The following is a 53,381-nucleotide window of genomic DNA, read 5'->3' on the forward strand; positions in this document are numbered from 1 at the left end:
GTGATCGCCGGCAGTGCTGCTGACGTTGCCCGCGGTGGCGTTGCCTGCGGTGGCGTTCAGCACCTGGTAAATCAGGGTGTCGCCGTAGGCGGTGCCGGTAATGACGTCGTTATGTTCCGAGCTGATGAACTGCGGCGCCATATTGATGGTCAGCGTGGCACTGTCTGTTTTCCCGTCGGCATCTGTCAGGGTGTAGTTGAAGGTCTCCTTCGAGGTGATGGTTGAGAGCGACACCCCGGTGTTGAGGGTGTAGGTATAGTGGCCGTCCGCAGCAATTGCCAGCGTGCCGTAATGGCCGACGACGTTGACCGTTGCGCTGCCGGTGTACGGATCCAGCGTGGTGGTCACGCCGTTGTAGCCGGTCACGCTGAGGCGGGTATCCACCGAATGCAACTGATCCATCGCCCCGGCAGAGTCGGTGCCATCGAAGATGTTGCCGTCAACGGTGTGGCCGCTGGTAGAGTCGAACTGGGTCAGCGAGTAGGTGGTGCCGTTCACGCTTGGGGTAATGGTAATGTTACCCACGCTGAGCCCCGGTACGCTACCGGTATAGCTCAGCGTATAGGTTCCGGCATTCAGGTCCAGCCCGGAGAGCGCGATGTCGATATTGCCACCCAACAGCGAACCGCCGCTGAAGGAGCCGCTGCGAACAACATTCGAACCGTCACTGATTGACCAGTTCACCGTCAGGCCGCCCAATGCCAGCAGCGATGCCACGTTAAAGTGCAGCGACACGTTATGCAGCGCGGTGTTCGGATCCACCACGAAGGTTCCGCTCCCGCTGCCCTGGGTTGATGACAGCAGCGCGGTTGTCCAACTGGCCGTCCCGACGGTGGTATCCGAGTAGGTCGTCGTGTGATGTACCGAGGTGACGTCCATCGCGGTACTGACATCGTTGACCGCATCCATCGCCCGCGCGGTTGGGGTGATGTTGAGCGATGCCGTATCCTTCGCCCCATTTGGTGCGGTGATGGTATAGACGAACGTATCCGGCGTACTGATCGCGTCAGCACCCACACCGGCTTTCAGGGTGTAGGTGTACTGTCCGGACGCATTGATGCTCAGCGTGCCGTATTCCCCCTGAATGTCGGTCAGGCCGCTGCTGTTCACCGCCACGCCGTTCACTTCTGATACCACCGCGCCGGTTGCGACATCGTTATCCAGCACATCTCCGGTGGTGGTCTCGCCCACGCTCGACACGCTGTAGACATGATCTTCCAGCACGTTCAGCGTGTAGGCGGTCAGGGCGGTGATCCCTGCAGCCGTATTCAGCAGGAAGAGGTACTCCCCGGCAGGCAGGTTCAGCGTCAGCTGAGACGAGGTACCGCCCAGCAACGGCGCACGCAGCCAGCCCGGTTCGACGCGCATCTGCTCGAAGGTCTGCGTCGCGTTATTGAACTTGTAGACATACAGGTCGAATACCGACGCCAGCGCCACACCGCCCACGGAAGCCTGAATGGTCATGGTGCGGGTGGTTCCTTCCTCCACGTTATAGATGATCGGATTGCTCAGATCGTCCAGCAGGTTCAGCCCCAGCGTGTTGCCGAGATTGATCCCCACCACGGTAAAGCCGCCCTGCGACGAGGTGCCGTTATTGATTTCATGGACCGAGGTGTCAAAGGTCAGCGAGGCCGTGTCATCTACCGCCACAATACCGTTAGCGGTAGTACCGGCACCCAGCGACAGAACCAGGTTCGCCGACGCGCTGACGCCGTTATGGGTAATGGTGTAGGTGAAACTCTCCGTCCGGCCTACGACCGAGGCGCTGGTGTCGGTCAGGTTGTAGGTGTAGCTGCCATCGCGGTTAATGGTCAGCGTACCGTACTGGCCCTGAACAATCGTGCCGTCGGCGTTCACGCTGGTGGTGACACCCAGTGCGTTGGTGACAGCAGAGATCGTGGTCCCTGCCGGGGCGTTGTCGCTGCCCGCGGTCGGGTCGGCGTCGAGAATTACGTTACCGTTCAGGCTGGTGTCGCCCGTCACGGTACCGGCGCTGGTTTCTTTCACCGCCACATCGAGGCTGGTGTAGGAGCCGGTCGCCAGCAGGTTAGTGTTATAGCTCAGCACCCGATAGTCGCCGTTCGCCAGCCCGGTCAGGTTCAGCGATACGCCGGTGGCCCCGAGGGTCAGCAGATCGGCAAACTGGGGTTGTCCGGTATCCACGACGGTAGTCCAGGTACCGTTGACGCTGTCCCAGCGCTGTACCACCAGCTCAAGGGTATTGAGCAGGGAAAGCACCGCCCCCGTGGCATTGGCGTTCACCACAATATCCGCATTGCCGCCGCTGCCCACCGTGAAGTCCACCTGGGCAGTATCATTACCCAACAACGTGAGAACGTTGCCTACGGCACCCACCAGCAGGAAGCCATAATCACTGTACTGGCTGTTGGTGACGGTGGCCGTGGTGCTGATATCCAGCTCTTCGACGTTATTGCTGGCGGAGAGCGGGACGACCGGTGCGAGGGCTGAGCCTGGCTGCGACGTATTACCTGCGGCATCGGTGGCGGTGATCTGCAGCGTCTGACCTTCCGTCTGTTTATTGAGGAAGGTATAGCTGTAGGTGCCGTTGCTGCCCGCGATTGTGGTCACCGTGCTGCCATCGCCAAGACGGATAGAGACGGTACTGCCTGCCTCCGCGTTACCGGTCAATACGCTACCGTCCGCGTTAAAGGTTCCGGTTGGGGCCGTTGGCGCCGTCAGATCGACAATCACGCTGGTGGCGGAAGAGACCGGGCTGGTGCCCGAACTGTTCGTCGCCGTGGCGGTAAAGGCGTGAGAGCCTTCACTTAATGCCGGGGTGGTGAAGGTCCAGTTGCCTGAACTATCTGCCACTGCCGTTCCCATCGACACGCCGTTGTTATACAGCGTGACGGTGGTGCCTGGCAGGGCCGTACCACTCAGGGTTGGCGTGGTGTCGTCAGTGGTTTTACCGTTGGTCAGGTTACCGGTGACGGTGCCGACGTTATCGTTAATGGTGGTGATAAGCGGTGCGTTCGGCACCGGCGTTGCAGGGGCAATCACCGACGTGCTGACACCGGCGTTACCCGCCTTATCGGTGGCATAGACCAGCAGTGATTCACCGTTGGTTTGGGCCGGCGTGATTGTCGCGTTAAAGTTTCCGCTGCCGTCAGCCGTCGCGGTACCGAGCACTGTTCCGGTACTGGTGGTGATGGTAACGGTGCTACCCGCTTCGGCGGTCCCGGTGACGTGCGTACCGTTGGTGATCACGGCAAGGCTTGCCGGCACGTTCGGTGCAGTCAGATCCACGGTAATGGTGGTGGTGGCCGATGGCGTACTGGTGTTGCCTGCGGCATCGGTGGCGGTGGCGGTGAAGTTATGCGTGCCTTCTGTCAGTGTGGTGGTGGTTTGCGGTAGCGTCCAGTTGCCGTTCGCATCGGCGGTGACCGTGCCGACAAGCGTCGTGCCGTCATAGATGCGCACCGTCGCGTTGGCTTCGGCGGTCCCGTTCAGCGCTGGACGCGCGTCATTGGTCGGGTTATTGCCGGTTACCGGTCCGGTGATGCTGCCGACATCATCGACAACCGCACTGATGACCGGCGCAGCTGGCGCGGCGGCATCCACGTTGATCACATAGGCGGTGGTCGGGGCGCTGGTATTGCCCGCGGCATCGGTGGCGGTAAAGGTCAGGCTGTGTGACCCGTTGCTCAGCGCCGGAGAAGGGGTAAAGCTCCATGCCCCGCCGGTCGCGACCGCGCTACCAATCTGGACGCCGTTATCGAAAATTTTCACCGTGGCGCCCGCTTCCGCCGTACCCGTGAGGGTAGGCTGCGCGTCGTTAGTCAATCCGCCATTGGCAATCGGCGTAGCCGCATTGCCCACATCATCCACAATGCTGCTCAGCACCGGCAGGGCTGGCGGCGTCGTGTCGATAGTCAGGCTAAAGGCCGCTGACGAAACGCTGGTATTACCCGCTGCATCCGTGGCCTGCGCCGTGAAGCTGTGCGCGCCCGTGGCTAAGGTGGTCGTGAGCAAGATACTCCAGTTGCCACTGGCATCCGCGGTGCCCGTTCCGACAAGCGTTGTGCCTTCGTAGATATTCACAGTCGCAAACGGCTCACTGGTCCCGACAAGCCGTGGCACGGTGTCGTCGGTTGTCTGTCCTGAACTGAGCGGGCCGGTGATGCTGCCCACATCGTCAACGGCCTGGCTGATAACCGGCGCATTGGGTGCGCTGGTATCAACAACCAGCGTAAAGCCAGGCGAAGCCGGGCTGACGTTCCCCGCCGCGTCGGTCGCGGTCGCGGTCCAGGTATGACTGCCATTGCTCAGCGCTGATGACGGCGTAAAGCTCCATGCTCCGGTGCCGTCCGCCAGCGCGGTGCCGACCGGCTGTCCGTTCTCATAGATGGTCACCGTGGCGTTGGCTGCCGCGGTGCCCGTCAACGTTGGCGTGGTGTCGTCGGTACTTTGCCCGGAAGTCAGCGGCGTCTGTACGCTGCCTGCGTTGTCTCCCGCGGTCGTGATGGCCGGTGCCGCCGGTGGTGCCGTATCCACTGTCAGGTTAAACGGTGCCGTCGTGCTGCCGGTGTTGCCAGCCGCATCGGTGGCATTGAAGGTGATGGCATGAGGCCCGTCACTCAGGGCGGTGTCAGGCGTGTAGGTCCAGTTCCCCTGGGCATTAACCACCGCGGTGCCAATCTCGTTGCCATCCACAATGATATGCACTGTGGCACCCACTTCGCCCGTACCGTTGAAGGTCGGACGCGCGTCGTTGGTGCTGTTGCCGGTAGTGAGCGTACCGGTGACCGGGCCGACGTCGTCAATCACACTGCTGACCAGTGGCGCAGCAGGGCCTGCTGCATCCACGGTAAAGGCAAAGACCGACGAGTTTGCTGACGCATTGCCTGTCGCATCGGTAGCGTAGGCGCGAAGGAGATAGTTGCCGTCGCCCAGCGGCGTGCTCGGGGTAAAGGTCCAGTTACCACTTCCGTCGACGGTCGCAAGGCCAATTTGCGTACCGTTATTCATGATGTGGATTGTACTGCCCGGTTGTCCGGTGCCGCCGATCGTCGGGGTGGTGTCGTTGGTGACTTGCCCGCTGGTGAGGTTGCCGGTCACGCCGCCAGGGGCATTGTCGTTAACCGTATCCAGCGTTGGAACCGTTGGCGCCGTCAGGTCAACCACGACGTTCCAGCCGTTAGACACCTGGCTGACGTTGCCCTGTGGGTCGGTGGCGGTAACGGTGAAGGCGTGAGGCCCTTCGCCGAGCGCGGTGTCAGGGGTGAACGTCCAGGCACCGGTGCCGTCAGCCGTGACCACGGCAATCTGGGTACCACCGTCGAAAATTTTCACCACGCTGTTCGCTTCCGCCGTCCCCGAAAGGGTTGGCGTGGCGTCGTTGGTAGGGTCACCGCTGACTACCGTGGTGGCGGCGTTACCGACATTATCCGTTACGTTAGTGATCACCGGTGTGGTGGAAACCGTATCAACGACGATGGTGAAGCCTGTCGACAGACCACTTTCATTGCCCGCGGGGTCGGTCTCGCGGATGGTCAGAACGTTATTGCCCTCCGCCAGCGCAGGCGGTGTGAAGACCCAGGTCCCCGTATTGCCGACCTCTGCGGTACCCAGCAGGTTTCCGTTGCTGTAAACGGAGATGGTATCGCCCACCGTGCCGGAGCCGGTAAGGGTAGGCTGGTTGTCGTTGGTGGTCTGCCCGTTGGTGAGTTGACCAGTGCCAGGGCCGACATCATCAATCACTGAGCCAATGGTTGGCGTGTCCGGTGCGGTGAGGTCAACGGTGACGGTTGCAACCGGCGAGCGGCCGCTGGTCGAGAGCCCGACCGTCGCGGTCACTTCAAAGGTGTGCAGCCCTTCACCCAGCGCAATCAGTGGGGTATAGCTCCAGTTACCGTCCGCATCAGCAATCACGTTGATCAGCGGAACCGCGATGCCGTCCTGGTAGATGGTGATAATGCTGCCCGCTTCGGCCGTACCCACGAGTGTCGGGGTAATGTCGTTGGTGGTTTTGTCTTTCACGTCGCCGGTGACAGGCGTTTCATCATCGTTAATCGCCGTAATGATGGGCACATCCGGAAGATTCGGCAGCGTACCGGTGACGGTGTAGGATGCCTCAGGACTGAGGTTGCCCGCGGCATCGGTCGCGGTCACCGTCAGCACAGCGCCATCCGTTTGGGCTGGGCTGAGCGCGATGGAGAAGGTGCCACCGGTGGCTACGCCTGTACCGAGAACATTACCATTGTTATCGGTTACAGTGATGGTAGCCCCCGCTTCGGCGGTGCCGGTCAATGGAGTACCTTGAGCGGCTATGCCAGTAACCGCGGGAGCAGCCGGATCCAGAGTATCGACGTTAACGCTAAGCGGTGCAGAGCTACCGGACGTATTGCCAGCCGGATCGACCGCGGAGACGGTGAAGGTATGCGGGCCTTCCGCCAGCGTGCTGTCGGCGGTCCAGTTCCAGTTGCCGTCCGACTGTACCGTTACCGGCACCGTGGATGCTGTACCGTCTACAGAGACGATAACGGTGGTACCCGGTTCGCCGGTGCCCGTGAGAGTCGGCGTGCCGTCACGGGTATAAAGCACATTGCTTGTGAGCTGGCTGTCAGACACCGTATTAATCAGCGGGATTTCTGGCGCAGTGGTATCAACGGTGACGGTGAAGACCGGGCTGAGGCCGCTGACGTTACCCGCAGCATCGACTGCCGCAACGGTGATGTTGAGTGGGCCATCAGTCTGGGTCGGAAGATCGAGAGACCACTCGCCATTGCTGCCGATTTCGACGCGCCCTACCTCAACGCCATTGTTATAAACGATGACCGTTTCGCCCGCAGGGCCGGTACCGCCCACACCGGGGGTCGTATCCGTGGTAACACCACCGTCTGGCTTACCGCCAACGGCGCTAATGACAGGCGTATCAGGTGCCACGGTATCAACGGTGATAGTGATCCCCGGTGACGCCGCCGAAACGTTACCGGCTTCGTCGGTGGCGGTGGCGGTAAATTCGTGGCTTCCCTCATCAATGCTGGCGTCAGGGCGCCAGCTCCAGTTGCCGTTACTGTCTACGGTGACGCGACCCACTTCGGTAGCAGGCTGACCATTAATGCTGTCATAAATAATAACCACATCGTTCGCTGTGCCGGTGCCGCTCAGGACCGGACGCGGATCGTTCGTGGTTTCCCCGTCGGCAACCGGTCCGGTTATCTGGCTGACGCTGTCCGTAATCACCGGTGCTGCTGGCGTAGCTGGCGGGTCGGTGTCAATGGTGATGGTCACCGGCTGGGACGGGGCGCTTTCGTTGCCCGCGCCGTCCTTGTTGGTGACGGTCAGGGTGATGTCGTAGGTACCGTTGGCCAGTGGGGTATCCGGTGTCCATGTCCAGTTACCGTTGCTGTCCACCTCGGCGTCACCAATTTTGTCGGTGCCGTTGTAGATAGTCACGGTATCGCCCGGATTGCCGGTGCCGCTCAGCGTCGGCGTGGTATCGCGGGTGGTCTCTCCCGGGTTCAGCGGGGTTTCTGTTGTGCCGCCGTCAGGGTTCACGGTGATCTCTGGCGTCTCCGGCGTGGCGGGTGCCACGGTATCGACCACCAGCACAAACGGGCTGGAGACGGTCGTATTCCCGGCGGTATCGGTCGCATGAACTGTCAGAGAGTGCGAGCCGTTGGTGAGCGGGGTGGTAGGGGTGAAGCTCCAGCCGCCGGTACCGTCGAGTGTGGCGGTACCGAGCAGGGTATTGCCATCATAAAGCGTAATAACCGTACCCGCCGGCGCGCTGCCCTGAAGCAACGGTTGCGTGTCATCCGTGGTGTCGCCGCTGGTGAGCGGGCCCTGAACGTCACCGACGTCGTCGGTGACGGTTGTGATGGCCGCCGCCGGTGGCGGGGTGATATCGACCGTAAAGGTGAAGCCGCCTGACGGCAGGCTGATGTTACCTGCCGCGTCGGTGGTGACGGCGGTCAGGGTATGCTCACCGTTACCAATCGGTGTGCCTGGCGTAAATGTCCACGCGCCGCCGCTACCGACCAGCGCGGTGCCGATATCAACACCGTCCAGACGAATAGTGACCGTTGAGCCCGGTTCGGCAGTGCCGTTGAGTGTCGGGGTTGGATCGTTCGTAATGGCACCTGCGGTGAGCGCGCCTGTACTTCCCTGAACATCGTCCACCACTTGCGAAATTACCGGTACTTCGGGTGCGGTACCGTCGACAGTGATACTCCAGGCATTTGATGGCCCGCTTGGGTTACCGGCGGCGTCAACTGCCGTTGCCGTCAGCACGTGGCCGCCATCAGCAAGTGGCGAGGATGGCGTGATGCTCCATACGCCAGATGCCGGAACGAGTACCGTGCCGATGACCGTGCCGCCGCTGGTGAGCGTGATGGTTGTGCCAGGCTCGCCCGTTCCGTTTATGGTTGGTGTCCGGTCATTAGTGAGCCCGTTCTGGGCGACAGGGCCCGTAGTGGCAGAGGCATCGTCGTCCACTGAAACGATAACCGGCGTTTGCGCGGCGGTAATATCCGGCGCAATGGCAGGGGTTGTTGGCCCGGTATTGCCGGCGGGATCGGTGGCATCTGCGGTCAGGGTTTCACCGTTGGCTTTTGGTGGGGTCAGCGTGACGGTGAAGCTGCCGTCGTCATTGGCTTTCGCCTCGCCAACCGTGACGCCATTTTCACGGATGGTCACGGTGCTGCCTGGCTCTGCGGTACCTGTCACTTTGGTACCGTCATCTGAGACAACAACGTTATCCGGAGCCAGTGGCGCCGTAGTATCTGGTGCATCGGCTGTAGCGGGCAGGCTGGCGTTACCGCTGCCGTCGGTTGACACGACCGTCAGCACTTCACCGTTGGTCTGTGCAGGACTAATAACCGCCGTAAAGGTGCCATCGCTGTTGGCGGTGGTTTCACCGATGACCGCGCCGTTAGGATCTTTAATGGTGACGGTGCTGCCTGGCTCCGCCGTGCCGCTGACGCTCTGGCCGTTTTCTGCCACCTGAAGGTTGCCGGGGGCGACAGGAGGGGTTGTGTCCGTAGCCGTGACGGTCGCAGGTGTGCTCTGGTTACCAGCAGCATCAGACGCCACCACGGAGATCTGCTGGCCGTTAGTTTGCGCCGGCGTTAACGTGGCAACGAAGTTGCCGTTGCCGTCCGTTGTTGTCCGGCCAATTATGGTGCCGTCGCTGCTGGTGATGACAATGCTGCTGTTTGGCTCGGCAGTGCCGGTAATCTGCGTGCCTGCCGGATTAAGCGTGATGTCGGGCGTGTCAGGTGGCGTGGTATCGACAATGAAGTTGATTGGCTGCGACAACCCACTCTGGTTCCCGGCAGCGTCGGTGACCTGCACCGTTATTGAGTGAGCCCCCTCCGAAAGCGGTTTGTCCGGTGTGATGCTCCAGGTGCCGTTGGGCTGAACTTTAACGGTCGCAATGGGCACGCCGTTATCAAAAATCGTAATTGTCCCACCGGGCTCTCCTCTCCCTGCAAGAACAGGTTTAGCGGCATCAGTGAACAGGCCAGAGGTAATTGCGCCTTTGATGGCGCCCGTGTCATCGTTTAGCACGATGGCGGTTGGCGCAGTTGGTGCGGTGAGATCGATGGTAACGGTGAACACCGGGGAAGCCGGTCCGGTGTTACCGGCGGCGTCGGTTGCCCGGACGGTGAGCTGATGCGTGCTTTCGCTGAGATTGATCGAAGGGGTAAACGTCCAGGTGCCGTTGCTGGCAACGACAGCGGTGCCAATCGCGATCCCGCCATCATAAATGGTGACCGTAGATCCGGCTTCCGCGGTGCCGGTAAGCTGTGGTCGCTGATCGTTGGTGCTACCACCGTTACTGACCGAGCCGGTGACCGGATTGGTATCGTCTGACACGAGCGTGATGGCCGGCGCTGTGGGGGCGACGGTATCCACCACAAAGGTCACGGCGCCGGAGGCTGGGCTGGTGTTACCTGCCGCGTCGGTCGCGGTGGTGGTAATGGAATGGCTTCCGTTAGCGAGATTTGTACCCGGGGTAAAGGTCCAGTTTCCGCTGGCATCAACCTTGGTCGTGCCAATCGGCTGACCATTATCGTACAGGGTGACGGTACTGCCTGCTTCGCCGATGCCGCTGAAGGTGGGGCGGGCATCATCGGTACGCTGACCGTTAGTCAGCGGTCCGGTTTCTCCGCCAACGTCGTCATTCACTATTACGATATCGGGCGCATCGGGTGCGGTGGTATCCGGTGCTGTAACATGGCCGGCCTGGCTGGTATTGCCTGATGAGTCGGTTGCTGTGGCGGTAAGTTGCTCGCCATTCGTCAGCGGCGTGCCCAGAACAATGGTGAATTTGCCGTCGCTACCGGTTTTACCCGTGCCGACCAGATTGCCGTCCGCGTCTTTCAGCGTAATCGTACTGCCGGGTTCAGCAGTACCTGTGACAGTTTTACCATCTGAGGAGAATTGAAGGTTGGAAGGCGCATTTGGCGGTGTGGTATCCGGATCGGAAGGATTGCCCGGCGTGCCGGGGTTCGTATTGTCATCATCATCGTCGCCACCCCCTCCGCCACCGCTGCTTGCCGCGACAGCGATCCCGCCTGCGACAGCAAGACCACCGAGTACCCATGGCCAGATGGCTGCGCCACCGGTATCACCGCCTGAAGCCGCCAGTAATACGTCCGTGGAGGCGATAGATTCGTAGGTAGCAGCCCCGGTAGGATCTTCAATCCACCACAGCGCACCGTCACTCTCTTCCAGGACCAGCTGACTCACCCCCTCCGCGTCGGTGACGTAGAAATTCTTTAGGGTAATGACCTCGCCAGAGTGCAGCGTGACCACCAGATCGTTACCACTGCGGGCGAAGTGGGAGACATCGGCTCGCTCTACATGAAGCTCAACGATAGAGGAATGGCTCAGCGTAACCTGTGTGCCTTCCGTGGTAGTTTCCACGCCAGTGAGTTTCGATATAACAGAGATTTGGCTCATTTAGGTATTACTCCAGCAGAGTTGTCGTGAACGGCGTGCAAGATGCGCCATCTCTGCGGAAGGTAAAGCACGCCCCCGGCGGAGTTGCTGTTATTTACGCAGCACTCACCGTTATTTTTTTAGAGCGAACGATGCCCGCCATAATCCAGAGTGGCAACATCAGAGCGAATCTAATTACTCATGAGAGAGAATGTCGTGTATTTGTGTTTTTGTGTTGTATAAAACCCTGTAATTAATAGAGGTATTGGTTTTGACGATATAAAAATGATATAGCCAGAAAAGTCTGAATGTGCAAATTAAGCATCTGTAAACACTGTCTGAGGCGTTGAAGGGGGCATTAATTCATAGCTGGCTATTATAATTTAAAAAAGATAACTTGTTGTATTTATTGTATTTTTATTTGTTTGTAAATTGCGGTGTTTTATCATTTGCCATGAATAAATATTTAGCAGGGGACTTTTTATAGGATGGCGTTAAACGCTATTGTTTATGCCGGCTTAATGTGCGTTTAAGTTAGGGTAACGTTTTTGATATAACATATATTATGTTGGTAATTAATTAAAAATATATTCTTGTGCGGTGCCGGGATTCTGCTACTGAGAGAAAAATAATAACTAACAGGGAGTAAAGATAAAATATCCCGCTCAACATTTAATGGGGATACGACGTCAACATGATTCTGAGAAAAAAAAGAGGGGCCCGGGAATGAATAAAATGCACCGCTCACGCGTTTACTGACGTCATTCCCATTCACCCTGGAGCCTTTTATGAACACGACCTCTGTGCGTTTGATCCCGGTGCTGATTTTTTCCCTGTTGTCTCCTCTCGCGCTGGCGATGGGCGATAATAGTACCGAGAGCAAAACACCCGACTGTCCGTCCGGACAGGTGTATGACAGTGCAACTCAGAAATGTGTGCCCGATAAGAGCAGCAGCCTTAGCGATCAGGACAAAACCAACTATGCCTATCACCTTGCTAAAAAAGGCGAGTACCAGGCGGCGCTGAACCTTCTTGATTCGCTAAAAAATAACAACACGGCTGAAGCATGGAACTATCGCGGATATGCCACCCGCAAACTGGGTCGTACGGATGAAGGTATCGGTTACTATCAGCGTGCGCTGGCTATCGCCCCGGATTATGCCAAGGCCCGTGAATACCTGGGCGAGGCGTGGATGGTCAAGGGACGGCCGGATCTGGCCAAAGAGCAACTGAAAGTGATTGCCGGTATTTGCGGCCAGTCCTGTGAAGAGTACCGTGACCTGCAGGCTGCCATTAACGGACATCCGGAATCCTGATTTTCTCGTGGAGGGAAAACACATCGCTACCCGTGAGGTTCGCCAACAGTTAGCCGCACACCTCTCACGTCTCTGGCGTTATGGGCTGGTGTTGTCGCGAAACAGGGATGTCGCCGAAGAGCTGGTTCAGTCCACCTGCGTCCGCGCGCTTGAAAAAAGCAGTCAGTACATGCCCGGTACGCGTATCGACAGGTGGCTGTTTGCGATATTGCACTCCATCTGGATCTCTGAGCTTCGGGCACGCCATGTTCGTCAGGGGCAGGGGTTTGTCGCCAGCGACGAGCTTCTGGCGCCGGATACCCGTGAAGAGGATGAGACGCACCTGCATTACCTGAAGGTGATGCAGCGCGTCAACGCGCTCCCGGAAGCCCAGCGCAACACGGTTTTTTTGGTGTATGTCGAAGGCTTTACCTATCAGGAAGCCGCGAACACCCTGGCGGTGCCGATCGGTACCGTAATGAGCCGACTGGCGACGGCACGGGCAACGCTGGCAGCGTCTGCCGATGCCTTGCCCCCGGTTAAGGAGAAACGCTCTTGAACGCGCACCGTTTTACAGCGCCCTATAACGATGAGGCTATCGTGGCATGGATAGATGGCGAGATGTGTCATGCCGACGCGCAAAAATTTGAAGAAGAGTTGAGACGTGACGAGCGCCTCTCCGGGCGGACCACCGAGTTAATGAAAAGCAATGCGGATTACCCCGGCGCGTTTGCCGCTATGCTGGATGATGCTCCTCTGGAGAAGATGCAGGCCCGGCTGGCGGAACTGCCCGATCCGAAGCCCGCTACCCCGGTTGGCGTAAGCCGGCGCGCACTCATTGCCGCGTCGGTCAGTTTCCTGGTGGTCGGTTCCGGCGTGGGATATGGGTTGCGACCCGCTTTCGCACCGTCTGATGAAAACGCCCATATTCGTGACCTCGAAGCGCAATACATGTCGCTTTACAGCGTCGAGACATTGCTGGATATGGACAGCGCGCCGCATGTTCTGCAGCGTGGGCTGGAACGGGCAGCGCAGGATATCGGCCTGCAACTTCAGGCGTCACAGCTTATCCTGCATGGAGCAGAGCTTAAAATGGTCCGCATGCTGCGCTATGAAACCACCTCTATCGCGCAAATAGCCTGGATAAATGCCGACTACGGCCCAATGGCGCTGTGTATCTCCCCGACAGAGCAGACAACGACAGCCGCTCAACAGGAACAGCGGCACGACATGAACCTGGTGTGGTGGCAGAAAGCGGGATATCAGTTTGTGCTGATCGGCCGCAACCCGCTCCCACAGTTGCGGGGCAGTGCAGAGCAGCTGCAAAGCCTGATTTCAGGATGACGGGATACCGTTAGCCTGAATCGCAATGGTGATGGCAATCCTGTCATCAACGACCAGCGCAAATTTATCCATGCCGTAGGCCGCGCGCGAAATGGTTGTTGTCGCATCCAGCGTAAGGACCGGCGCGTGCGAATCTTTCACGACGGCGTCCAGAATGACCGGGCGGGCAATGTCGCGTACGGTCAATGTTCCGAACACCCGGAACGTTCCTGAACCCTGAGCGACCACGCGTGAGCTGATAAATTCGATAACAGGGTAACGTTCAGATTCAAAAAACATGTCGCTTTTCAGTTGCCAGGTGAGCAGGCTGTTTGAGGCAACCAGGGTAGCCACGGGAAGGGTGACATGAATATGGTCATCGATATCCTTATCCGGGTTAAGCGTTACGGAACCCGTGACGCCACTGAATCTGGCCCAGGAGAGGATCCCCCCGAAGGCGTGCCAGGATAACCGTATGGCGGTGTTTTCAGTATCAATGGTATAGCTCTGCGGGGCGGCCTGCGCCAGCGGACAGAGCAACACGAACAGAATAACCAGGCGTCGCAGCATCTCAGGATCTCTTTAGGGGTGGCAAGGCGTTAACGCGCAACCCCGGGGATCTATTCGGCTTTTAGGCGTCAGGACGTCTTAATAATATCCACCGAGATCTCGACGGCGGTTACCGGACCCCGGTTTTCCAGCCAGTGGACCGTGTTGTGATCTTCCGGCCAGCCGACACCGGGACCGTAATCAGTCGCAATACCGTGACGATGATCGGTGATGGTACCTTCAAGGATAAATACGGTGCCGGGTCTGTCGATATGATTATGCACCGGACCAAAGACCGCGCCGGGAGCGAGAGTGACTCTGCGCATGCGAAGCTGACGACCGACCATGCCCGCTATTTCCGGACCCAGATCGACGACGGAGAGTAATTCAACGGTAACGCCCTGGGTTTCAGGTGCGGTGTGTTTGCTGTTCATGATGGAGTCCCCCTGAGTCAAGTTTAGTCTGCAGGGAGCAGGGCAGGAGGGAATAAAAAAGGCCGCGTCTGCGGCCTTTCGAAGGGATTACTCAGTGACTTTCTTTTCCAGCTCGCTGGCACCTTCTTTGGTCTTATTCCAGCCTTTCTCAGCACCTTCTTTGGTGGCATCCCACCCTTTCTCGGTGCCTTCTTTGGTTTTATGCCAGGCTTTCTGGGAATCTTCGCTGACCTTGCTGCTTAAGTTTTCGGTTTTACCCTCTGCAGCATGCTTCTGTTTCAGCTTCAGCTCTTCGCCTTTATTCTGCTCTTCGTGCAGTTTTTGCTTCGCGTCGTTGGCGTTTGCCTTCGCCGCAGCGACGGTATCGTCAGTTGCATGTGTGGTCGTAGCAAATACTGGGGAAGCCAGCAGAACGGCAGATAATGCGATAATTGTTTTTTTCATAATATCCTCATTTAACGTTATCGGTTATGAGCGTGATTCAGCATGGCACAGACAAAGCGGCGTGGCTTTAGGAAAAAACTGTAATGAGATCAATGCGCCCTGATGAAAGGAATTTCGCCTGAGGATTACCCAAAGGATAAAAAGCCTATTTCTGCAAGGGCGGCCAGGGTCAGAAGAATAAAGAGAATAACGACGAAGGGTCTGTGCATGTTGGGGTTCCTTCCGGGTTGGGCGGCTAATCCGTAGCGCTGGGTGGTGTGGATTATTTTCCACAGATGAGGGGGAAGGGTGTTGATGCTTGTCAAAGGTAAAGGGGGGGAATGGATATGGACAAAAAAGACCGCAAGATTTGTGTCTGACCCTGATCCAAGATCCTGCGCCATTCAGAAACAGAATGCCGGCATGATCTACACTCCCTGAACGGAGGTGGTGCCGATGAAAAAATCACGACTCACCGAAGAGCAGATTGTTTTTGCCCTGAAGCAGGCCGAACTGGGGACGTCCGTGCCGGAGGTCTGCCATAAGCTGGGCATTTCTGATGCCACGGTCTATAAATGGCGCAAGAAATATGGCGGGATTTCTCCTTAAGAACTGAAGTACATGCGGCAGCTTGAGGAAGAGAATCTCAGGCTGAAGAAGCTGGTTGCTGACCTCAACCTCGACAAAGCCATGCAGCAGGATGTGCTGGCAAGAAAGAACTGACGCTGGCGCGTCTGCGCGAATAGGGCCGGGACCTGCAGGCACGCTACGGGGCCAGCGAGAGGCAGGTCTGTTTTGCACTACCGGTCAGCCGCAGCTCTTTCCGCTACCGTTATGTGGCGGCAGACGACAGAGCACTACGCCTTCGTATCAGGGAGATCACCGCAACCCGGATCCACTATAATCCGCATCCGCTCTATATTCTCATGCTTTTCGGTCATTGCCAGCGCCAGATATAGCGCTGGCGGCACCCTCGAAATAAAGTTTCAATTCAAGGTGAAAGTACCTCGCACTCGGTCTACTGCTCCGCTGATTTCACTGCCAATTGATCTTATCCACCAATAGTAGACATGCGAATAAGCTCAACTAAAGGTGACACCCATGACAAAAACGACATCAACAGCACTTCCCATACTCAATCGGGCTGAGCCGTTTCTATGCGTCAATGGTGATATCAACAACCAGTCGTGCCAGATGTTGTTAACACCGCTATGTTGAACCAATAATTTCATATTGGTTTTTTATAGGAACAATTTTTCAAAGCTTCGTCGATCATATCACTTAACTCTTTCTCGTCCCAACTTGCAAATGATGTATATATTGGCATCTCCCAATCCTCATTTGAGATAACTTGTATTATAAACTTTCCTTCTTCCTCAAAGGCAGGGGTCCATCCAATATCAAGAATATTTCCATTGTTGAAAGTTATTTGTAAAAGATCCTCGTCTAGCTTAGTGACTTGCTCAAATATTGCTTTGGTAAAGTCTAAGCTTGAAAGTTCATCATAAATATTCAGTATTCCTTCTATATGATGAACCTTATCTAAAATCAGATTGTTTTTTTTCATTTCATTAATTTCCTGGCTTCTTGAGGCCCAATTGGATGAGAGTGGATAGTTCCTTGTGATTCTTTAGTCACTACCCAATTAGTTTCTTTACCTTTGTATGCTCCCATTACGTTATCGAACTCTTTGACCTTCCAATTTTGACCATTTGTAGTTGGGATGCCATTCTCCCAAACATCATGATCTATAGACTCAATGTCAACTTCTGGCTTAAATTTTGCTGGGCCAGACGTTGTGTTTTTTACAACTTCACTCCAGGATCTATTTTTAGGCGGGTAGTGCTTGTAGCCATGAATATAAGATTTTTTGACCTCACTGAGATAAACATAAATCGGCTTAATTCCGGAATCGGCAGGGAATACCAGTATGTAATCGTTGAGCTCCCGCTCTTCCGGAACCGGGAATGGCGGCGTCGTATATTCGTCCTGGCCGTCTGGTATTGGCGTGACCAGTATCGTTGCCTGGTCAATGGGCCTGATATTGCTGCCCGTATGCGACGGAATGTTGCCGTTTTTCGGCCTTTCCGGTGTCCACGTGATCAGCGGGCCATCGGCACCGTGATCGGGGGTGAATTCATAGCGGCCATTTTTTTCCACCCACTTCATTTCAGCCGTGCGCACACCTTCATACGGCGTGCCTTCTCCCGTATGAACGCCGTAGACCCGCATGTTGCCCTGTTCGTACTGCCGCCAGAAGAATCTCACCCGGGTCGTCGCTTTAGCTCCGGTTAGCGCTTTCTGCCGCAGCTCTTCCTCGTACCAGAATTCATCTCGTCCGGGCACATCGCCGCTGCCTTCACCCGCAGTCGGGACATATAGCGCGGACATCATTGCTCCCACATACGGAATGCTGCGGGCAGCTCCCATTACGCCGGTTAAGGACCACTCTCCCCACACCTGCGTCATGACGCCAGTTGCAGCCCCCAGTGCAAGCGGTGCGGCGGATGCCTCGGCGGGGACTTTTTCACCTTCGGCATCAGGTTTGTGCTTTTTGGCTGACTGGGCATGCTGAACAACCTCTTCATCTTCGGCAGGAGCATGCTGATGGCCGTATCCACAGCGGTCATCTTCAACCGGCTGGGCAAAAATCGTCATCTGGCCGAAGTTTTCTACAGGCTCTTCGGTGGTACCGACATCGGTACAGCCTTTCTCTTTCAGGCAGGATTTTGCATAGACAGGCGTCACCCAGTGAGTCAGCGTTTCGGGGTTAAACTCCCGCATGGTGGTCGGAGGAGGAAGTGGGGAGGTCTCCAGGGACGATGCGCTCCGTGCCGCCGCCATCGTACTTTTCGTCCTACGCAGATACATCGCTGTCGTGCCGTACTCGATTTTCCCCGCCTCCAGCCGCAGGTAACTCCCGCCACCTATCAGCGTGATGCGTTTTTTACCCGCAAAGGAAATGTTACTCGCCGAGCTCAGCGTCAGCTTCTTCTCTGCAAACAATCGCATAGCCGCATTCTGCGCCTGCACCTCCACTGGCCCCTCTCCTGATTTGACGCTCAGTTGTCCGGTGCGCGCAAACAGCCCGAGTTTCTCTCCGGCCAGGGCCGCCATGTTGCCCATAACGCCGGTGCTGATATCCCCTCCGGCGTTAAGGGCGACGTTTTTCGTGGCCGTCATCTGAAGATGTTTGCCGCTGGTCAGCGCCATGCCTTCCGGGGCGGACAGCAGCAGTACCTCATTGAGCGGCTTCAGCCGCTGTTCAAACATTTGTATCTGGCTGTCGACGTCCGCCTTCAGCGCCTGCGCCTGTTCTGCCGCCATTTCCAGCTGCTGCAGTTGCTGGTTAAGCCGGTCGATTTCCTGGAGGGCGGCGCTCATGTCCAGTACCTCGCCCTGCGCCTTCGCCTGCGCATCTGCACTGATGAACAGTCCCTTTCCGGCGCGGATAACCCCGTATTCATCAGTGCGCAGTTCGCTACCGGTGCCGCGGGATTTGCCCTGATTGTCCACCAGGTGCCCGCTGTTGAGCTGCGTCATGCCGTATTCCGTGGCGAGCTTGATATGCTCCTCGCCGCGTTTGTCCTCCATCCGCAGCTTATTGTTCGCCGGCGTGCGCAGCACGTTGCGGGTGTGATTGTCCCGGTTCACGAGGTCCGGATGTTCGGAGTCGTGCAGTGCATACGCGATGTACGGCAGGTCGATATCGCCATTGCTATACGCAATTGCCACTTCAGTGCCGTCAATGAGCGGCGTATGCCAGCCCAGCGTTTCACCGGCAGTCGGCTTCGCCATCCGCAGCCACAGATACCCAAAGCCCTGCTCTGTTCCTTCGCGGTCGAAGTCCGGCTTTACCCGGTAGCGACCCTGCTCATCCAGGTGCGCGTAGATATCATTTTTCTCCCGGCTCTCAATCCGGGCCGGAAGCGTACCCGGGATGACCGGACGCGGGACTTCTACAGGACGGAAGCAGTAACGCTCGGTGTAAGGCATTCCCCACACCGACACATGCAGACGGGAATCACGGGCTCCCCGGTAGGTCACCAGGGTGAGGATAACGCCCTCTTTCAGGGCAGTTATGACATCGCCCTGCGGCTCAAGCACCTGTCCCGGTGCAAGGTGGGCAGCGTTGCTGAACAGGTGAATGCGGGCCGTTCTGTTCAGCTCCCGCTCATGGTGGAGCCGGGCCCAAAACGCGCCGGATTCGGTCTCCGGCTCCGGACTGGTGTCATCACCTGCGTCACGATAAGGCGCTGAGTAGCGGTAATGCTCCCCGGCGGTGACCGCGTCGTTACGCACGCTGACCGTCGCATCCATCGGTGTGGAGGCTGTCCGGTAGTTATAATCCCGCGTGGCGACCGTGCCGGTGGCAAGGGTGTGCCAGGTTCGTACATCCCAGACCGACTCTGCCGCACCGTCAAACAGACCCGACGGCTCGCTGTAGGGCAGGCGCACATCAAACTGGTAGTTGAGCTGGCTGTCGGCCAGTATGTACGTATCCAGACCGCGCACGTCGTCCATCACCGTACGCCAGTAAATCCCCACTTCAGACAGAATGCGCCGGATAAACTCAAGGTCCGTTTCCCGCCACTGGGTGATAATTTCACGCGGCGGGTACGTGCGCTCCAGTCTGAACTCAAAATCAGGTCCCTCCAGCCCGTGTTTGCGCAGCACCTGCTCCACCACCTCAGGAACGGACTGGTTCTGATATACCGCACACTGCCGGGTGTATCCCAGGAGCGCCAGGCGGGAACTGAGCGTAAGACGGTAGTGGGACTGATCCTTTGAGGTGGAAAGCCATTCCAGGCGGGTGATAATGCCGTGGACATTTTTACCGCTCCGCATCCGGAAAGAGGCATATTTCATCAGGATCTGTTCAGGGGGGATATTCGCCTGTTGAGTCGTGAACTCAATATCCCATTTGAACGGTTCGCTCAGTGCTTCCCTGCCCCGAAATCGCAGAACATCCGGTTTTACCTGGCTGTCGTTGATATCCAGAAAGTAACGGGTCTGCCCGTCAAAAAGCGCCAGCCAGTTATCCATAACAAGACCTTGTTTAATTAAGGGATAATTTATTGCGCGATAATCACATGAAGAAAAGGGGGATGTAAACGCCTTTTATGGACAAAAAATCTGAAGTGAGGAGACGGTGATAAAGGGGGCTGCCTGTATTATTCAGTGAGTTACTCTGTTTTTATCCATTACCAGACTGCACGGGGTTAAACTTTCTGCATACTGGCTGGTGCCGCCCGGATTTTTATCCTTAAAGGGCAAGCCCGTTCCCCTTTATTCTCCCTTCCTTTCAGCCTTGCCTGTTCGCCATTTTCATTCTTTCTGTTTTTGAGGTGGTACAGGGTGGGACAAGTGATACAACCGCGCCAGCCGTGATTTTGCGCTGTACCACCTGATAAATATCAGTCTGAAAAGTGGGACAGAATTAGCAACGCCAGTCCCACCCTGTACCACCTTTTTTAAGACACGCGAGATGGCACTCAGATACTGAGGATGCGGGAGGTATGGCGGTAGACCCTGGCTTTGCCGATCTCCGGCAGACGAACCTGCGACTGGTACTTCCTTTCGCTGCCGGGCCGCAGGCATTCTGCTTCCTGTCATAATCTGGCCACTCTGGCGGGACTGAATCCCCGGCACATTTCCCGCCAGCCCGCCTTCATCCTCCTGGCAGGCGATATGGCCGCGCTCGTTCAGCCAGGCGTGCAGGCAGACTCGGACCGCCTCATATGTAGTGCCTCCCAGCCCGTAATGCCCTGCAGCGTTACCAGCTCTCTGGCTATCTGGAGTTCGGTTCAAAAAAGATTGAATGGCTGCCGATTGCAGACGAAATTTTTTCTGAAGAGGCAGAAGCATGGCAAGCGGCATATGGACACTGGATGAAATTTAATAAATCGTGGAGTGAGATGATTGGACGAAAATCTTTAGCTAAACTAATAAAAAAATTAGTCGACCAGATCTAATGTGATAAGGGTTGGTCTCTTATCTTTAAATCGGTTTTCGAAGTATTGATGAAAATCAACTTGAAAGGTAATGTTAATAAGGGGGCCGCTAGACTGAATGTTGAAACAATAATTATAATTTCTACGAGCTTTTAGAAAATCTCGCTTAGATAAGGTATGTGTTTGAGCCGTGTCTAAGTCTGTCAAAAAGAACTCCAGAACTTTCTGGTATCCTTTTTTCAGATTCTGTGAATGATTTTGATTCAACTTCATCATTTCGAATTTCTTCGAGAGCTTCTGCAACTTGGTTGCTCAGCTCGTAAATGTATGTATTATTTCCTAAATCTACAGTCGGAGTAATCCACTCTCGACGCGATAAATAATATATATCATTTGAGTTTTTGTAATAAGAATGCGCTCCGCGCTTCAATGCATATAATATTAAGATGCACTCAGGATTGAGATGAGAATATGTAAGCTTGAATTTTTTATCTCAAGAATGATGTCTGCCTTTTTTGTGCTTCTAATAATGATTTTTTCAGCTAAAGCGGAGGTGTAAGCATGTTTCACTGCCCGTTTTGCAAAACGAGTGCGCATTCCCGCACCAGTCGGTATCTGTCCGATAACGTCAAACAGCGCTATCACCAGTGCATGAACATCGAATGCTCTGCCACGTTCCGCACGCTTGAATCCGTTGAGGGGGGGTATCCGTTCACCGGCGACTGAGGCGGTAATCCCTGAACCCGCACCTGCGGCCACCGTTAACCGTGCCGGTGCGTAAACAAGGCCAGTCATCAGGAGAAACTTACGTGACCACACTGACGCTACAGAAAGCCTTTGAGGCCTGTCAGGCAAATAAATCCACCTGGCTGCAACGCAGGGAAGAACTAAAGCAGGCTGAACAGGCATACCGCGAACAGCTTGCAGGCAGCGGCCACAACGGCCGGAGCCTGTAAACGCTGCGCGAGATTATCGACGTGAAAAAGTGGGAAATTAAACAGGCTGCCGGGCGTTATATCCGCTCGCATGAGGAGGTGCAGCGCATCAGCATCCGCAACCGTCTGAATGATTTTATGCAGGCGCACGGCGCGGAGCTGGCCGCCGCCCTTGCCCCGGAGCTGATGAATTATTCCGGCCAGCATTCCGCCATTCAGCGCTGCGCCATGCAGCACTCGGTCGATTATCTGCGTGAGGCGCTACAGGTCTGGCTGCCCGCCGGTGAAAAAATTAATTATTCGGCACAGGATAATGACATTTTAACGGCCATCCGATTCAGGCCTGACATGGCTTCGCGCGATGATAATCGTGAAAAACTCACGCCCGCACAGAGCCTAAATTATACCCGCCGTCGTGCAGAACTGGCCGTGCAGTAGTCCGTTCAAAAACCCCCGAAAATCCCGCCGTTTTCCCGTAAAAAAGCCATGTATACAGAAGGTGCATGGTTTTGCATGCGTTTTACCGACACTGGATCCCCCGCCAGCGGCAGCACTGGCGCGCCCTGAGGCCGGTCATGCACCTGTATTAAAAGTGCCTCCTTAAGCGGGCTGGCGGGGCGGGGAGAGCATTGCGCTCAAATGTATTAATATTCGATATACTGCAACTTCGATTGAGACCACAAATTTCAAGGCTACCGATACATACTCATCTGTTAGTGGGATAGTATGTGCTTTAACCGTTAATCTATTAATTTTGGTAATACGCATGGCAAGAAATGACACGATTTTACTTGATGGAATCATTGAAGATCGTATGCAGGAAAATAACCCGTCATCAAATAAGGGCGAGGTTTTTGAATATTTAGTATTAGAACAGGTGTTAAAAGAATATGATTTTTCCTTTGAAGAGATTGAAAGCGGATGGGTAGATGGTGGACATGATGGCGGGATTGATGGGCTATATATCATAATTAATGGGCATTTGTTACAGGATGTAAATGACTTTGTGTGGCCAAAGAAAGGTACTGACTTGGCAGTTTATATAGTGACATGTAAACATCATGACACATATAAACAAGCAGTTCTAGAGAGTTTAATTTCTACTGTCAATGAATTATTTGATTTTAGAGTGCCTACATCAGAATTAAATGGTCAGTACAACGATGAAGTTAAAAGGAAAAGAGATGATTTAATATTTTCTTATAAAAAAGTCTCTGCAAGGATGAATACCTTTAACATTCACTTTATTTATGGCTCTCGAGGGGAATCAACGGAGGTTGGTGAATCTATTAATAGCCGGGCTGAGCAGATTAAGAAAATTACAGAAGAATCATTCGGCCACTGTGATGTTGATTTTTCATTTTTAGGTGCAAGGGAAATTATCAACCTTTATCGGCAGGCTCCTAATTTTTCTTTGGAGTTGCCATATTTGGACTCATTGTCTAGAGGTGAACGTTATATTTTAATTGTTAAACTTAGTGACTATTATAAGTTTTTGACTAATGAAACAGATCATACTTTGCGTAGATACTTGTTTGAATCAAATGTAAGAGATTTTATGGGCTTGAATGCTGTTAATGAAGATATTAAATTAACTCTTTCAGATCAAAGTTCACCGGATTTCTGGCTGTTAAATAATGGGGTTACAATATTATCTACGTCTGCTCAGTTGATAGGACAATCCATTTACATGGAAGATATACAAATTGTAAATGGTCTACAGACATCTGAATCTATATTTAGGCATTTTGACAATGGAGGTTCTGATCAGCATGAACGTGCGGTAATGGTTAAAGTTATTGTTTCGAATGATGAAAGTGTGCGTGATCAGATCATTCGGGCAACTAATAACCAAACAGCAGTAGAGCAATATTCACTTCATGCTACAGAACGAATTCAAAAAGATGTTGAGGAAATTCTTTTACGAAACGGATTCTTTTATGATAGAAGGAAAAATTTCTATAAAAATCAGGGGTTTTACGAGATGCTATCGTGACACCTCTTTACATAGCCTCGGGTTTAACAAGTCTGGTTTTGAAAATGCCATACAATGCAAGCAGAATGAAAACTAGAGTTTTAAGGAACGAAGGCGCGTATAACACAATTTTCTCTGAACGTCTTGATATAAATATTTGGCCTAAGATAGCCATGATTCTTAAAAAAACAGATGAATACTTATATTCTATAAGAGGTCATTCAGGAGGTGAAGGGTTTTTGAAGAAATGGCGTCAAATATTGGCATTCTGTTCAGTTTCTTTGTATTTCTTGAAATTCGACTTTACGCCTAAAGAACTCTTATCGATTGATATAGATAAATTTTTCAATAAAAACATTCCTGATGCTTGGCAGCAAATTGCGAAATTGTCTGATGATTTTGTTGTCATTAACAGTAAAAAGTTAAGTAGAAATAACGTACTGTATTTGATGCTTTATATTCAGACAGTATTTAATTTGGATAATATAGAGTGTGTTGAGAAATACAACAGTGTTTATGATTCTATAACTGGACTATCACGTCCATATAGAAATACTAAAGTTACCGAAGAGTTTGTAGAGACTGTATTTTCTCTGTTGCCGCCACAACCATGGAAGATTGGTATGCATCGCGATATCATAAGATCATTGGATTGTAGCACCGCACAGTACACGATTGCTGTGGAATTATTAATTCAGTCAGGGAGAGTTTATAGACAAAAAGATGGGGTTTTATATGATTTAACTGGAAAAATCGTTGGGTTTGATGAGAGTCGTGCAAATCCAAACGTTTGACTTATTTGTTTGGCCGTTTTTTACGGCCACTATTTTTAGCTTCGGACTTTATTGCCACACCAGTTCATTAGTTTTTTACGTTTTTCTAAATAAATATATCTATTATAAGTTCGCCTAACTTCATTTTTATCATAGTGAGCTAGAGCTGCCTCAATAACATCAGAATTAAAAGCTTGCTCATTCATAGCAGTACTCGCTATTGATCGCAAATCATGCGCTACTAATTTACCCCCATATCCGACTCGTTTTAACGTAGCATTAGCAGTCTGGCTGTTCATTGCTTGCTTTGGGTCATTTCTGCTCGGAAAAACATGTTCACGATGCGCACTGATTGGTTGCATCACTTCCAGAATCTCTAATGCCTGTGGAGATAGAGGCACTATATGCTCATGCTTCGTCTTCATCCTTTCCGCTGGAATAGTCCAGAGTTTTGTATTGAGATCGAGCTCTCCCAACGAGCACCAGAGGCCTCTGAAGGGCGCACAAGCGTCAGTAGTTGCCATTCAATAAGACAGCGAGTCGGAACAGACAGGTTTGACATAATTAAAGAACACATCAGTTTCGGCAATTCTTCTGGCCGCAGCGTCGGCATATTCTGTTTTTTAGGTTTCTCAAAGGCCATTCCAACACCTGATGCTGGATTAGCATCAATCATTCCAGTGTTTACGGCATAAATCATTATCTCGTTAATGTGCTGCACCAGTCGACGTACAGTCTCAAACGCCCCACGAGCTTTGATTGGCTCAACAGATTCAACCAGTGTCCGGGCTTTAATTTGCTGAACGGGGATCTCACCGATGGTAGGGAATACATCTTTCTCCAGTGAGCGCCAAATGTCTTTTGCGTAATCAGGGGTAACGCTTTTGCTTTTGAGCTGGAACCAGTTAGCGGCGACCGTTGAAAAAATACTGTCCAGCGCGATTTGCTGCTGTTCCTCTGCAACCTCAGCCTGAATTTGGGGGTCGATTCCGTTGGCTAATAAGGCAAGGTAATCAGTTCTTAACCCTCGGGCATCAGCAAGCGAAAGAGCAGGGAAGGCACCGAGCCCCATCATTGTCCGCTGTTTTGTTACTGGGCGTTGATAACGGAAACGCCAGAGCTTTTTCCCGCTGGTTTTCACTATCAGGAAAAGCCCATCGCCTTCATGAAGCGTTAGATCCTTCTCTAGCGCCTTTGCGCGCAGAACTTCGGCGTTGGTCAGGGGGCGTGTTGTCCATGCCACTGTGGCCGCTCCTTCCTGAATTGGTATACGTTTTTAGATATACATCCTGTGGTATACCTAAACGTATACCAATAATCACCGGATTTAGTCGGATGTTCTCGGACAACGATAGACACAAAAAAGCCCGCAGGGCTTGCGCCGTGCGGGCTCTTAGGACTTCATCGGATGACTCTGGTAATCACCGATGGAGAATTTTGGTGGAGCTGGCGGGAGTTGAACCCGCGTCCGAAATTTCTACATCCTCGGTACTACATGCTTAGTTTGTCTTTACATTCGCACGCCAGCTGCGAACAAACACGCCACTAACGTACTAGCCTGATTAGTTTTAACGCTTCAACCCCAGGCAGGGCTTCCACGCGATCTCTTTTGGGTTTGACCTCTCTTGAATCCCCGTCTTAAGAGCGGAAGCTAGGGAGAGAGGGCTCAGAGCAGGTTATTAAGCTGCTAAAGCGTAGTTTTCGTCGTTTGCGACTATTTTTTTGCGGCTTTTTACGAGGCAAACCGCCCCTCGGCATGCACCTTGGGTTTCGCAAATCCCGTCGAATCCAGAATCAGCCCCAATAGTGTTGAACTGAGTATACCAGATTTTAGATCCTGGATACCAGCCCGGAACGCTAACTTATTGAATAGTACAATAAGTGCGCAGAATCAACGTCCTGCGTTTTTCATAATACGTGCTTTGTCGAGCTGCCATTCGCGCTCTTTCAGATCGGTACGTTTGTCGTGCTGTTTTTTACCCTTCGCGACGCCAACTTTCACTTTGCACCAGGCATTTTTCCAGTACAGCGACAGGGCAACCACGGTGAAGCCTTCACGGTTAATGCGCCCATAAAGGGACTCCAGTTCACGCTTGTTCAGCAGCAGCTTACGGGTACGCGTTGGGTCACACACGTAGTGTGACGAGGCGACGGTCAGCGGCGTGAAGTTGGCACCGAACAGGAAGGCTTCGCCATCTTTCAGGATCACGTAGCTATCACCGATGTTGGCTTTCCCGGCGCGCAGCGATTTTACTTCCCAGCCCTGCAATGCAAGGCCAGCTTCGAATTCTTCTTCAATAAAATACTCGTGGCGAGCACGCTTGTTGAGCGCAATGGTCGCCGAGCCTGGTTTATGTGCTTTTTTCTTCGTCATAAGTATCGTAAAGCCATCGGTAATCTGATTTCAAAAAGTCACCTCATTGCGTCCTGTGAGGTCTAACGCGCTATATTAGCACGAGATGAGGCTTAGCGTTTTTTTAACAGGTGATAAATGTTATTATTTGTCGGTTGTGTGACCATGGGAAATGCTATGCCTCAGATTAGCCGTACTGCGCTTGTTCCATACAGCGCGGAACAAATGTATCAGTTAGTGAACGACGTTCAGTCTTATCCAGAGTTTATTCCGGGATGTACCGGGAGCCGAGTGCTGGAGTCTGGCCCGACGCAGATGACGGCGGCGGTCGATGTCTCCAAAGCGGGGATCAGCAAGACGTTCACCACCCGCAATACGCTGACGAGCAATCAGAGTATTTTGATGCATCTGGTAGATGGTCCGTTTAAAACCCTGATGGGTGGCTGGAAGTTTACCCCCCTCAGCGCTGATGCCTGTCGCATCGAGTTCCAGCTGGACTTTGAGTTTACCAATAAACTGATTGAGCTGGCGTTTGGCCGCATCTTTAAAGAGCTGGCCTCGAATATGGTTCAGGCGTTCACGACCCGCGCCAAAGAGGTTTACAGTGTCGCATAAGATAGCTGTCGAGGTGGTGTATGCGCTGCCGGAGAAGCAATATCTGCAGCGTGTGATGCTGGACGAAGGTGCGACCGTTGAGGCGGCTATTCGCGCTTCTGGCATCCTTGAGCTTCGTCGTGACATCGACCTGGCGAAAAATAAAGTCGGCATTTACAGCCGTCCGGTCAAACTGGCTGATGTGGTGAATGAGGGTGACAGGGTCGAAATTTATCGCCCGCTGATTGCCGACCCGAAAGAGCTGCGTCGCCAGCGTGCGGAGAAATCGGGTAAGTAGTTCGCTCTTCACCTTAAGCCTGATCTCAAAGGGGCGAGGGGGATGAAGGAAAACAAAAAAGGTGCTCATTGAGCACCTTTTTGCGTCTCTGACACCTGATTATTTGGTCAGGGCAGGCTTGTTGTCGATGTTGGTCAACACACCGGCGCTGCTGAAGGTCAGCGTCAGGGTCTGCTGGGACGCGTCTTCATGGCCCGGCTGCTGACGGAATACATAGAACCAGGTGTTTGTGCCGAACGGATCGGACATCATTGGGGTTCCAAGTGCATAAGCGACCTGCTGTTGTGTCATCCCCACACGGATTTTGGACACATCGTTAGGGGTAAGGTAGTTCCCCTGGTTGATGTCAGGACGGTAAACCACTTTCTCCAGAGTGGAACAGCCTGCGGTCAACATCAGAAGAACCGCTGCGGCAGCGGTCAGCATTTTACAACGCATAGTGATTTGATTCCTTTTCGGGCCCGAGCAGAACGCGGCTCATATGTTATATGCCGATGATAATAGACCTTGCCCCACTTTGAAACCGGTCTGGCGGCGTTTTTGTTGTTCTCTATGACCCTGAGATCCCGAAAAAGTTTATGCCGCCAGCAGTTCTTTCGCGTTCGCGAGCGTATTTCGCGTGACTTCACTGCCGCCCAGCAGGCGTGCCAGCTCCTGCAGACGTGCGCGTTTATCCAGTGGCTTCATATGCGTTTCTGTCATTTCACCGTCAGTTTCTTTGCTGACGATAAAGTGATGATGACCACACCCGGCCACCTGCGGCAGGTGGGTAACACACATGACCTGCGTTGATTCACCCAACTGGCGCAACAGTTTGCCGACAACCGCCGCCGTAGGGCCGCTGATCCCCACATCCACTTCATCGAAAATCAGCGCTGGGGTTTCCATTTTACGTGCGGTAATCACCTGAATCGCCAGCGCGATACGCGACAGTTCACCGCCGGAAGCCACTTTAGAGATGGGCTGCAACGGCTGCCCCGGGTTGGTGGTGACGCGGAATTCGATACGGTCCGCACCTTCCGCCGTCAGATGGTTCTCTTCGAAACGGACATCGATGGTGAATACGCCGTGCGGCATCGCCAGCGTGTGCATGCTGTCGGTGATGTGCTGGCTCAGTTCCTGGGCGTAATGTTGACGGATCTCATGCAGCTGTTTCGCCGTCGTCAGCGCCTGTTCATGGTGCAGGTTCACCGCCAGTGACAGGGTTTCCAGCGAGTCAGCCTGATCGTCAAGCTGCTGTTGTTCATCAAGCAGGGACTGATAGTAGCCAGGCAGTTCTTCTGGCGTAACGTGGTGCTTACGCGCCAGCGAGATCTGACGGGAGATGCGTTGCTCCAGTTCAAACAGACGGTTCGGGTCGAGATCCAGACGTTCACAGTAGTGGCGCAGTTCGTCACTGGCTTCTGAAATCTGAATCGCGGCCTCTTCCAGCATATCCAGTACGCCAGAGAGTTTGCTGTCCATGCCGGCCAGCTCGGTGATGAGCTGACGAACATTATACAGCTGGCTCTGCAGGTTCACGTCTTCACCGTCAGCCAGCATGTTAAGGGCATTCTGGCTGGTTGAGAGCAGGTGACCGCTATTAGCCAGGCGCTTGTACTCTTCGTCGATAAGCTCAAATTCACCCGCCTGCGGGCTAAATTCGTTGAGTTCTTTAAGCTGGTATTCCAGAAGCTCAGCGCGGGCGGCACGCTCCTGGCTTTGCTGCTGGTGCTGGGCAAGCTCACGGCAGCTTTGATGCCACTGGCGATAGTGCTCCGCCATGAGCTGAGTAAGTGCGTACTCACCTGCATAGCCATCAAGCAGCGTTTTCTGCTGCTCCGGTTTAATGAGTTGCTGGTGCGCGTGCTGGCCGTGGATCTGAATGAGTAACTGGCCGAGCTCGCGAAGCTGGGAAAGCGGGACTGCAGTGCCGTTGATAAAGCCGCGGGAACGACCATCGCTGCTGATAACGCGACGAAGTAAACACTCACGTCCGTCTTCCAGCTGGTTCTCTTCGAGCCAGCGCAGGGCGGCAGGGGTATCTTTCAGGGAGAAGCGAGCGCAGAGATCGGCACGGTTTGCGCCCCTGCGCACCATGTCACCTTCTGCACGGCCGCCGAGGCACAAGCCGAGGGCATCTATGGCAATGGATTTACCCGCACCGGTTTCCCCGGTGATCGCCGTCATGCCGCTGTGGAAATCGATCTCAAGCTCACGAACTATGGCAAAGTTGCTGATGGTCAGTTGTGCCAGCATAATTGTTTTCCTGTATGAAAAACCATGACTGTGTTTTCATACAGTATAAACTGGTTTTATATACAGTAAAGTACTGGATGCAAAATCAGAACAATTTTTTTGACCAGCCAAGCTTCGAGCTTAATGTATTGAAATAGCTGTAATCTTTCGGGTGAATAAGATTCAGGTGGTAATCACACCGACGAATGAGAACATCTTCACCTTCCTGAATAGGCAGCGCAATCTGGCTGTCGCAGCTGATCTCCAGATCGTTACGGCGGTGCGAGAAACGCAGACGAATGGTGCTGCTGCTGTTGATCACCAGCGGACGTGCCGAGAGCGTGTGCGGGAACATCGGTACCAGGGTGATGGCATCCAGTGAAGGGGTGAGGATCGGGCCACCCGCAGAGAGCGAGTAGGCAGTCGACCCTGTCGGCGTGGAGATAATCAGCCCGTCAGAACGCTGCGAGAAGGCGAAGATTTCGTCGATATAGACTTCGAACTCAATCATGTGTGCCACTTTGCCGGGATGGAGCACCACTTCGTTAATCGCAGTGCTGATGCGCTTCTGGCAGTCCTGCTGACACACCTGCGCTTCCAGCAAAAAGCGTTTTTCGCTGATATAATGACCTTCCAGCACGTCGGCCAGCTGCTGCTGGGCGTTGTCCGGATCGAGGTCGGTCAGAAAGCCGAGATTGCCGCGGTTGATACCAATGACCTTGATGTCATAACGCGCGAGCGTTCGGGCCGCGCCGAGCATATTGCCGTCGCCACCGACCACCACGGCGAGATCCGCCTGCTGGCCAATTTCCGCCAGCGTGCCGGTTTTGACGCTCTTCAGCTGCAGCTCCTGAGCAATCTGCTGTTCGACCATCACTTCATAGCCTTTGCTACACAGCCAGCGATACAACATTTCATGTGTCGTCAATGCGGTAGGGTGACGCGGATGCCCGACGATCCCAATACACCTGAAATGATTATTCATTTTCTGGAGGTCCTTGTGCCTGATGAATGATGACAATCTGTCTTGTTCCCTTGAATCCCGGAAACTGATCCCCATAATAAGCGAAGTTAGCGATATGAATGCAGAAAAACGCGGAGAAATTCATGAGTAGTAAAGAACAGAAAACGCCTGAGGGGCAAGCCCCTGAAGAAATTATCACGGAACAGCACGATGATGTTGAGGCTGTAGAGCCGGACGCATCTGCTGAGCAGGTGGACCCGCGCGATGAAAAAATTGCGAATCTGGAAGCTCAGCTGGTAGAAGCACAGAATCGCGAACGCGACAGTGTTCTGCGCATCAAGGCGGAAATGGAAAACCTGCGCCGTCGTACCGAGCAGGACGTTGAGAAGGCGCATAAATTTGCGCTGGAGAAATTCATCAACGAACTGCTGCCGGTGATTGATAGCCTGGATCGCGCGCTGGAAGTGGCTGATAAAGCTAACCCGGACAACACCGCGATGATCGAAGGTATCGAACTGACGCTGAAATCCATGCTGGATGTGGTACGTAAGTTTGGCGTGGAAGTGGTTGGCGATACCAACGTTCCGCTGGATCCAAATGTGCACCAGGCGATTGCGATGGTGGAATCAGAAGACGTTGAAGCCGGTAAAGTGCTTGGCGTGATGCAGAAAGGTTATACCCTGAACGGTCGTACCATTCGTGCTGCAATGGTTACCGTGGCGAAAGCGAAAGCGTAATTTGCCATCTGTAGTGCCGGGTGGCGGCTTGCGCCGTACCCGGCCTACTCTCTACTCAGCAATACTTTCCCGAATCGGTTTTACCGGCAGGACTTTCACCTGCTTAATCATATTGTCCTGCACGTCCAGGATATCAATATCGTATTGCTCAATGCGCACCCGCGTGCCCGCCGCCGGGATCTCTTCCAGTGCTTCCAGAATCATCCCGTTTATGGTGCGTGCTTCATCTTCCGGTAAATGCCAGTTAAAGGCTTTATTGAGCTCTCGAATGTTCGCGCTACCGTCGATCAGCACCGAGCCGTCGTTTTGCGGGGTGACTTCTTCCGCAAGGGAAGGGGACATTGAGGTGGTAAAGTCGCCAACAATCTCTTCCAGAATATCTTCAACCGTCACCAGCCCCTGAATATCCCCGTACTCATTGACCACCAGGCCGACCTTCTTCTTATTACGCTGGAACTTCACCAGCTGGGTGCTGAGCGGCGTTCCTTCCGGCACGTAATAAATTTCGTCGGCGGCGCGGAGCATCACCTCTTTGGTGAACTCTTTTTTCTCGGTCATCAGACGATAAGCTTCGCGCACGCGCAGCATGCTGATGGCATCGTCCAGAGAGTCGCGGTACAGCACGATACGGCCGTGCGGGGAGTGGGTCAGCTGGCGGACGATGGCTTTCCAGTCGTCATTGATATCAATGCCGACGATCTCGTTACGCGGCACCATGATGTCGTTAACGCTGACTTTTTCCAGATCCAGTACCGACAGCAGCATGTCCTGATTACGCCGGGAGATCTGCGAGCGCGATTCATGCACGATGGTGCGCAGCTCTTCTTTGCTGAGCGCGCTGCTGATGGTGACGTCTGCTTTGATACCGATCATCCGCATCAGAACACGCGTCACCATGTTCAGTAACCAGACCAGCGGCATCATCAGGATCAGCAGCGGTGCCAGCAGGAAGCTGCTGGGGTAGGCCACTTTTTCCGGGTAGAGCGCGGCGATGGTTTTAGGCAACACTTCTGCAAACACCAGCACCACAAACGTCAGCACACCGGTGGCAATGGCGACGCCGGCGTTGCCGTACAGGCGCATCCCAACGATAGTACCGAGCGCAGAGGCAAGAATGTTGACGAGGTTGTTACCGATGAGCACCAGACTGATCAGACGATCCGGTTGACGCAGCAGTTTTTCGACGCGACGGGCGGCACGGTTACCCTGCTTAGCACGATGACGTAACCGGTAGCGGTTTAAGGTCATCATGCCGGTTTCCGAGCCGGAGAAATAGGCGGAGATGACCACCATGACGATCAGCGTAATGATCAGCGTGGTGGTAGAGATGTGTTCCAGGGGGAACTCCTTTGTTACTTAGCCAGCAAATTGCTGTATGAAGCGGCTGCCAAAATAGGCAAGGGTGAGAATGCCCGCGCCCGCGACGTTGAACCAGACCACGCGCCGACCGCGCCAGCCTTCATGATAATGGCCCCATAACAGGACAATATAGACAAACCACGCGATGATGGAGAGGACCGCTTTATCGATATTCTCCACGCTGAACAGGTTCTTCATATAAAACAGGCCCGTGCACAGCGTTAACGTCAGCAGCACGACACCAACCTGCGTGATGTGGAACATCTTACGCTCAATCACCATCAGCGGCGGCATCTCATGGTTAAAGGCCAGCTTTTTGTTTTTCAGCTGGTAGTCAATCCAGGCGAGCTGCATGGCATAGAGCGCGGCGATAATCAGCGTTGCGTAAGCGAAGAGTGACAGGCCGATATGCACCAGCATTCCCGGCGTCGCTTCCAGATGCGTAATAAACTCATTGGGCATAAACGTGGCCAGGGCCAGGTTGATCAGCGCGAAGGCATACACAATCGGCAGTAGCAGCCAGCCACGGTTTTTAGAGGCGACAATGGTCATCACCGTGCAGATCATCAGGCTGACCAGCGAGCCGACGTTGAGCACGCTCAGGTTCTGTACGCTGCCATCGCCGGGGATAATGCGCGATTCCAGCGCGAACGCATGGCTTATCAGTGCGATCACCGCCGAAAGAATAGCCATGCGTCGCCAGCCGCTGTTTTTTTGCAGCAGTCCAGGAATGATCAGCGCGAGGCTGACAGAGTAGGCAACAAGGGCGATCAGTGCGAAAACAGGCATATAGGCATCGACAGTTGTCTTAATAAGAAAGAGAAGCAGTATAACGTTACGTGACGCCTGCTCCAACCGTTGCATAACAACAAAGCCGCCTTCATGTTATACTCCGGCAAAATTCTGTGTATGTGTCGCTGCCAGCGACCCAACGTTTCTACTCAGGCGAGAGACAATGTTTGATAATTTAACCGATCGTTTGTCGCGCACGCTGCGCAACATCAGCGGCCGCGGACGCCTTACCGAAGACAACATCAAGGAAACGCTGCGCGAAGTGCGCATGGCGCTGCTGGAAGCAGACGTCGCGTTGCCGGTTGTTCGTGATTTTATCAACCGCGTTAAAGAGAAGGCGGTTGGTCATGAAGTTAACAAGAGCCTGACCCCGGGTCAGGAGTTCGTCAAAATCGTCCGTAACGAACTGGTTTCGGCGATGGGCGAAGAGAACCAGGTGCTTAACCTGGCAGCACAGCCACCGGCCGTCGTGCTAATGGCGGGCCTGCAGGGTGCGGGTAAAACCACCAGCGTGGGTAAGCTGGGTAAATTCCTGCGTGAAAAGCACAAGAAAAAAGTGCTGGTCGTTTCTGCGGACGTCTATCGCCCGGCGGCGATTAAACAGCTGGAAACCCTGGCGCAGCAGGTCAGCGTGGATTTCTTCCCGTCTGACGTTGCCCAGAAGCCTGTCGACATCGTTAACGCGGCGCTGAAAGAGGCGAAGCTGAAATTCTACGACGTGCTGCTGGTGGATACCGCCGGTCGTCTGCACGTTGACGAAGCGATGATGGATGAGATCAAACAGGTGCATGCCGCTATCAATCCGGTAGAGACCCTGTTTGTTGTTGACGCCATGACCGGTCAGGATGCGGCGAACACCGCGAAAGCGTTTAACGAAGCGCTGCCGTTAACCGGCGTAGTGCTGACCAAAGTGGACGGTGACGCCCGCGGCGGTGCGGCGCTTTCGATTCGTCATATCACCGGCAAGCCGATTAAATTCCTCGGTGTGGGTGAGAAAACCGAAGCGCTGGAGCCGTTCCACCCGGACCGTATCGCCTCCCGTATCCTCGGCATGGGCGACGTGCTGTCGCTTATCGAAGATATCGAGAGCAAGGTAGACCGCGCCCAGGCTGAGAAGCTGGCCAGCAAGCTGAAAAAAGGCGACGGCTTTGACCTGACCGATTTCCTTGAGCAGCTGCGTCAGATGAAAAACATGGGCGGCATGGCAAGCCTGATGGGCAAACTGCCGGGCATGGGCCAGATCCCTGACAACGTAAAAGCGCAGATGGATGACAAGGTGCTGGTGCGTATGGAGGCGATCATCAACTCGATGACCCTCAAGGAACGTGCTAACCCGGACATTATCAAAGGGTCCCGCAAACGCCGTATCGCAGCCGGTTGCGGCATGCAGGTGCAGGACGTAAACCGCCTTCTGAAACAGTTCGACGACATGCAGCGCATGATGAAGAAAATGAAGAAAGGCGGCATGGCGAAGATGATGCGTGGCATGAAGGGCATGATGCCGCCAGGATTCCCTGGCCGTTAATCGCCTGGCTGTTGGCTATTTTGATGCCAGGGTGTGCCCGAAAAGCACACCCTGGCCGTGTTTTGCAGCAGAGTTTTAACTGCTGATTGCATTTTCCCCAGAAATCAGTAAAATTTTCGGGCTTTTAATATGACACCCGGGCTCCGTTCCTCGATGGGGCCCGGTTGTTTTATTCACACAAGAGGATGTTATGGTAACTATTCGTTTAGCACGTCACGGCGCTAAAAAGCGTCCGTTCTACCAGGTTGTTGTTACTGACAGCCGTAATGCACGCAACGGTCGCTTCATTGAGCGCGTTGGTTTCTTCAACCCGATCGCTTCTGGTTCTGAAGAAGAAACCCGTCTGGATCTGGATCGTATCGCTCACTGGGTTGGCCAGGGCGCTACTGTTTCCGATCGCGTTGCTACGCTGATCAAAGCAGCAAACAAAGCAGCTTAATCTGTCACGGTGGTCATGATGAGCAATAAAGCACCTGTTGAACCGATTGTATTGGGCAAAATGGGTTCTTGCTACGGTATTCGTGGTTGGCTCAGAGTGTTTTCCTCCACTGAAGACGCTGATAGCATTTTTAATTACCAGCCCTGGTTTATCCAGAAAGCCGGTAAGTGGGAAGAGGTCGAGCTGGAAAGCTGGCGTCACCACAATCAGGACATCATCATCAAGCTGAAAGGCATTGACGATCGTGATGCCGCGAATGCACTGACTAATTGTGAAATTATCGTGGATTCGTCGCAGTTGCCGCAGCTGGAAGAGGGCGACTACTACTGGAAAGACCTTATGGGTTGCCAGGTGGTCACCACTGAAGGTTATAGCCTGGGGAAAGTCATCGACATGATGGAAACCGGGTCAAATGACGTTCTCGTCATTAGGGCAAACCTGAAAGATGCATTTGGCATCAAGGAGCGGTTGGTTCCGTTCCTCGATGGACAGGTTATCAAGAAAGTCGATCTCGCTACTCAAACGATTGAAGTAGATTGGGATCCTGGTTTTTAAATTCTCCGGATAAACGGTAAAAGACGGCGCTATGTGGATTGGCATAATTAGCCTGTTTCCTGAAATGTTCCGCGCGATTACCGATTACGGGGTAACTGGCCGGGCAGTAAAGAATGGCCTGCTGAACATCCAGAGCTGGAGTCCTCGTGACTTTACGCATGACCGGCACCGTACCGTGGACGATCGTCCTTACGGCGGCGGACCGGGGATGTTAATGATGGTGCAACCCTTACGGGACGCCATTCATACAGCAAAAGCCGCGGCAGGTGAAGGCGCGAAGGTGATTTATCTGTCACCTCAGGGACGCAAGCTTGATCAAGCGGGCGTCAGCGAACTGGCGACGAATCAAAAATTGATTCTGGTCTGTGGTCGCTACGAAGGAATAGATGAGCGCGTAATTCAAACCGAGATTGACGAAGAATGGTCTATCGGCGATTACGTACTCAGCGGTGGTGAGTTACCAGCGATGACGCTGATTGACTCCGTTGCCCGGTTCATTCCGGGTGTACTGGGCCATGAAGCTTCGGCAACGGAAGATTCCTTTGCTGATGGGTTGCTGGACTGTCCACACTATACTCGTCCTGAAGTGTTAGAAGGGATGGAAGTACCGGCGGTGTTACTGTCAGGAAACCATGCTGAGATACGTCGCTGGCGTTTGAAGCAGTCGCTGGGCCGAACCTGGCTTAGAAGACCTGAACTTCTGGAAAACCTGGCTCTGACTGAAGAGCAAGCAAAGTTGCTGGCCGAGTTCAAAAAAGAACACGCGCAACAGCAGCATGAACATGATGGGAATGCGTAATACGCTCCCGAATATCAGTTTACCCAGGATAAGAGATTAAATTATGAGCAACATTATTAAGCAACTTGAACAAGAGCAGATGAAGCAGGACGTACCTTCCTTCCGTCCAGGTGACACCGTGGAAGTGAAAGTATGGGTTGTTGAAGGTTCCAAAAAACGTCTGCAGGCATTCGAGGGCGTGGTTATCGCTATTCGTAACCGCGGTCTGCACTCTGCATTCACTGTTCGTAAAATTTCCAACGGCGAAGGCGTTGAGCGTGTCTTCCAGACTCACTCTCCGGTAGTTGACAGCATTGCTGTTAAACGTCGTGGTGCTGTACGTAAAGCTAAACTGTACTACCTGCGTGAGCGTACTGGTAAGTCTGCTCGTATTAAAGAGCGTCTGAACTAAGATTCGCTTAAGCGACATCCTGATAAAAAGGGCTGGCCGAAAGGCTGGCCCTTTTTTATTCCATCGCGCCTCTCGCATTAACCCTTTCGTCATAAATCATTTACAATGCTGGCCTCTTAACGGGAGGGAAAGTGGATAACGTACTGCATCGGCATAACTGGAAACGCGCAGCGGCTTTGACCGCGCTGTTTGCGATCCTGCTGATCGTGGTTGCGCCGCTTATCTCCATCTCGCTGCAAAAAGATCCCATGAGCGCCATGCCGGGAATGCATCAAGACATGAGCATGATGTCGATGGATGAGCACCATGGCGATATGCCGCACTCGATGCCCGTCGACCATGCGGAAGCGTGTGGCTACTGTGTACTGTTAGCGCATGTGCCGGGCGTGATGCTGGCGCTGATTGTACTGCTCAGTGTGGTACTGCAAAGGAGCCGCGTTACACCGCCGCAACCGCCGGTCAGCCACTGGCACTTTTTCCCCTGGCTCTTTCCTGATACCCGCGCGCCGCCGCGGCAGTCTGCTTTTTCCCTTTAAAAAAAATCGATAACTATTTGCCTTAAAAAGGAAAAGTATGACTACCTGCACTCCGCGCGCGGCATGGGGAAACCTGCTGCGTCGACTCCATTTCTATGTCGGGCTGTTTGTTGGCCCGTTTATCTTCTTCGCCGCGCTGACCGGTACGCTGTATGTGGCGACGCCGCAGCTGGAAAACACGCTCTACCGGCACGCGTTGCAAACGGATTCGGTGGGAGAGGCACGGCCTCTGGCCGAGCAGATTGCCGTGGCGGAAAACGCCGTGGGTTCAGATCTGCGTCTGCATGCCGTTCGTCCGGGGCTGGTTGACGGTGATACTACCCGCGTGATGTTCGCTGACCCGGCGCTTGGCCCGTCGGAGAACCGCGCTATCTTTGTGGATCCCGTGAGCCTTGAGGTGCGGGGCGATATGACGGTGTACGGCACGAGTGGCATTCTGCCGTTGCGCCAGACCATCGATTATCTGCATACCTCGTTGATGCTTGGCGATGTCGGGCGGCTCTATAGCGAGCTGGCCGCCTCCTGGATGTGGGTTGCCGCGCTGGGGGGAATCGCCCTGTGGTTTTACACCCGACCAAAACGTCGGATGAACAACCGTTTCCAGAACCGCCGTCGTGTGCATGTGGCACTGGGCTGGGTGTTGCTGGGGGGAATGTTATTGTTCTCAGCGACAGGCCTGACGTGGTCTCAGTGGGCGGGCGGTAACGTGGATACACTGCGTGCCCGGATGAACTGGCTTACGCCGCAGGTCAATACTACGCTCTCCGGTGTGCCTGCTATCATGGACGAGCACGCTGAGCACCGGGGGCATCATAGCGGGATGATGATGCCCGCGATGGTGATGGATCCGACGCTTTTTGATGACGTCCTGCATGCCGCCCGTACGGCGGGTATAGATGCCAGCAAGCTCGAAATCCGCCCGGCGAAAACGGCTGAACAGGCCTGGACCGTGACGGAAATCGATCGCAGCTGGCCGACTCAGGTCGACGCGGTGTCGGTCGATCCGCACTCCCTGCACATTCTGGACAGAACCCGGTTTGAAGATTTCCCGTTAATGGCAAAACTGACCCGCTGGGGTGTGGATTTCCACATGGGGATCTTGTTTGGGCTGGCCAATCAGCTGTTGCTGATCGCGTTCGGTATTGCCCTGTGCGTGCTGATCGTCTGGGGATACCGGATGTGGTGGATGCGTCGTCCGGCGCAATCGGCCGTGAACCCGGTTCAGACGCTCTGTCAGAGCTGGCTGGCGCTATCGGGATGGGGAAGAGCCGTCACGGCGATGGTGAGTGTCCTGCTGGGGCTGGCGATGCCGGTGATGGGGGTGAGTCTGGCCCTGTTTGTGCTGGTCGACTGGCTGCGCTGGCGAGCGGCAACAGGCGTGTCGCTCGCAGAATCATCGGTTAAATAACCTTATGGCGTGCTGATAACCACCGCAACCCGGCGGTTTTCAGCGCGCCCTTTTGCAGTACTGTTGCTCGCAACAGGGTATTTTTTGCCTAACCCCTGCGTGGTGAGGTTGCTGCGCGGGATATTGGCTCCCTTCGCCCAGGCGTCGGCTACCGCATTTGCACGTTTCAATGACAGCGCTTCGTTGTAGCGCTCTTCGCCGTAGTTGTCCGTGTGACCGTCCATACGCGCGTGGTTCAGACCGGTTGCCGCGAGGCGAGAGGCCATGGTCTTGATCTGCGTTTCACTTTCCGCACGCAGCCTGGCGTCGTTTTTATCAAACAGGATGGTATCTGACAGGCCAAGGGACCAGTCGCCGTTCAGTTCGTTAAAACCGTAAGACTTCATCGCCGCAATCTGCTCAGGAGTGAACTTGCCTTGCGGCGGTGACTGGCAACCTGCCAGCACGACTGAGGCTAATAACAACGGCGCGAAGTATCGCTTTAACATATCGTTTCCCTTCTAATTTATCGTTTTTGTACGCTGGTTTTTAACCAGGTACATATTGCGGTCGGCTTTCTCCAGTAATGCTTCCACAGAACCATTTTCCCACGCCAGAGCAAAGCCAATACTGAGTGACATTGATGCTTTTTGCCCGTTATGCAATTCGAACGGGCGGATAAACTGCTGCGATAAGGCAGCACAAAGATGTTGAACCTCAGGCTCTGAATGGACGCCGTACAGCACCATGGCAAACTCGTCGCCGCCAAGGCGGTATGACTGATGGCGCTTATCACCGAACTCGACCATTCTTCTGGCGACTTCAATCAGCACACAGTCTCCTGCCGCGTGTCCCCAGGTGTCATTAATAAACTTAAAATTATCACCGTCGAGGAAGAGCAGGGCCGAGTTTGTTTTTGCTGAGGGGTCATTCATTAATGCCGCGATGCTGTTACGAAACGCCGCACGGTTGGCAAGACCCGTCAGCGGGTCGTGCATGGCGGTGCGTAATAGCTGGGCGTTTTTCGCCTGCAGTTTAAGCTGCCACTCCTCCATTTCATCCAGAAGGCTGTTGAAGTCCTCGCCAAACTGGTGAAATTCTTCAATGCGCCCGTCTTTCACCCGTCGGGAGAAGTTACGGTTAGTGCGTACGTCATGAACGACGTCAGTAATGTTTTGCAGCGCTGTAACCATGCCGTGATGCAAGGATTGCGTAATGGTCAGTGCGACCACCGTCGCAAACAGAATACAGCCGGTGAGAACGGCAAACGACATCCAGATGAAGTGGCTTATCAGGCTGTCACGCGCGGTAAGGCGTATTTCGCCAATCGTTGAGCCGTTATGGAATACGGGCTGGGAAATCGGTTCGGGGAAAAGCCAGCGGCTGACCAGTGCCCCCAGGGTGTCGTTGTTATCCGCCGGGTTCCACGACCAGTACGCAAAGCGTTTTTTGTGCACGTTGAGGACTTCAGCCACGGCAAACTGACCCTGTTTGCCAAGGGCAGCAAGCGTTTCATTGGCTGCCACTGAATCGTTGAACACCAGGGAGGCTTCAAGGCTGTGGCTCATGGTGGCGCCGGTTAATTCGAGATTCTTTTGTGCGTATTGCTTTAATGTCACGACGGAGGCAAAACAGAGGAGCAGCCATATTAATGTCATCGTGATGATGACGCTTATCATGCTGATTCGTCTGAGTGTTCTTTTAAACGTCGGACGTGGCGCTGAAGTGAAATCTTTATCCATGCTGCTTATTCCGTGCGAGCATTAATACATCCGGATTGACTCTCACGCCACTGCGAGTCAGCGCATCCAGATTGACGGAAAACCGGACATGGTTGCGATCAATTATCAGGCAAAAGGCGCTGCCAATAATACATTCCGGATTTTGCTCTGAGATTAATAGCAATGCTCTGCCCTGATACTGACTTATTAATTCACGTTGTTTTACGGGGGATTCCGCCCCGAAATAAATAGCATCACACGTCGCGGACAGGGCTTCCTGATCGTTACGCACAATAACGGGGGTATAAGGTAATTCGCTTTGCCCGTCCTTGCTGGTGAGTGCATGCGTGTAGTGAGAAGAAGCATAAACACAGAGTTTTGGCTGGCCGGAAAGTGACGGCCATCGGGTGTAGCTCACAATACCTGAAACGATCGAACGTACCGATTTATCGGTTTCGGTGAACGTGCCTGCCGCCGCTGCGCCCACCATAAGGAACAGCATTAGCACCAGAGTGAGTCGGAAAAAAGAGATCAAGAATAAATTTCTCACCAGAATCCGCCACTTCGCTCCGGAAATAGATGTCCTTAAGAGTTGTGGGCAGAATACCATTGTTTATCAGAGCCGTCATTATGTCAGAATTTTCCCTGCCTCGACCTAAGCTAAATCCTACACTTTGTTATATTCCGGTGAATAAAAAGAGGCTTAATTAAGTCTGCTGGAGCGCATGCTTTCATCCATGCCTTTTTGCCATGACTCGTGCAGTTTTGCTGCATTTTCAGCAGTATCGCAGCTGGCAGGAAAAGATTTGCCCGCTAATCCCCAGGCGTGGAGAAAACCTTCTTCACACACTTTCTTCTGTCCGTCTGCATATCCCCGGAGATATTCACTACGATCAACTTGTGGATCATTAAAATTATCGGCCAGCGTCTGGTTATCTTTAACCGGCAGACCATTCATGGCGTCTTCTTTACCTGCATCAAACCAGCTGGGGCTGGTCCAGTCCGGGTGGAAGGTATAAGGATTGATTTGGCAACCCGATAAAATGAGCGACAACAGCACCAGAGCAATTGAACGCATAGCCATTCTCCTTTTTTCTTCAGCATAGCCTGGTAACGGAAAGTAAGTGGTGTAATTTAAAGTTTACGGATATGGCGGCTGATTTTTGCAATAAATTGGCATTCGTAAAGAAAAGTGTACGTATTTTGGATTGAAATCTTTACTTGTTATGGTATCGTTGTTTCACCTCTTCGAGGAAAACAACTATCGCAAACGAGCTCTACAGGATCGCAATCATGCAAAAAGACGCGCTGAACAACGTACATATCACTGACGAACAGATTTTGATTACTCCGGATCAACTGAAAGCGGAATTCCCGCTGAGCGTCGCGCAGGAGGCTCAAATTGAGCACTCGCGTCAGACCATTTCAGACATTATCGCTGGCCGCGATCCACGCCTGCTGGTGGTATGTGGTCCTTGTTCTATTCACGATCCTGAAGCCGCCATTGAGTACGCTCGTCGTTTTAAAACATTAGCGGAGGAGGTCAGCGATAGCCTCTATCTGGTAATGCGCGTCTATTTTGAGAAGCCACGTACCACCGTTGGCTGGAAAGGGTTGATTAACGATCCGCACATGGATGGCTCGTTTGATGTGGAAGCAGGGCTGAAAATTGCGCGTCGCCTGCTGGTGGAGCTGGTCAGCATGGGGCTGCCGCTGGCCACTGAAGCGCTGGATCCGAACAGCCCGCAGTACCTGGGCGACCTGTTTAGCTGGTCTGCCATTGGGGCACGCACCACAGAATCACAAACCCACCGCGAGATGGCGTCTGGCCTGTCGATGCCGGTTGGTTTTAAAAACGGTACCGATGGCAGCCTGGCCACTGCAATTAACGCCATGCGTGCCGCGGCAATGCCGCACCGTTTTGTTGGCATTAACCAGGCGGGGCAGGTTTGCCTCCTGCAAACGCAGGGTAACCCGGATGGTCACGTGATCCTGCGCGGTGGTAAAGCACCAAACTACAGCCCGGCAGATGTGGCACAGTGTGAAAAAGAGATGGAGCAGGCGGGACTGCGCCCGGCACTGATGGTAGATTGCAGTCATGGTAATTCGAATAAAGATTACCGTCGTCAGCCTGCGGTTGCGGAATCTGTGGTGGCACAGATAAAAGACGGCAACCGTTCTATTATCGGTCTGATGATTGAGAGCAATATTCACGAAGGCAATCAGTCATCTGAACAACCGCGCAGCGCAATGAAGCACGGCGTATCCGTCACGGATGCCTGCATCAGCTGGGAAACCACCGACGCGCTGCTGCGTGAGATCCATAAAGATGTAAGCGGCCAGCTGGCGACGCGTCTGGCTTAAGAGGGTAGTTATGGTTGCTGAATTGACCGCGTTACGCGATCAAATTGATGAAGTGGATAAGGCGTTGCTGGACCTGCTGGCGCGCCGTATGGCTCTGGTTGCCGAAGTGGGTGAGGTAAAAAGCAAATACGGCCTGCCGATTTACGTCCCGGAGCGTGAGGCATCCATGCTGGCTTCGCGGCGCAAAGAGGCCCAGGCGCTGGGCGTCTCGCCGGATCTGATTGAAGATGTCTTGCGTCGCGTAATGCGGGAATCCTATTCCAGCGAAAACGATAAGGGCTTCAAAACCCTCTGTCCGTCCCTGCGCCCGGTGGTTATTGTGGGTGGCGCGGGCCAGATGGGGCGTCTGTTTGAAAAAATGCTGACGCTTTCTGGTTATCAGGTTCGCATTCTGGAAAAAGAGGACTGGGAACACGCGCCAGCGCTGATGGCCGATGCGGGGATGGTTATCGTCAGCGTGCCTATCCACGTGACGGAGCAGATCATCGGCAAGCTTCCACCGTTGCCGAAAGATTGTATCCTGGTTGACCTTGCATCGGTCAAAAATGGCCCCCTGCAGGCGATGCTGGCGGCGCATACTGGCCCGGTGCTTGGCCTGCACCCGATGTTTGGTCCGGACAGTGGCAGCCTGGCGAAGCAGGTTGTGGTGTACTGCGATGGTCGTCAGCCGGAGGCCTATCAGTGGTTCCTGGAACAGATCCAGGTATGGGGTGCCAGGTTGCACCGGATCAGCGCGGTAGAGCACGATCAGAACATGGCGTTCATTCAGGCGCTGCGCCACTTTGCGACCTTTGCCTACGGTTTGCATCTGGCGGAAGAGAATGTGCAGCTTGAACAGCTGCTGGCGCTCTCTTCGCCGATCTATCGCCTGGAGCTGGCGATGGTCGGGCGTTTGTTCGCTCAGGATCCACAGCTTTACGCCGACATTATTATGTCCTCTGAGAACAACCTGGCGCTTATCAAACGTTATTACCAGCGGTTTGGTGAAGCGATCACCTTGCTGGAGCATGGCGATAAGCAGGCGTTTATCGACAGCTTCCGTAAAGTCGAGCACTGGTTTGGCGATTATGCGCAACGTTTTCAGAGTGAGAGCCGCACGCTTTTGCGTCAGGCAAATGACAGTCGCCAGTAATGCGATGATGTATATACTAAAAGCCAGCAATGCTGGCTTTTTTCATTTTGGGGAACTGTTATGGCCGAACCGCAGCCGCTGTTGAATTACACCGGGCATTTGCCCGAATGTCCGACGTGGAGTGCCGAAGAGCATGCGCTCTACTGGGCAGATATTCTGGAGGGGGAGATCCACCGTTATCATCTGCCTACCGCGGAACACACGGTACTCTCTTTCCATGAAGAAGTAGGCTGTTTCGCTCTGCGTGAGCGTGGCGGCTTTATCGTCGCGATGCGCAATGGCATCTGGCTTGCTGACAAGCACGGCCTGCTTCAGCGCAAGGTGTGTGATAACCCCTCTAACCCGCAACTGGCGCGTTTTAATGATGGAGGTACCGATCATCATGGACGGTTCTATGCGGGAACCTTCTGGGGGCCGGGGGATTACAACGGCGCCATGCTGATGCGTATCGATAATGACCTGACGCCGAAAGTGATCCAGTGTGATATTCACGGGCACAACGGTCTGGCATTCAGCCCGGACAAACAGTGGATGTTCACCTCTGACACGCCAAATGGCGTTATCTACCGCACGCCGCTTGATGAGCAAGGTGAGCCGGTGAAACGCGAGATATTCCGCCGCTTTAAAGAGGGGGAGGGCATACCCGACGGTGCTGCGATGGATGAAGAAGGCTGCTACTGGAGCGCAATGTTTGATGGCTGGCGTATCGCACGCTTTTCACCGCAGGGGGAACAACTGGAAGAGCATCGCATGCCGGTTCGTTGTCCGACGATGGTCTGCTTTGGCGGCGAGGATATGAAGACCCTGTTTATCACGACCACGCGGGAAAATATGGATGCGGATGAAGTGGCGCAGTATCCGCTCTCCGGCGCCATCTTCACCCTGCCCGTTAGCGTGGCAGGGATGAAGAAAAGCCGCTTTATCGAACGTTAAGCGGGGTCAACCGGCACGACGTTTTCGCTCGGATAGCAGCCCAGCACTTTCATTGAGCGGGTGATTTCACCCAGTTCACGCAGGGCTTTCTGCATGGATGCAGATTCCAGGTTGGCCTGGATATCCAGATAAAACATCTCTTCCCACGGATTGCCATGAATCGGGCGAGATTCCAGCTTCGTCATGATCAGGTTGTGGTTACGCAGTACCAGCAGGGCCTCAACCAGCGCACCCGCCTGCTGCCCGGTCGCCATCAGCAGCGTCGTTTTAGCCGGAACCTGCTCAGAGACATTGATGGCTTTACGGGCCAGTACCACGAAGCGGGTGATATTTTGCGTCTGGTTCGCCAGGTTGCGTTCCAGCACCTGCAGCCCATACAGCGCTCCGCCCGCCTCGCTGCCAAGCGCGGCCACCGTCGGAGAATTGGCCTGCATCACTTTTTCCATCGCCGCAGAAGTGCTTTCGGTGTACTCAATTTTCCAGTTCGGATAACGGTTGAGGAACTGACTGCACTGCTGGAACGGTTGTGGGTGACTGTACACCGTCTCGATTTGGCTCAGGTCGGTTGAGCCAGAGACCAGTACGCAGTGATCGATAGGGATGGTCATCTCGCCAACCAGCGACAGCGTAGTGTGCTGCAGAAGATCGTACACGTCGTTAATGGCGCCAGAGCTGGTGTTTTCAATCGGTACGACGGCGTAATCCGCCTGTCCGGTTTCGACCTGATTGAAAATATCAGCAAATTTTGCGCAGCCGCTTTCAATAAACTCTTCGAAATGACGCGCTGCGTACTGGCGTGCGGCAAGGTGAGAGTAAGAGCCTTTTGGGCCGAGGAAGGCGACACGTGCAGAGTGCGGGTTCGTTTTATTCAGATGCTGCTGGAGTAGCGCTTGCTGGGTCAGAACGGAGTCTTCGATGATGAGCTGGAACAAACGGGTGATGTAATGGGCGTCGAGGTGGTGCGCTTTGCCAAGCTGAATCAGGCGTTCCAGCAGGTCGCGTTCACGGTCGATATCACGCACCGGCCGATGGGAGTCCAGCTTGGCTTTTCCCACTTCGATGGCGAGTGTGCGACGTTCTGCCAGCAGGGCCAGTAATTTTTCGTCCAGTGCGCTGATTTTCACTCGCAGGTCCAGTAACGGGTTTTCCGGTGTCATAGTGTTGCCTGTCTCGTTTATCGTTATTAATAAAAAAGGCCTCCCGGTGTGGGAGGCCTTGTTGTTCGTCTTCGCATTCTTTATCACACGACGAAACGCCTCCCAATCAGGGGAAGGTAAAAAAGAATGCGAAGAAAAACGGTGTGTGTTTCATGAAATCATCCTGTCGTTGATACCGTTAAAGTACCCGTACTGTTTTCATGCTGTCAATAAAAAACGCGCCCGAAGGCGCGTTGGCGGTAAACTCAATTTAAAGGATTACTCTTCTTCAACTTCTTCCGCGAAGCTGGCGTCTTTCACCGACGTTGCGGCGCGACGGGCTTCACCTTTGTGTTGCACTTTATTGAGCTGCCGTTCCAGCTTGTTGATCAAATCGTTAATAGCGGTGTACATATCCTCGTGTTTTGCGCTGGCGACCAGATGGCCGTTTGGAGTATTGATAGTTGCGTCAGCGATGAAACCTTGCGGCTCCTTGGACAGGATGATATGTGGGTTAATCAAATGTGTTTGCCATTTATCCAGTTTGGCGAGACGGTCTGCGACGTGTTGGCGGATTGCCGGAGTAATTTCCATTTGTTTACTGGTAATGTTCATTGTCATAAATTTTACCTCTTGTCTTTCCGTCTTGGTGATTCCAGCATACCTGTCCTAATGTCAAAATGTGTGATTTAGATCACGTTATTTTGTCGGTTTTTGTCAGGGAATGTTTTTTGTGAGGCAGGGCAGGAAGAGGTGATATTTACCTTGTGGAAGGCCCGATTTCCGGTCATAGTTGATAGGATGTGTTGAGGCTAAACCGCTTCAGCTGATCTCTGAACGCATAAAAAAACGGCAGCCCGAAGGCTGCCGTTTTGCTTTGAGGCAATATCAGGTGTTGCTGCTGTTCGCGGCGATGATTTTCGCCACTTTGTCAGCCTGTGCGGTCATCTGCATCTGACGGTAAGCATTTTCCATCAGCTTCAGGCCATCACGCGTTGCCTGTGTATCCGGGTAATCACGCAGCATACCTTCTACACGATTAACCACGGCAACCCATGCGCCACGGCGGGTATAGTATTCCGCAACGGAGTATTCGTATTTCGCCAGACGATCTTTCAGGAACACCAGACGTTTGGTCGCGTCAGTGACGTACTGGCTGTTCGGGTAGCCGCGCACCAGTTTGGAGAAGTCGTTGAAAGCATCACGCGCATGCTGCGGGTCACGGTCAGAACGATCCACACCGAAGAAACCTTGCAGGGCACTGTCGTCCAGCGCCATGTTGGTAAGACCGCGCATGTACATGACGTAATCGATGTTAGGATGAGTCGGGTTCAGACGCATGAAACGATCGATGGTTGCCTGAGCCAGCGGCAGATCGGCATTTTTATAGTAGGCATAGATGAGATCTAACTGTACCTGCTGCGAATACGGACCAAATGGATAGCGATTATCCAACGCTTCCAGTTGCGTTATCGCCTGTTTCCAGTTACCGTCCTGCAACTTTTGTTGTGCAGTCGCATAGATTTCATTCGGCGGATTGTCAGGGACCTGTTCATTTGAACCGGAGCAGCCCACCAAAGCCAGGCTCAACGTGGCCGCTGCCACCAGATATTTCATGCGCGTCATGACGTTTTGACTTTCCTCAAATGTTTGTCCGGGAGAAACTCTGTTCCTGCTCCCGATTAAGACCAGCTACAATAGCACACTATATTAAACGGCAAAGCCGTAAAACCCAACGTTAAACGAAGAAGCAGTTTATGGCACAACGAGTAGAACTCACCGCAACAGTCTCCGAAAATCAGCTCGGTCAACGCTTAGATCAGGCTTTGGCCGAATTGTTCCCTGATTATTCGCGTTCACGCATAAAAGAATGGATCCTTGACCAGCGCGTGCTGGTAAACGGCAAGATCTGGGACAAACCAAAAGAGAAAGTGTTAGGTGGGGAAGCCGTCGCCATCAATGCTGAAATCGAAGAGGATATCCGCTTCGAGCCGCAGGATATCCCGCTGAACATCGTCTATGAAGATGATGACATCCTGGTGATCAATAAGCCACGTGACCTGGTTGTTCATCCGGGCGCGGGGAATCCTGATGGCACGGTCCTTAACGCACTTCTCCATTATTACCCGCCTATCGTGGATGTTCCGCGCGCCGGCATCGTTCACCGTCTGGATAAAGACACCACGGGTCTGATGGTGGTGGCAAAGACCGTTCCAGCTCAGACACGTCTGGTGGAATCTCTGCAGCTGCGTGAAATCACCCGTGAATATGAAGCGGTGGCCATTGGTCATATGACCGCTGGCGGCACGGTGGAAGAACCTATCAGCCGTCACCCAACCAAACGTACCCATATGTCGGTGCACCCGATGGGTAAGCCTGCGGTAACGCACTACCGCATTATGGAACACTTCCGCATTCATACGCGTCTGCGTCTGCGTCTGGAAACCGGTCGTACTCACCAGATCCGTGTTCATATGGCGCACATTACCCATCCGCTGGTGGGCGATCAGGTCTACGGTGGTCGTCCGCGTCCGCCAAAAGGTGCATCGGATGAGTTCATTAGCGTACTGCGTAAGTTTGATCGCCAGGCGCTGCACGCAACGATGCTGCGTCTTTACCATCCTATCACCGGTATTCAGATGGAATGGCACGCGCCGATCCCACAGGATATGGTCGACCTTATTGACGCCATGCGTGTTGATTTTGAAGAACATAAAGATCAAGTGGACTGGTTATGACCAAACTGATTGTCCCGGAGTGGCCACTGCCTGAGGGCGTGGCTGCCTGCAGTTCAACCCGTATCGGCGGTGTGAGCCAGGGCGCGTGGGAATCTTTGAATCTCGGCGCACACTGTGGTGACAACCTGGAGCACGTTGAAGAAAACCGCAAACGCCTGTTTGCTGCCGGGAATTTACCGTCGAAACCGGTCTGGCTGGAACAGGTTCACGGTAAAACGGTACTGCCGTTAACGGACGAACCCTATGCGTCTAAATGGGCCGATGCGTCTTACAGTGATACTCCGGGAACGGTATGTGCGGTAATGACTGCCGATTGCCTGCCGGTTCTGTTCTGTAACCGTGCCGGTACCGAGGTGGCAGCAGCGCATGCGGGCTGGCGTGGTCTGTGTGAAGGTGTGCTCGAAGAGACCGTCGCCTGCTTTAAAGATGACCCTGCGAATATCATGGCCTGGCTCGGCCCGGCCATTGGTCCTCGTGCGTTTGAAGTGGGACCCGAGGTCCGCGAAGCCTTTATGGAGAAAGATCTGCAAGCCGCGGATGCTTTCCTTCCTGCCGGTGAAAAATATCTGGCCGATATTTACCTGTTGGCCCGCCAGCGCCTGAATAATGTCGGCGTGACGCAGATCTTCGGCGGCGATCGCTGTACCTTCACCGAAAAGGGTGATTTTTTCTCTTATCGCCGCGACAAGACGACAGGTCGTATGGCAAGTTTTATTTGGCTGATATAACCTAAAGAATCAAGACGATCCGGAACGTGCCGTTTTCTTTTCACATAATTCAGGTCATTAACCTTGAATAATTGAGGGATGACCTCATTTAATCTCCAGTAGCAAATTTGACCTGTTATGGGAGGAGTTATGCGTCTGGATCGTCTTACTAATAAATTCCAGCTTGCTCTCGCCGATGCCCAGTCCCTTGCACTGGGGCACGACAACCAATTCATCGAACCTCTTCATTTAATGAGCGCCTTGCTGAATCAGGAAGGGGGATCGGTACGTCCGTTATTAACGTCTGCCGGCATTAATGCTGGCCAGTTACGCACCGCCATCGATCAGGCTCTGAGCCGTTTACCCCAGGTAGAAGGTACCGGTGGCGACGTTCAGCCGTCTCAGGATCTGGTGCGTGTGCTGAATCTTTGCGACAAGCTGGCGCAAAAACGTGGGGACAACTTTATTTCGTCAGAACTTTTCGTTCTGGCGGCGCTTGAATCACGCGGTACCTTGACCGACCTGCTGAAATCTGCCGGCGCAACCACCGCCAATGTGACTCAGGCGATTGAGAAAATGCGCGGAGGTGAAAGCGTGAACGATCAGGGAGCCGAAGACCAACGTCAGGCTTTGAAAAAATTTACGGTCGACCTGACCGAGCGTGCCGAGCAGGGCAAGCTTGACCCGGTGATCGGCCGTGATGAAGAGATTCGCCGTACTATCCAGGTACTGCAGCGTCGTACCAAAAACAACCCGGTGCTGATTGGTGAGCCGGGGGTCGGTAAAACCGCCATCGTCGAAGGTCTGGCGCAGCGCATTGTGAACGGTGAAGTGCCGGAAGGGCTGAAAGGTCGTCGTGTACTGGCGCTCGACATGGGGGCGCTGGTGGCCGGGGCGAAATACCGCGGTGAGTTCGAAGAGCGTCTGAAAGGCGTGCTTAACGACCTGGCGAAACAGGAAGGCAACGTCATTCTGTTTATTGACGAACTGCACACCATGGTCGGCGCAGGTAAAGCGGACGGCGCGATGGATGCCGGTAATATGCTAAAACCAGCCCTGGCACGTGGGGAACTTCACTGCGTAGGGGCTACCACGCTGGATGAGTACCGTCAGTACATCGAAAAAGATGCTGCGCTGGAGCGTCGTTTCCAGAAAGTGTTTGTTGCTGAGCCAAGCGTTGAAGATACCATCGCGATTTTGCGTGGGCTGAAAGAACGTTATGAACTGCACCACCATGTGCAGATTACTGACCCGGCGATTGTTGCAGCGGCCACGCTTTCGCATCGTTATATCGCTGACCGTCAGTTGCCCGATAAAGCAATCGACCTTATTGATGAAGCGGCCTCGAGCATTCGTATGCAGATTGACTCGAAACCGGAAGAGCTGGACAGGCTCGACCGTCGCATCATCCAGCTCAAACTGGAACAGCAGGCACTGAAGAAAGAGTCTGATGAAGCCAGTAAGAAACGGCTGGATATGCTCAACGAAGAACTGGACGATAAAGAGCGTCAGTACTCTGAGCTGGAAGAAGAGTGGAAAGCGGAGAAAGCTTCACTCTCGGGTACTCAGACAATTAAAGCTGAACTGGAACAGGCGAAAATTGCCATTGAGCAAGCGCGTCGTGTGGGTGACCTGGCGCGAATGTCTGAACTGCAGTACGGCAAAATTCCTGAGCTTGAGAAACAGCTTGAGATCGCCACACAGTCGGAAGGCAAAACGATGCGTCTGTTACGAAACAAAGTAACAGATGAGGAGATCGCTGAAGTGCTGGCTCGCTGGACCGGTATTCCGGTTGCGCGCATGATGGAAAGCGAACGCGACAAACTGCTGCGCATGGAGCAGGATCTGCATCAACGCGTGATTGGTCAGAACGAGGCGGTTGAAGCGGTCTCTAATGCCATTCGCCGTAGCCGTGCAGGGTTGTCTGACCCTAATCGTCCAATCGGTTCGTTCCTGTTCCTGGGGCCTACGGGGGTCGGTAAAACCGAACTCTGTAAGGCGCTGGCTAACTTCATGTTTGACAGCGATGACGCGATGGTCCGTATCGATATGTCCGAGTTTATGGAGAAACACTCCGTTTCGCGACTGGTTGGTGCGCCTCCAGGATATGTGGGTTATGAAGAAGGTGGCTACCTGACAGAAGCGGTGCGCCGTCGTCCTTATTCCGTCATCCTGCTGGATGAAGTGGAAAAAGCGCATCCGGATGTGTTCAACATTCTGCTGCAGGTTCTTGACGATGGACGGCTTACTGACGGACAGGGGAGAACGGTCGACTTCCGTAACACGGTAGTGATCATGACCTCGAACCTGGGTTCCGATTTGATTCAGGAACGTTTCGGTGAACTGGACTACGGCCATATGAAGGATCTGGTGATGGGCGTGGTAAGCCATAGCTTCCGTCCAGAGTTCATTAACCGTATTGATGAAGTGGTAGTGTTCCATCCTCTGGGTGAGAAACATATTGCGTCGATTGCGCAGATTCAGCTGCAGCGTCTGTATAAACGTCTGGAAGAGCGTGGATATGAAATTCACATCTCCGATGATGCGCTGAAGCTCTTGAGCGCAAATGGGTACGATCCGGTTTATGGGGCGCGTCCGCTGAAACGCGCAATCCAGCAACAGATCGAAAACCCACTGGCGCAGCAGATACTCTCCGGGGAGCTGATTCCGGGCAAAGTTATCCGTCTGGAAGCCAACGACGACAAAATTGTGGCAGTGCAGTAAGTCACAAAACGCAAAAACGGGCCGCTTGCGGCTCGTTTTTGTTTAAAAACCAGGCCAGAATTGAGGTTTGGGATGCAAATTGCCTGGAAAGTGAGCAGTCAGTAAATAATTTTCACTTTATCCTTGCAGCTTCAGAATTACCCCCTATAATGCGCCTCCACTGACACGGAACAACGGCACACACGCCGCCGGGTCAGCAGAGATAAGCGAAAATAAATGCTTGACTCTGAAGCGGGAAAGCGTAATATGCACACCCCGCGCCGCAGCGAAAACGAAGCGGCACTGCTCTTTAACAATTTATCAGACAATCTGTGTGGGCACTCAAAGTGACATGGATTCTTAATGTCTTCGGACACTAAATGAATACCAAGTCTCTGAGTGAACATACGTAATTCATTACGAAGTTTA

Annotated in this window: 42 protein-coding genes, 1 other RNA gene, 5 pseudogenes and 1 other annotated feature (1 of these 49 running past the window's edge); of the genes and pseudogenes, 24 read left to right on the forward strand and 24 right to left on the reverse strand. The window is 53.7% G+C overall.

Annotated features, from left to right (window positions below; all coding sequences use genetic code 11):
- Positions 1 to 10,932, reverse strand: partial view of a BapA/Bap/LapF family large adhesin gene (locus BJP35_RS06510; RefSeq protein WP_086462970.1) — the 5' portion only. It extends 243 nt beyond the left edge of the window; only the first 10,932 of its 11,175 coding nucleotides appear in the window; the start codon lies at positions 10,930 to 10,932; the stop codon falls past the left edge of the window.
- A 767-nt stretch (positions 10,933 to 11,699) separates the two neighbouring features.
- On the opposite strand from BJP35_RS06510, the gene BJP35_RS06515 reads away from it, so the two are divergent.
- Genes BJP35_RS06515 through BJP35_RS06525 form a run of 3 tightly spaced genes read left to right on the forward strand, consistent with a single transcriptional unit; the run spans position 11,700 to position 13,550 of the window.
- Positions 11,700 to 12,227 carry a tetratricopeptide repeat protein gene (locus BJP35_RS06515; protein ID WP_032678808.1) on the forward strand — a complete coding sequence of 176 codons (528 nt, stop codon included), beginning with the start codon at positions 11,700 to 11,702 and terminating at the stop codon, positions 12,225 to 12,227.
- 7 nt (positions 12,228 to 12,234) lie between these two features.
- Complete coding sequence (locus tag BJP35_RS06520) at positions 12,235 to 12,765, forward strand: sigma-70 family RNA polymerase sigma factor (protein ID WP_020883892.1); 531 nt, start codon at positions 12,235 to 12,237, stop codon at positions 12,763 to 12,765.
- Positions 12,762 to 13,550 (forward strand): anti-sigma factor, encoded by a 789-nt coding sequence (locus BJP35_RS06525; protein WP_020883893.1) that lies wholly within the window; start codon positions 12,762 to 12,764, stop codon positions 13,548 to 13,550. The genes BJP35_RS06520 and BJP35_RS06525 overlap by 4 nt, the downstream gene beginning before the upstream one ends.
- On the opposite strand, the gene BJP35_RS06530 is transcribed toward BJP35_RS06525, so the two are convergent.
- The 3 genes from BJP35_RS06530 to BJP35_RS06540 all read right to left on the reverse strand — a co-directional run bounded on the left by BJP35_RS06530 (position 13,542) and on the right by BJP35_RS06540 (position 14,956).
- The gene (locus BJP35_RS06530; RefSeq protein ID WP_020883894.1) at positions 13,542 to 14,099 is read right to left on the reverse strand and encodes a YceI family protein; all 558 of its coding nucleotides are present in this window, start codon (positions 14,097 to 14,099) and stop codon (positions 13,542 to 13,544) included. The genes BJP35_RS06525 and BJP35_RS06530 overlap by 9 nt on opposite strands.
- Before the next feature lie 68 nt (positions 14,100 to 14,167).
- Positions 14,168 to 14,512, reverse strand: a complete 345-nt coding sequence (locus tag BJP35_RS06535) for a cupin domain-containing protein (protein ID WP_025203422.1) — start codon at positions 14,510 to 14,512, stop codon at positions 14,168 to 14,170.
- Between the two features lie 87 nt (positions 14,513 to 14,599).
- Positions 14,600 to 14,956: a hypothetical protein gene (locus tag BJP35_RS06540; protein ID WP_047366113.1), complete on the reverse strand. Its 357-nt coding sequence runs from the start codon at positions 14,954 to 14,956 to the stop codon at positions 14,600 to 14,602.
- Between the two features lie 435 nt (positions 14,957 to 15,391).
- On the opposite strand from BJP35_RS06540, the gene BJP35_RS24825 reads away from it, so the two are divergent.
- Positions 15,392 to 15,544, forward strand: a complete 153-nt coding sequence (locus BJP35_RS24825) for a transposase (protein WP_086462971.1) — start codon at positions 15,392 to 15,394, stop codon at positions 15,542 to 15,544.
- A gap of 619 nt (positions 15,545 to 16,163) precedes the next feature.
- Here BJP35_RS24825 and BJP35_RS06555 read toward each other — a convergent pair.
- The 4 genes and pseudogenes from BJP35_RS06555 to BJP35_RS06565 all read right to left on the reverse strand — a co-directional run.
- The gene (locus BJP35_RS06555) at positions 16,164 to 16,502 is read right to left on the reverse strand and encodes a hypothetical protein (protein ID WP_047742240.1); all 339 of its coding nucleotides are present in this window, start codon (positions 16,500 to 16,502) and stop codon (positions 16,164 to 16,166) included.
- Positions 16,499 to 17,779 carry an S-type pyocin domain-containing protein gene (locus tag BJP35_RS24770; protein ID WP_306298391.1) on the reverse strand — a complete coding sequence of 427 codons (1,281 nt, stop codon included), beginning with the start codon at positions 17,777 to 17,779 and terminating at the stop codon, positions 16,499 to 16,501. The genes BJP35_RS06555 and BJP35_RS24770 overlap by 4 nt, the downstream gene beginning before the upstream one ends.
- Positions 17,767 to 19,981: pseudogene (locus tag BJP35_RS24575) on the reverse strand (type VI secretion system Vgr family protein); the annotation flags it as partial. The gene BJP35_RS24770 and the pseudogene BJP35_RS24575, both read right to left, overlap by 13 nt.
- A 449-nt stretch (positions 19,982 to 20,430) precedes the next feature.
- Positions 20,431 to 20,736 (reverse strand): annotated as a pseudogene (locus tag BJP35_RS06565) (DNA primase); the annotation flags it as partial.
- A 714-nt stretch (positions 20,737 to 21,450) separates the two neighbouring features.
- On the opposite strand from BJP35_RS06565, the pseudogene BJP35_RS06575 reads away from it, so the two are divergent.
- The 4 genes and pseudogenes from BJP35_RS06575 to BJP35_RS24530 all read left to right on the forward strand — a co-directional run bounded on the left by BJP35_RS06575 (position 21,451) and on the right by BJP35_RS24530 (position 24,593).
- A pseudogene (locus BJP35_RS06575) lies at positions 21,451 to 21,670 on the forward strand (ogr/Delta-like zinc finger family protein).
- 28 nt (positions 21,671 to 21,698) lie between these two features.
- Positions 21,699 to 22,262 (forward strand): annotated as a pseudogene (locus tag BJP35_RS06580) (phage polarity suppression protein).
- Positions 22,263 to 22,590: 328 nt separating this feature from the next.
- Positions 22,591 to 23,820: an AIPR family protein gene (locus BJP35_RS24525; RefSeq protein ID WP_205631930.1), complete on the forward strand. Its 1,230-nt coding sequence runs from the start codon at positions 22,591 to 22,593 to the stop codon at positions 23,818 to 23,820.
- A 44-nt stretch (positions 23,821 to 23,864) separates the two neighbouring features.
- Entirely contained in the window at positions 23,865 to 24,593 is a 729-nt protein-coding gene (locus BJP35_RS24530; RefSeq protein ID WP_218778078.1) for a hypothetical protein, read from the forward strand.
- Positions 24,594 to 24,628: 35 nt separating this feature from the next.
- Here BJP35_RS24530 and BJP35_RS06595 read toward each other — a convergent pair.
- From BJP35_RS06595 to smpB, 3 genes and pseudogenes are all read right to left on the reverse strand, one after another.
- Positions 24,629 to 25,815, reverse strand: a pseudogene (locus BJP35_RS06595) (integrase domain-containing protein).
- A 195-nt stretch (positions 25,816 to 26,010) separates the two neighbouring features.
- Positions 26,011 to 26,374: a transfer-messenger RNA gene (gene ssrA, locus BJP35_RS06600) on the reverse strand.
- Between the two features lie 89 nt (positions 26,375 to 26,463).
- Entirely contained in the window at positions 26,464 to 26,946 is a 483-nt protein-coding gene (gene smpB, locus BJP35_RS06605) for an SsrA-binding protein SmpB (protein ID WP_008502505.1), read from the reverse strand.
- Positions 26,947 to 27,102: 156 nt separating this feature from the next.
- Here smpB and BJP35_RS06610 point away from each other — a divergent pair, with 156 nt between their 5' ends.
- Both BJP35_RS06610 and BJP35_RS06615 read left to right on the forward strand, forming a co-directional pair.
- Positions 27,103 to 27,540 carry a type II toxin-antitoxin system RatA family toxin gene (locus tag BJP35_RS06610; RefSeq protein WP_024908332.1) on the forward strand — a complete coding sequence of 146 codons (438 nt, stop codon included), beginning with the start codon at positions 27,103 to 27,105 and terminating at the stop codon, positions 27,538 to 27,540.
- A complete protein-coding gene (locus BJP35_RS06615; RefSeq protein ID WP_020883907.1) occupies positions 27,530 to 27,817 on the forward strand; it encodes an RnfH family protein in 288 nt (95 codons plus the stop codon). Before BJP35_RS06610 ends, BJP35_RS06615 begins: the two co-directional genes overlap by 11 nt.
- Before the next feature lie 99 nt (positions 27,818 to 27,916).
- Here BJP35_RS06615 and bamE read toward each other — a convergent pair whose 3' ends face one another.
- From bamE to nadK, 3 genes are all read right to left on the reverse strand, one after another.
- Positions 27,917 to 28,255 carry an outer membrane protein assembly factor BamE gene (gene bamE, locus BJP35_RS06620; RefSeq protein ID WP_014171256.1) on the reverse strand — a complete coding sequence of 113 codons (339 nt, stop codon included), beginning with the start codon at positions 28,253 to 28,255 and terminating at the stop codon, positions 27,917 to 27,919.
- Positions 28,256 to 28,393: 138 nt separating this feature from the next.
- Complete coding sequence (recN, locus tag BJP35_RS06630; protein WP_047366094.1) at positions 28,394 to 30,055, reverse strand: DNA repair protein RecN; 1,662 nt, start codon at positions 30,053 to 30,055, stop codon at positions 28,394 to 28,396.
- Between the two features lie 85 nt (positions 30,056 to 30,140).
- Positions 30,141 to 31,019 carry an NAD(+) kinase gene (gene nadK, locus BJP35_RS06635; protein ID WP_020883909.1) on the reverse strand — a complete coding sequence of 293 codons (879 nt, stop codon included), beginning with the start codon at positions 31,017 to 31,019 and terminating at the stop codon, positions 30,141 to 30,143.
- A gap of 122 nt (positions 31,020 to 31,141) precedes the next feature.
- Between nadK and grpE the strand changes: the two genes are divergently transcribed.
- On the forward strand, positions 31,142 to 31,735 hold the full coding sequence (gene grpE / locus BJP35_RS06640) for a nucleotide exchange factor GrpE (RefSeq protein ID WP_020883911.1): 594 nt from the start codon (positions 31,142 to 31,144) through the stop codon (positions 31,733 to 31,735).
- A 51-nt stretch (positions 31,736 to 31,786) separates the two neighbouring features.
- On the opposite strand, the gene BJP35_RS06645 is transcribed toward grpE, so the two are convergent.
- Together BJP35_RS06645 and BJP35_RS06650 are read right to left on the reverse strand one after the other, a co-directional pair.
- The gene (locus BJP35_RS06645) at positions 31,787 to 33,073 is read right to left on the reverse strand and encodes an HlyC/CorC family transporter (RefSeq protein WP_032670206.1); all 1,287 of its coding nucleotides are present in this window, start codon (positions 33,071 to 33,073) and stop codon (positions 31,787 to 31,789) included.
- A gap of 18 nt (positions 33,074 to 33,091) precedes the next feature.
- Complete coding sequence (locus BJP35_RS06650) at positions 33,092 to 33,883, reverse strand: inner membrane protein YpjD (RefSeq protein ID WP_003863130.1); 792 nt, start codon at positions 33,881 to 33,883, stop codon at positions 33,092 to 33,094.
- Between the two features lie 166 nt (positions 33,884 to 34,049).
- On the opposite strand from BJP35_RS06650, the gene ffh reads away from it, so the two are divergent.
- From ffh to BJP35_RS06685, 7 genes are all read left to right on the forward strand, one after another.
- A complete protein-coding gene (ffh, locus tag BJP35_RS06655; protein ID WP_014171250.1) occupies positions 34,050 to 35,411 on the forward strand; it encodes a signal recognition particle protein in 1,362 nt (453 codons plus the stop codon).
- A gap of 190 nt (positions 35,412 to 35,601) precedes the next feature.
- The gene (rpsP, locus tag BJP35_RS06660; RefSeq protein WP_014171249.1) at positions 35,602 to 35,850 is read left to right on the forward strand and encodes a 30S ribosomal protein S16; all 249 of its coding nucleotides are present in this window, start codon (positions 35,602 to 35,604) and stop codon (positions 35,848 to 35,850) included.
- A 15-nt stretch (positions 35,851 to 35,865) separates the two neighbouring features.
- Positions 35,866 to 36,405, forward strand: coding sequence for a ribosome maturation factor RimM (rimM, locus tag BJP35_RS06665; protein WP_032670210.1), 540 nt, complete (start codon positions 35,866 to 35,868; stop codon positions 36,403 to 36,405).
- Positions 36,406 to 36,436: 31 nt separating this feature from the next.
- On the forward strand, positions 36,437 to 37,204 hold the full coding sequence (gene trmD / locus BJP35_RS06670; protein WP_014171247.1) for a tRNA (guanosine(37)-N1)-methyltransferase TrmD: 768 nt from the start codon (positions 36,437 to 36,439) through the stop codon (positions 37,202 to 37,204).
- Between the two features lie 43 nt (positions 37,205 to 37,247).
- Positions 37,248 to 37,595, forward strand: a complete 348-nt coding sequence (rplS, locus tag BJP35_RS06675) for a 50S ribosomal protein L19 (protein WP_002914145.1) — start codon at positions 37,248 to 37,250, stop codon at positions 37,593 to 37,595.
- 131 nt (positions 37,596 to 37,726) lie between these two features.
- Positions 37,727 to 38,131, forward strand: a complete 405-nt coding sequence (locus BJP35_RS06680; protein ID WP_086462974.1) for a DUF2946 domain-containing protein — start codon at positions 37,727 to 37,729, stop codon at positions 38,129 to 38,131.
- Between the two features lie 37 nt (positions 38,132 to 38,168).
- On the forward strand, positions 38,169 to 39,539 hold the full coding sequence (locus BJP35_RS06685) for a PepSY domain-containing protein (protein WP_086462975.1): 1,371 nt from the start codon (positions 38,169 to 38,171) through the stop codon (positions 39,537 to 39,539).
- A 2-nt stretch (positions 39,540 to 39,541) separates the two neighbouring features.
- Here the strand turns inward: BJP35_RS06685 and BJP35_RS06690 are convergent, their stop codons facing one another.
- The 4 genes from BJP35_RS06690 to BJP35_RS06705 form a co-directional block, all read right to left on the reverse strand.
- Entirely contained in the window at positions 39,542 to 40,027 is a 486-nt protein-coding gene (locus tag BJP35_RS06690) for an OmpA family protein (protein WP_014171244.1), read from the reverse strand.
- Between the two features lie 12 nt (positions 40,028 to 40,039).
- Positions 40,040 to 41,260 carry a diguanylate cyclase DgcN gene (gene dgcN, locus BJP35_RS06695; protein WP_047366092.1) on the reverse strand — a complete coding sequence of 407 codons (1,221 nt, stop codon included), beginning with the start codon at positions 41,258 to 41,260 and terminating at the stop codon, positions 40,040 to 40,042.
- Positions 41,253 to 41,741 (reverse strand): YfiR family protein, encoded by a 489-nt coding sequence (locus tag BJP35_RS06700; protein WP_020883918.1) that lies wholly within the window; start codon positions 41,739 to 41,741, stop codon positions 41,253 to 41,255. The genes dgcN and BJP35_RS06700 overlap by 8 nt, the downstream gene beginning before the upstream one ends.
- 201 nt (positions 41,742 to 41,942) lie before the next feature.
- Positions 41,943 to 42,317: a DUF2799 domain-containing protein gene (locus BJP35_RS06705; RefSeq protein WP_032680468.1), complete on the reverse strand. Its 375-nt coding sequence runs from the start codon at positions 42,315 to 42,317 to the stop codon at positions 41,943 to 41,945.
- A gap of 215 nt (positions 42,318 to 42,532) precedes the next feature.
- Here BJP35_RS06705 and aroF point away from each other — a divergent pair, with 215 nt between their 5' ends.
- Genes aroF through BJP35_RS06720 form a run of 3 tightly spaced genes read left to right on the forward strand, consistent with a single transcriptional unit; the run spans position 42,533 to position 45,668 of the window.
- The gene (gene aroF / locus BJP35_RS06710; RefSeq protein ID WP_032680469.1) at positions 42,533 to 43,603 is read left to right on the forward strand and encodes a 3-deoxy-7-phosphoheptulonate synthase AroF; all 1,071 of its coding nucleotides are present in this window, start codon (positions 42,533 to 42,535) and stop codon (positions 43,601 to 43,603) included.
- Positions 43,604 to 43,613: 10 nt separating this feature from the next.
- On the forward strand, positions 43,614 to 44,735 hold the full coding sequence (gene tyrA / locus BJP35_RS06715; protein ID WP_014171239.1) for a bifunctional chorismate mutase/prephenate dehydrogenase: 1,122 nt from the start codon (positions 43,614 to 43,616) through the stop codon (positions 44,733 to 44,735).
- Between the two features lie 60 nt (positions 44,736 to 44,795).
- A complete protein-coding gene (locus tag BJP35_RS06720; RefSeq protein ID WP_047366090.1) occupies positions 44,796 to 45,668 on the forward strand; it encodes an SMP-30/gluconolactonase/LRE family protein in 873 nt (290 codons plus the stop codon).
- Here the strand turns inward: BJP35_RS06720 and pheA are convergent.
- The 4 genes from pheA to bamD all read right to left on the reverse strand — a co-directional run bounded on the left by pheA (position 45,665) and on the right by bamD (position 48,430).
- On the reverse strand, positions 45,665 to 46,825 hold the full coding sequence (pheA, locus tag BJP35_RS06725; RefSeq protein ID WP_020883922.1) for a bifunctional chorismate mutase/prephenate dehydratase: 1,161 nt from the start codon (positions 46,823 to 46,825) through the stop codon (positions 45,665 to 45,667). The two genes, BJP35_RS06720 and pheA, sit on opposite strands and share 4 nt — an antisense overlap.
- 29 nt (positions 46,826 to 46,854) lie before the next feature.
- Positions 46,855 to 46,980 (reverse strand) — a sequence feature (Phe leader region).
- Positions 46,932 to 46,979 (reverse strand): pheA operon leader peptide PheL, encoded by a 48-nt coding sequence (gene pheL / locus BJP35_RS24165; RefSeq protein WP_001386991.1) that lies wholly within the window; start codon positions 46,977 to 46,979, stop codon positions 46,932 to 46,934. Its footprint overlaps the feature before it by 48 nt.
- Before the next feature lie 103 nt (positions 46,981 to 47,083).
- Positions 47,084 to 47,425 (reverse strand): ribosome-associated translation inhibitor RaiA, encoded by a 342-nt coding sequence (raiA, locus tag BJP35_RS06730; RefSeq protein ID WP_003863162.1) that lies wholly within the window; start codon positions 47,423 to 47,425, stop codon positions 47,084 to 47,086.
- Between the two features lie 267 nt (positions 47,426 to 47,692).
- Positions 47,693 to 48,430 (reverse strand): outer membrane protein assembly factor BamD, encoded by a 738-nt coding sequence (gene bamD / locus BJP35_RS06735; protein ID WP_013098339.1) that lies wholly within the window; start codon positions 48,428 to 48,430, stop codon positions 47,693 to 47,695.
- A gap of 131 nt (positions 48,431 to 48,561) precedes the next feature.
- Here bamD and rluD point away from each other — a divergent pair, with 131 nt between their 5' ends.
- From rluD to clpB, 3 genes are all read left to right on the forward strand, one after another.
- On the forward strand, positions 48,562 to 49,542 hold the full coding sequence (rluD, locus tag BJP35_RS06740) for a 23S rRNA pseudouridine(1911/1915/1917) synthase RluD (protein WP_014171235.1): 981 nt from the start codon (positions 48,562 to 48,564) through the stop codon (positions 49,540 to 49,542).
- The gene (gene yfiH / locus BJP35_RS06745; protein ID WP_086462976.1) at positions 49,539 to 50,270 is read left to right on the forward strand and encodes a purine nucleoside phosphorylase YfiH; all 732 of its coding nucleotides are present in this window, start codon (positions 49,539 to 49,541) and stop codon (positions 50,268 to 50,270) included. The genes rluD and yfiH overlap by 4 nt, the downstream gene beginning before the upstream one ends.
- A gap of 129 nt (positions 50,271 to 50,399) precedes the next feature.
- On the forward strand, positions 50,400 to 52,973 hold the full coding sequence (clpB, locus tag BJP35_RS06750) for an ATP-dependent chaperone ClpB (RefSeq protein WP_032680474.1): 2,574 nt from the start codon (positions 50,400 to 50,402) through the stop codon (positions 52,971 to 52,973).
- The last annotated feature ends 408 nt before the right edge of the window (positions 52,974 to 53,381 follow it).

Origin of the sequence: Enterobacter sp. J49, assembly GCF_002148625.1 — a bacterium.
Classification (GTDB): Bacteria; Pseudomonadota; Gammaproteobacteria; order Enterobacterales; family Enterobacteriaceae; genus Enterobacter; species Enterobacter ludwigii.

Excerpts from the sequence above, each read along its gene's own strand:
- bamE (WP_014171256.1), bottom strand. The coding sequence starts at position 28,255 with ATGCGTTGTAAAATGCTGACCGCTGCCGCAGCGGTTCTTCTGATGTTG.
- BJP35_RS06685 (WP_086462975.1), top strand. The coding sequence starts at position 38,169 with ATGACTACCTGCACTCCGCGCGCGGCATGGGGAAACCTGCTGCGTCGA.
- rpsP (WP_014171249.1), top strand. The coding sequence starts at position 35,602 with ATGGTAACTATTCGTTTAGCACGTCACGGCGCTAAAAAGCGTCCGTTC.
- BJP35_RS06610 (WP_024908332.1), top strand. The coding sequence starts at position 27,103 with ATGCCTCAGATTAGCCGTACTGCGCTTGTTCCATACAGCGCGGAACAA.
- bamD (WP_013098339.1), bottom strand. The coding sequence starts at position 48,430 with ATGACGCGCATGAAATATCTGGTGGCAGCGGCCACGTTGAGCCTGGCT.
- rluD (WP_014171235.1), top strand. The coding sequence starts at position 48,562 with ATGGCACAACGAGTAGAACTCACCGCAACAGTCTCCGAAAATCAGCTC.
- BJP35_RS06650 (WP_003863130.1), bottom strand. The coding sequence starts at position 33,883 with ATGCCTGTTTTCGCACTGATCGCCCTTGTTGCCTACTCTGTCAGCCTC.
- BJP35_RS24530 (WP_218778078.1), top strand. The coding sequence starts at position 23,865 with ATGCCATACAATGCAAGCAGAATGAAAACTAGAGTTTTAAGGAACGAA.
- BJP35_RS06540 (WP_047366113.1), bottom strand. The coding sequence starts at position 14,956 with ATGAAAAAAACAATTATCGCATTATCTGCCGTTCTGCTGGCTTCCCCA.
- recN (WP_047366094.1), bottom strand. The coding sequence starts at position 30,055 with ATGCTGGCACAACTGACCATCAGCAACTTTGCCATAGTTCGTGAGCTT.
- ffh (WP_014171250.1), top strand. The coding sequence starts at position 34,050 with ATGTTTGATAATTTAACCGATCGTTTGTCGCGCACGCTGCGCAACATC.
- rplS (WP_002914145.1), top strand. The coding sequence starts at position 37,248 with ATGAGCAACATTATTAAGCAACTTGAACAAGAGCAGATGAAGCAGGAC.
- trmD (WP_014171247.1), top strand. The coding sequence starts at position 36,437 with ATGTGGATTGGCATAATTAGCCTGTTTCCTGAAATGTTCCGCGCGATT.
- BJP35_RS24825 (WP_086462971.1), top strand. The coding sequence starts at position 15,392 with ATGAAAAAATCACGACTCACCGAAGAGCAGATTGTTTTTGCCCTGAAG.
- BJP35_RS24525 (WP_205631930.1), top strand. The coding sequence starts at position 22,591 with ATGGCAAGAAATGACACGATTTTACTTGATGGAATCATTGAAGATCGT.
- BJP35_RS06700 (WP_020883918.1), bottom strand. The coding sequence starts at position 41,741 with ATGCTGTTCCTTATGGTGGGCGCAGCGGCGGCAGGCACGTTCACCGAA.
- BJP35_RS06515 (WP_032678808.1), top strand. The coding sequence starts at position 11,700 with ATGAACACGACCTCTGTGCGTTTGATCCCGGTGCTGATTTTTTCCCTG.
- aroF (WP_032680469.1), top strand. The coding sequence starts at position 42,533 with ATGCAAAAAGACGCGCTGAACAACGTACATATCACTGACGAACAGATT.
- BJP35_RS06530 (WP_020883894.1), bottom strand. The coding sequence starts at position 14,099 with ATGCTGCGACGCCTGGTTATTCTGTTCGTGTTGCTCTGTCCGCTGGCG.
- grpE (WP_020883911.1), top strand. The coding sequence starts at position 31,142 with ATGAGTAGTAAAGAACAGAAAACGCCTGAGGGGCAAGCCCCTGAAGAA.
- raiA (WP_003863162.1), bottom strand. The coding sequence starts at position 47,425 with ATGACAATGAACATTACCAGTAAACAAATGGAAATTACTCCGGCAATC.
- BJP35_RS06690 (WP_014171244.1), bottom strand. The coding sequence starts at position 40,027 with ATGTTAAAGCGATACTTCGCGCCGTTGTTATTAGCCTCAGTCGTGCTG.
- dgcN (WP_047366092.1), bottom strand. The coding sequence starts at position 41,260 with ATGGATAAAGATTTCACTTCAGCGCCACGTCCGACGTTTAAAAGAACA.
- BJP35_RS06720 (WP_047366090.1), top strand. The coding sequence starts at position 44,796 with ATGGCCGAACCGCAGCCGCTGTTGAATTACACCGGGCATTTGCCCGAA.
- tyrA (WP_014171239.1), top strand. The coding sequence starts at position 43,614 with ATGGTTGCTGAATTGACCGCGTTACGCGATCAAATTGATGAAGTGGAT.
- clpB (WP_032680474.1), top strand. The coding sequence starts at position 50,400 with ATGCGTCTGGATCGTCTTACTAATAAATTCCAGCTTGCTCTCGCCGAT.
- nadK (WP_020883909.1), bottom strand. The coding sequence starts at position 31,019 with ATGAATAATCATTTCAGGTGTATTGGGATCGTCGGGCATCCGCGTCAC.
- rimM (WP_032670210.1), top strand. The coding sequence starts at position 35,866 with ATGATGAGCAATAAAGCACCTGTTGAACCGATTGTATTGGGCAAAATG.
- BJP35_RS24770 (WP_306298391.1), bottom strand. The coding sequence starts at position 17,779 with ATGGCGGCGGCACGGAGCGCATCGTCCCTGGAGACCTCCCCACTTCCT.
- smpB (WP_008502505.1), bottom strand. The coding sequence starts at position 26,946 with ATGACGAAGAAAAAAGCACATAAACCAGGCTCGGCGACCATTGCGCTC.
- BJP35_RS06555 (WP_047742240.1), bottom strand. The coding sequence starts at position 16,502 with ATGAAAAAAAACAATCTGATTTTAGATAAGGTTCATCATATAGAAGGA.
- pheA (WP_020883922.1), bottom strand. The coding sequence starts at position 46,825 with ATGACACCGGAAAACCCGTTACTGGACCTGCGAGTGAAAATCAGCGCA.
- BJP35_RS06535 (WP_025203422.1), bottom strand. The coding sequence starts at position 14,512 with ATGAACAGCAAACACACCGCACCTGAAACCCAGGGCGTTACCGTTGAA.
- yfiH (WP_086462976.1), top strand. The coding sequence starts at position 49,539 with ATGACCAAACTGATTGTCCCGGAGTGGCCACTGCCTGAGGGCGTGGCT.
- BJP35_RS06705 (WP_032680468.1), bottom strand. The coding sequence starts at position 42,317 with ATGCGTTCAATTGCTCTGGTGCTGTTGTCGCTCATTTTATCGGGTTGC.